We start from the raw sequence: 57,177 nt of genomic DNA, 5'->3' as shown, positions 1-57,177 counted from the left end.
CAAACAAAAAACGGCGTACTTTTGTGATTATATGTTGAAAGGAACCGGCCATATAACTATCCCCTCTTTTTTCTAGTTACTTCTATTTATTGTAAAGGAGCATGAAAAAAACCACTAGTCCCTACAAGTGGTTTTTTTAAAAATAATAGGTTTGTCTTAGATTTACTGCGTGGTAGCATACTGGACTAGAAAATCTCCTCCTGTTTCATAATGATCGTCCAGTACTAAAATTCCCTTTTCTACTGGGGCATCTGCTAAAACCAGTTCCTTTGCAGAACAGATCATTCCATTAGAAGCTACTCCTCGGAGTTTTGATTTTTTAATTTTCATTCCTGTCGGCATCGTGGCACCGGGTACGGCGACGACAACCTTTTGACCTTTATCTACATTCGGTGCTCCGCATACAATCTGCAAAGTATTATCACCGGTATCTACCTGGCATACACTGAGCTTGTCTGCATCTGGATGTTTTTTCTTCTCTTTCACAAAACCAACAACGAAAGATGGCTTCTCAGGCAGCTCCAGTTTGTCTGGGAAATCATTCTCCGTGAGGGCTTTTCGTATTAGTGTTACATTTTCCTCCGTGAGGGGGAGCATTCCTTTTCCTTTAACGCGGCCATATTTCGAAGCATTGAATATATGGTATCCAACTGTATTACCATTATCCTTGTGATATAGCCTGGCTACATCCCCTTTACGTTCAACCAGCCGCTGTTCTTTGTCTATTTCCTTTAAAGAAACAAGTAGTGTATCCCCAATGCCGCGTTCGTTGTAAAATATGTTCATTTTTACCTGGTTCTCCTTTATCCGTCAGTTTTTCCAACGTCCATTGTACCACAAAGAAAGCTTATTTTTTATCTTCGTTTGGTTTCTTGCGTGCCAAAATAAAAATTGGTTCTAATTTGTGATTTTCATACAAAAATGGCAGTGCAGTAATTGGCACACGTCCGTCTGAATAAAAACGAAAAGCCATTTGTCCCAATATATCGTAGCCCTCTTTATTATTCAGTTCAGCAATAATCATTACATCCTGATGAGGAACAGCGATGGCTGTATCACCCGACATTTTTTCCGTCACTTTTTCCACAAATGCTTCATTCAACAGCCTACTGGCATCATATCCATCGTTCGTATTAACAAAATGAAAGGTATTTCCCGCCACGTGATCTGTTTTATATGAAGTCTTTAAACCACGCACGTTAAACAACGCGAGCTCTTTAATCTGCTCTGGGGTGTAACCTTCCCGTGTAATTGTTTCATTTTCGAGCATCGTGTACGCTTCGCCCATATCAAGTGCGTAATAAATTCTTGTTTCAGCAGTATGTTCGGTGTACAGAAGTTCCTTACCGTCTTTTGTTTCGGTAGGAAACGAGGTCGAACGCAGCACGGGTAAAATATACTTCTCTTTCCCTTCTAATGTGACCTCTCTTGCCATCACTTCAAAAGAGGTACGTATAAAATGTACAGAATCATCCAGTGCTTGTTGCTGGTTGTTCGTATTTTTAGCAAGTAACTTGTTTAAATCGAGATCGACTCCTTTCTTCAATTTCGTGTGCTCGACACGCAAAACTCCTTTATCTTTATCAAACGAAAAAGTATGATTATCTCCAGCAAGCTGCTTTTCCAATTTAGTACGGAATTCCGTTATATTCACACTATCTCCTCCTGGAAACAGTTTAACATGATCATCAGCTTCCTCCAAAAACGACGAAGGGCACCCGCCTTTTTGGACGAGTGCCGGAACCGTAAATTACTATCCTAGTTCAATCTTCATGTCCCCATAGTGAATCCATTTTTTCTTGCGCATCCATTCGGAAATCACAAAACTAATGACCGCTGGACCAATGATTTGTAAAAGGAGAATACTCCAAAACACCTCAGCGCTAAACCCCATGACGGAAAAAGTCATCATTTGGCCGACAAATCCACTCGTTCCCATACCTGCCCCTGCTGCATTATTTTCCATTAGAAATACCATTGTTGAAAGGGGTGCAAATACTGCCGCCGCAACCGTGGGCGGAATTAATATTGCTGGTTTTTTTATAATATTTGGCACTTGCAGCATGGACGTCCCAATTCCAAGCGCAGCCAAACCACCAACTCCATTTTCTCTATAGCTGCTGACCGCAAAGCCGACCATTTGTGCACAGCAGCCTACAGTGGCTGCTCCAGCAGCGATTCCTTCTAAATTAAGCATAAGTGCAATCGCTGCACTGGAAATGGGCGCGGTTAACGCAAGTCCCATCAAAATGGCTACGATAATTCCCATCGTAAATGGTCTTAGTTCCGTTGCCCACATAATCAACTCTCCAAAACCAATTAAACCACTGTTTATTACAGGTCCTATAAAGTATGCGACGACAAAACCTGTAAAGATAGTGACAAAGGGAGTAACCACGATATCCAATTTCGTTTCCTTTGAGACCAGTTTTCCGATCTCAACCGACACTAATGCTGCAAGAAAAGCACCGGCGGGGCCACCTAGATCCGCCCCAGCTGTTCCGCTGGCCACAGCAGCAAATAGGATTAGCGGGGGGGCCTGCAATCCATAGGCGACTGCCACTCCAATTGCCGGCCCAGTCAAATCCATTGCAAGCTGTCCCATATCAACGAAAAATGACCAATTCAGCTGTTCCCCTATCGTTTTAATAATTAACCCGATAATCAATGAAGCAAACAGACCTAACGCCATATAACTTAACGACGTTACTGCGTATGTCTTTACAGATAAATTTACACCCTTACGTAAAAAAAAAGACTTCACGTCACTTCTCTCCTTACTCCCCAGATGTATTCGCTTTGTGATTGAGTTCACATAACCATCATACTTGTTTGCTTTTATCATGACAAGCATATTATGATGATTGCGAAAGGAAGTTTTTAAAATGGCTGTTTTCTCAGTATGTTACGAAAAGCAGCCATCATTAAGGGAGGATAAACGGATGGAACTAAATGTGTATTTAGCGGGACAGATTCATGATGACTGGCGGGCTGAATTACGGGAGCAGGCGGAGAAAATGAACTTACCTGTGACCTTTTTAGGACCAATGGAAAACCACGAGCGCTCCGACAACATTGGCGAGGAAATTCTCGGCACACAGCCTAATGACGTTTTGAAGGATGAAGCGGCATCCAGTCTAAACAATCTGAGAACGAGCATCCTGATGGAGAAGGCTGACGTAGTGATTGCTCTTTTCGGTGAAAAATATAAACAATGGAATACGGCAATGGATGCGGGAGCTGCTGTTGCATTAGGAAAACCTCTTATCCTCATTCGACCACAAGCCCTTCACCATCCTGTGAAAGAGCTTGCTAATAAAGCTCAAGTTGTCGTGGAAAACAGTGAACAGGCACTTAAAGCCTTGTCTTATGTATTTGAAGATTAAGAAAGTAAGGTTTGCAGAAAAGGGGCTGGGACAAAAATATATTATCCATAAGAATCATGGGAACGATTGCTAACAATAAAAGAAGTACCTTTTAATGTCATTCCGTCAAAATACTTCGCTTTCCGCGGGCACGGCCTCGGGCCAATAGGATGTTGGTCACAAAGGCGTTGCCACAGGACGTGGCGATCTTGGCCTTTGTTCCTCCGTCTCGGTTGAGTTTTCTTCGGCTCGTGCTGTTCCCGCAGGAGTCTTCGTATTTTGACTACACTTAGAATAAACTCTTAGTGTTATGCTTTTCAGTAACCTGCTTTATATTTGTCCCAGCTGATACTAGAAGATTCATTTTTGAATCTTCCAGTATCTTTACCTAATTTTGTGTGAAAAAGAGCCATTGTCCATGGAGAAGGCTCACAATATGCGCAAACATATCGGCTCTCTCGACCTTACCATTGGAAAAAATACCGACAGCCCCTTCATGATGGCTGATCCCTTCACGCTCCGTGTACTCGATCATTACTGTTTTTAACTCTTTTCCCTCGTAAAGGCCATTCGCCACGTCCTTCGGGAGAAGAATTTTAGCTCCAGCCGCAGTAAAAACATTACCACCTTGATCCGTAAGTGCCCCCCAGTTACATAAGTACAGACCATCGGACATCGGCTGCACCCCGCCCTCTAGTCCAATACCGATATCCGTGCGGAATTGATCCATCACTGCTTTCGCGCGGTTCACCGCTCCTGTTTTTGTCTCCTCTTCAGAAAACGGCTGGGCTGACACCGTGCTCTTTACCGGACAGCTTGTAATCTCATGTTTTTCTGTACTGAAAACAGCCGCAACTGCTTGCTTTTTCGCTTCATTGTTTGACCCTATCCCAATTATCACTATACATTCTTCCTTATCTGTTCAAGTGTACTGTTATCCGTTGTTTCTACAAGTTTGATAATTAACTCTTTTGCGGCAGCGTAGTCGTCAACATGCAGAATGGATGCGGCGGTATGAATATAGCGGGAGCACACACCAATTACTGCGGACGGGATCCCTTCATTCGCAATGTGAACTCTGCCGGCATCGGTCCCGCCTTGCGAGACAAAGTACTGATAAGGGATACTGTTGGACTCTGCTGTATCCAAAACGAAATCCCGCATGCCGCGGTGAGTGACCATCGTGCGGTCAAAAATCCGTAAAAGAGCGCCGCTTCCCAATTTTCCGAACGCCTCTTTTCCTCCAGTCGCATCATTGGCTGGACTTGCATCAAGTGCATAAAAGATGTCCGGTTTAATCAAATGCGCCGCTGTTACCGCTCCTCTTAAACCAACTTCTTCTTGCACGGTAGCGCCGGAATATAAGACGTTCGGATGTGGTTTGTCTTGCATTTCCTTGAGAAGTTCAATGGCTAGTCCGACCCCGTAACGGTTATCCCATGCTTTGGCCAAAATCTTTTTCCTGTTAGCCATCGGTGTAAAGGGACAGATTGGCACGATTTGCTGTCCTGGTTTGATGCGTATATTCTCCGCATCTTCTTTATCATCAGCGCCAATGTCTATGTACATTTTACTAAGCGGCATTGGTTTCTGGCGTTGTGATTCTTGCAGCAGGTGAGGCGGCGTCGACCCAATCACACCGACCACTGGACCCAGCTCCGTTATGATGTGGACACGTTGAGCGAGCAACACTTGACTCCACCAGCCTCCTAGTGGTTCAAAACGTATCAATCCTTCTTTTGTTACCGACTTTACCATAAATCCGACTTCATCCATGTGACCGGCAACTAGCACCCGCGGGCCAGCTTCCGCCCCTTTCTTCATTCCAAATATGCTCCCGAGCTTGTCCTGAATAATCTCTTCGCTATATTTACTCAGTTCGCCTCTTACGAAAGCGCGCACTTCATGTTCATGCCCAGAAGCACCGGACAGTTCCGTTAACGTCTTAAACATACGTAGTGTTTCTTCCTTCATCATTCACTCCTCCTTTATCGATTTGTGCATAAAACCCATTTTACTGCAGGCACCTCACATTTTCTACTATCGTGGCAATTATGGTTTGGAATTTAGAAAATTTTGAGCTATACTTGAGAAAATGTGAATGAAAGGCTGGTTTTACAATGAAAGCTAGAGATGTCTTAATTGGTGTGGCTGTTGGTTTCCTTGCGGGTTACACACTTAAAGAGTATACCGGAAATGAACAAATTTCGCCGGAGAAAGCCTTGAAAACTGTAAAGGAAAATATCCAAGGTCAAATCCCTATTAATGGATCTTGGATACATATGACCACCGAAAATTACAAAAAAGATAATCTCGAATACAACGTCTATCGCGGCGGTATATCGAGTACAAAAGACGGAGATACAAAACAAATGGACTTCATCGTAGATGCGAAAACAGGCACCATTCTCGAACTAACCTCTTAGTAGTCTTGTTACCCGCTGTATCGCGACAGAGCCGCTCCTTCCAAGAAGAGAGCGGCTTATCTTTATGTTTAGGCTCTCTTTTCCAATACCTGCTTCACGCCTCCCATGCTGTCATACTGTATTGCCCGGACAGCACAATCATGATAAAAACTAAACCATGCCTCGTTATTATACCCAATGTCCATATACCGTTGTTTCACGGCAATGGAATCCATCGGATAGTCATCATAAGCCATTACCCAAAGTACGTTTTGATGAGCGCGAGTTGCCATATTATCAGACATGTGTATAAGCATTTCATCGCCCTGTTCAATCGAGACGATGCTTAACCCATTACTGTGACCGCCAGTATGTGTCATTCTTATTCCCGGTGCCAGCTCTATTTCTTCGGTGAATGTCTGTACCTGTTCCTTAATTGGCTTCCAGTTCTGCTCCCAATATGTATTACGAGAGCGAATGTTTGGTTTTTTCATCTCCTCCCATTCTATGTCGGAAACGTAAATGACAGCGTTCTCAAATGCAGGCAATTCTTCCCCTGACTGACGTTTCACAAGACCTGTCGCATGGTCAAAATGCATGTGTGTCATGAGCACACCATCAATATCTGCAGGGCTCAACCCGAACTCTCGCAAATCTTCCACCACAAATGATTCCTCAGAAATGCCCTGATTCTTCATAGTCTTCTCACTGATTCGACCGTTCCCTAAACCTGCATCAATGAGCATTGTTTTTCCATTCCCTTGTACTAAAATGGGGTCCGTCCGTAATTCAACTTGGTTTTTTTCGTTAGCTGGGTATTTCTTGGACCATAACGGTTTCGGTACCACTCCAAACATGGCTCCTCCATCCAGATGTGTCACTCCACCGCGCAGCCACGTCAACGTATAATCCCCTATTGGTAACTGTTCCATATAGTCCCCCTTGAATGCGTTTTCATTCTTCCATTCTAGCATAATAACAGCTACCCTAAAGGTAAAGTAAAAAACCTTCCCATACGTGACATACAGGGAAGGCAGAAATACATTCATATTTTATTTGGAAAAGCTGCTTCCAATCGATAGATCGGCTGGCCTTTTTTCGTAAATTTTTCTTCATATTCAGTCATCACATTTTTCGCACACTGTTCTTCTTGGTGAAGATCTAGGGAAATATTTTTCAACATTAGTCCATATTGTGATAGGCTCTCAATGGAATATTCAAACAGACCTTGGTTGTCTGTCTTTAAATGAATCTCGCCTCCGGGTCGCAAAACTTTTTCATATAATGCTAGAAAAGACGAGTAGGTGAGACGTCTTTTTTCATGGCGCTTCTTTGGCCACGGATCCGTGAAATTAACGTACAGTCGGTCAATTTCTCCTAAATGAAAATAATCCAGTAAATCTGCTGCGTTTCCTAGTATGAATTTTAGATTAGGGGATGAACCGGCAACTGCACGCTCTACTGCAGTCACTAATACACTCTCAAATTTTTCCAAACCTATAAAATTGACATCAGAGTACAGTTTGCTCATTTCATTTAAAAACTGACCTTTACCGGTACCCACTTCCACAAAAAGCGGATTCTCATTCCCAAATATTTCCCGCCAGTTCTGCTGCTTTTGGGCCAGAGAAGTTAATACATATTCTGGTTGATTTTCCAAATAATCTTTTGCCCACGGCTTATGACGAAGTCTCATGACATCTCCTCCTTCAACCCTAAAAACGGATTGTCCCATAATATCTGCAGCTGCTGCTTCCATGATTCGGCTAGTTGTGGATGTGTATGATAATAAAAAAGAACATGATAAAGGGTATGTGATATGACATACCAGTACATCCGTCTTTGCAGATTATTAGTCAAGGAAACACCATAGTAAGAAAGCCATTCTTCCCACTTACTGCGCGGGATATACTCGTACAGTAACAGTCCAAGATCAAAGGCAGGATCGGCCACCGTGGCCCCGTCCCAATCAATGAGATACAGTTCACGGTCGGAATTCATCATCCAATTATTATGATTAATATCACAATGACAAACTACCATACAGGGAGGCGCGACTTGGTCCCTGTGCGCGATAAGGTACTCAACAGCTTTTAATAAAATAGAGGGGGAGGCACCTGTTGCAGTAAGTTGGTTCTTTAGATTTTCTGTGATCGTGTAAGGTGTCAAAGGTTCATTCCCAATCCGCTTAAACATATCCAACAGTTCACTTGAAGAATGAATTTTACTTAAAAGTCTTGCTACATTAGGTCGATCCATATCACGTTGGCTAAGTTCACGGCCATCCACCCAGCGCTGAGCGGTGATGACATCCCCATTTTCTAATCGTTTCGTCCACAAAAGTTTCGGTACAATACCTTCTGCTGACAAAACAGCTAAAAACGGTGATGAGTTTCGTTTCAAAAACAGTTTTTGCTGATCTGAGCTGGCAATATAGGCTTCTCCGGTAGAACCCCCGGCAGGCTTTACTATCCATCCTTCTTCAAGTAAAGATTCCAACACCGTCACTCTCGTTTTCGTTAATTGTTCATAATTGTTCATGGCGCAACCCTTTTCTCAATTTTTACTGCAATTGTACGTAGAAGTAAGCAGAGCCTCTTCCCCGTGCCCTGCTTAGCGTATAGTAGAACATAACAAATCTCTCTCCGTTCAAGTGTCTGAGTGAGTCGCTTTTTATAGTATCAAGAAGCGCTTTAATCGTCAATGTTGACATACAGGCCATACTTTTTTTTAACAGGAAGGAATGATAAAGTATAGAGATAAGCATGGGCGCCTGCTGCCGTTGGGATAAATGATAAGCTATCCAGATGAAACGGGCAGTTATACCCCCACTGAGGAAAGTTTCTTTTTATGCTAAGCTTACTATTATGAATGAAGAAAGCGGAGGTAACTATTTCATGACAACTTCAGAATTAACTAATCAAGCACGTTTGCTCATTTCCTGTCATGACCAGCCAGGTATTGTTGCAGCTGTATCAGAATTCCTATATACAAAAGGTGCGAATATTATCCAATCGGATCAATACAGTACAGACCCGGAAGGCGGTATGTTTTTTATGCGGGTTGAATTTGCTTTACCTGCCTTTGAAGACCGTTTCCCTTCCGTTCAAATGGAATTCGCCGAAATTGCAAACAAGTTCCAAATAAACTGGCGCCTTGAAAGTGCGCGCAGAACAAAACGGATGGCTATTTTTGTTTCGAGAGAAGACCATTGTTTGCTAGAGCTCCTGTGGCGTTGGCGTTCTGGTGAATTATCCGTCGACATCCCTCTTGTAATCAGTAATCATCCCGATTTAAAAGAGATAGTGGAAAGTTACGACATTCCCTTTTATCATATTCCTGTAACAAAAGAAACGAAACCAGAAGCAGAGGCAAAAGCAATTAGTCTTATTACGGAACATGATGTTGATTTCATCGTCCTTGCACGATACATGCAAATACTGTCCCCTCACTTTGTAGAGACATTTGAACACCAGGTTATTAATATCCATCATTCCTTTTTACCTGCTTTTATCGGAGCTAACCCGTATAAAAAAGCTTTTGAGCGCGGTGTCAAATTAATCGGAGCTACTGCTCATTACGTTACAAATGATCTAGACGAAGGTCCAATTATCGAGCAGGAAGTCCTGAGAGTGAATCACCGTTACTCCACAGAAGATTTAAAAATAGCAGGAAGAAATGTGGAGAAAATAGCGCTCGCCCGTGCAGTTAACTGGCATGTGAACGATGAAGTGATTGTACATAAGAATAAAACATATATATTTAATTAACGAAAAAAGAAGCTGCCTTCCGCAGGTTACCTCTATTCTGCAGAAAGCAGCTTCTGTTATTCGGGGTTGCGTTCGGTTTGATTGTAGCGAGCCGAAGAGGTTGTAAACGATTGCCGCAATAGCTTTTCCGCAACTTCCAATTGCACTTTTTTTATAGGGGAAGGCTGTCGTTTCATTTTATCCAACCACATCTGATGATTTCTTTTATCTACCGTTTCTGTATGGACATTTGCGGAGTGGTAATCAATAAGCGATTGAGGCGATAATAACACCCGCTGTACAGGTAAACTTACTTGAAGAGGCTCCAACAAATCCCTGACCATCCTCGTCATCCGGTTTAAAGAGATTAATGGATTAATCACTCTTTTTCTCTTTTCGTCTACGAATTCAGTCCAGTACCTCCCCGTATCAGGACTGAATACACTGTTTGGCTTTCCCTCCAATACGCTTACCGTAAATATTTCAGTTGGACTGAGAAGAATGATTTCCATCTCCACAGGTGCTTTCTCTACTACTACTATTGGGTAGTACAATACCATATAATTATCCGGCAGTTCCCTCAATAAATAACGGAGTCGTTGATCATAGTAATACTTTGAATCCAGTTCCGATTCTTCCAGCAGTGAAGTACTCGCCCAATGCAATTGAGCTTGGTATAACTCTTCATAAAATAGTTCTTTTAATTCATCTAAAGATTTCCCGTGGTAATAATTGACAAGGCTGTCTTTTTCCTCTTCCTCTTCAATCTCAAGAGAACTCTTTTTGATAGTCAGTCTCTTCAAACGATCTACGGTTGCGGCAAAAAAACTTTTTTGTTCTTCTTCAAACCAGTTACTCGCCTCTAGTTCTTTATCCATCTCGGAAATTCTTGCGGCGCGAGACCAATCTTCTTTCATACGATGCCAGCGCTCTCGTTTTAAACGTGAAAACTGACTGGGATAACGTTGAATGTCATGTTCGTATCGAGAAGCATAGTCGGCTAACTTAATCAAATGGGCCACTTCTTCACCTTCTTCTTTTCGATGATTCACTAGAATACTAGTTTTGTCATAAGGGGGATGAGCATCGACACAACAACTGCAGACAGAGTCATCGCAACTGAGCTTGCGGCACCCTCCATTTCACTGTTCTCTATTGCTTTGGCCGTGCCGATTCCGTGTGAGGCGCTCCCTGCCCCCACACCCCGTGCCAGCACATGCTCAATACGAAACCACTTATATATATATGGGGCCAACACCGCCCCTCCGATACCTGCGACCATCACTAACACGGCTGTAAGGGGAGGCAGGCCATCGATCATGAAAGCAATATCCATGGCAATCGGGGTGGTCACCGATTTAGGTAAAATAGATGCAATAACCATTTCCTCCAGATGAGCCCACAAGGAAAAATAATAACCGGACAAAACGCCTGCAAATGCTCCCGCTAAAACACCGGTTATTATCGAAGAAAAATATTTTTTAAGCATTTTCCTTTGATTATATAAAGGAAAAGCAAGGCCTACCACAGCAGGACCTAGTAAATGTTCAATCCAGCGTCCACCAATCATATATGTATCATAGCTAATACCTGTAAGAATAAGAAAGGAAATAATTGTTATCATACCTGTCAAAACAGGTAGGGTAAAGGGGTAATGGAAACGCTGATAAACCTTCAAAGCAACTACATACACAATAATTGTTCCAGCAATTGCAAGAATTCCGGCAAGCCATTCATTCATGCTGCCCCCTCCTCCGTGCCATGATCTGTACTGTCCAACCCGACACTGTCATCACTGCTACCGTGCTTAGAAGCGTGACAACGATGATCCATAAGCCCTTCCCTTTGAAAACATGTAAGTAAGATATCACTCCAACTGTCACCGGTAAAAACAGTAAGGGCATATGAGCAATTAATAGCTGTGCTCCTGTTCCAATCCATTGTGGACGGATCACTCTCATAAATAGCAGCGCCAACAACAAGAGCATGCCAATAATGCTTCCCGGCATAACGATATTCAACAGATTTTGGAGCCACATCCCCACATAATAAAACGCATACAAAATTAGAATATGCGCCCCTATACGTATCATAAACTCAGCTCCTCTCCCGATTGTATCGCATTATTTTTGCAATTTAATTTTGTGTATTGCTTCGTATTTCGGGCTCTTGTCTAAATGGGTCTTATATAAATATACTTCCTTTGCCTGCCATTGGCGCTGCTCCAACGGGAGAAAAGCGTCTGCGCCGGGATAAGGTTCTTCTCCTATCCATTTACGGGCAATTGTAATATGAGGCCGATATTTTCGTTTTTCAGAAGGGAAGCCAAACATTTCCATGCAATCAGCTGTTTTTCTTTGTAGTTTAACCAACTGTTCCGGGCGCTCTGTTCCAGCATAAAATATGCGTGGAGAAGGAGACTGCCCAAAACTGCCAGGTACGGTTAATGAAAGAGAAAAGGAAGACAACGGTTCTATCAAGTTGTTCATTTCTTGAAGACTATTTTCTAACATAATTTTCTCCACGTTCCCTAAGAAAAAAAGCGTAATATGATAATCTTCTCGGTGTACCCATCTTTTAAATGCAGCTTTCTCTTTTATATGTTGTGTCCATTCGTAAAGATAATTTTTAATTTCATTGGGAATAGGCAACGCAAAAAAGTAATGGGGTGCAGTCATGCAGGATCTCCTCCAATGCTACAAACTTAAGTAGAAATGAAGCTATCTTGCGAAATTATAACAGAGAGAGCAGCTCGAAGTAACTACAGTAAATTCATATGAAATGTAGGTATTTGTATGTTAAAATTAAATTCAAAAAGGATGAGACCAATGAAAACTGTTACTAACATCTCTGAACTTGTCGGCCTTACGCCATTAGTTAAATTAAATCGCCTTCCAAATCCAAAAGGTGCTGCTGTATATTTGAAATTGGAATTTCAGAATCCGAGCGGAAGTGTAAAAGACAGAGCAGCACGGAATATGATTCTCGAAGCTGAAAAAAGTGGTTTGCTCTCTGAAGGATCTGTCATTATTGAACCAACTTCGGGGAATACCGGAATTGGTCTAGCCATGAATGCTGCTGCGAAAGGATACCGCTGTATTCTTGTAATGCCGGATACAATGTCACAGGAGCGTATCAATCTATTAAAGGCTTATGGAGCGGAAGTTGATCTTACACCAGGAGACAAAAAAATGCCCGGTGCAATTGCAAGGGCCCATCAGTTAGTAAAGGACATTCCCCGAAGCTTCATGCCGATGCAATTTGAAAACGCCGCAAATCCAGATGCCCATCGGGATACAACTGCTGTTGAAATCAAAGAAGCAATGGAAGAAATAGGGAAACCGCTTGCTGCCTTTGTTGCTGCCTCAGGCACAGGCGGGACGATCACCGGCACCGGAGAAGAGTTAAAAAAACACTATCCGGATCTCATCATCCATGTTGTGGAACCACATGGTTCTCCTGTCCTGTCAGGAGGTAAACCCGGACCGCATAAGCTGGTTGGTACGAGCCCTGGTTTTATTCCGACTGTTCTTAATGAGGACATTTATGAGAAAATATGTACGATCACTGATGAAGATGCTTATCGCGTTACCCGGACACTTGCAAGACAGGAAGGTATACTGGTCGGACCCTCCTCTGGCGCCGCTTGTGCAGCCGCTTTAGAAATAGCGAAACAACTGCCCCCACACGAAGCAGTAGTAGCCATTGCATGTGATACTGGCGAGCGTTACCTATCAACCGATTTATTTAACTTTGATTCAAATTAACCCTAACCCGACGATAGATAAGCCTGGCCCTTCTGTCTCTGCGGCTTATTTGCGAATTGTTAGAAATTATAATATAATACAAGTAGAAGTCTAAAATCTAGGGCATGGACAATATCAGTAACGAATTCCAGCTATATTTACTCCAGCTTCCTTTCCAATATTTAAATCTATATTTCAAAGTGTAACCGAATAATCTCCTGTCATTGCTGCAAGTGAAAATGCCCGACATGCTTTTCATCAAGCAAAACGTAAGGAGTGGTTTTTTGAGAACTTCAACCGACCGAATGATCACCCGTGTGAAATCCATTTACTTTTATATTAAAGAGAAAGGAACGGTGACAACAAGGGAACTGGTTGACGAATTCGGAACAACTCATCGTACAATACAGCGAGATTTGAATGTGCTGGAGTATAATAATTTAGTTAAGAGCCCATCAAGAGGGAAATGGTCTGTCACACACAAAAAAGTAAAAGTTTCTTAACAAGTGAATGTAATATCAATTGGAACAGTTTGAGCTGAACGATTCTTTTTGAAGCAATCGTTCAGCTTTGCTGCTCTTACGCGACTCTGCTAACGTTCACTCTCTTCCTGCTTCCTCCCATAACATCTCGATCTCTTCCTCCGTTAGATCGCGATACTCTCCCCTTTTTAAGTCATCATCGATCCTTACATTGCCGACTTGCACGCGCTTTAGAAATAACACTTTATTCCCGCGCGCTTCAAACATTCGTTTTACTTGGTGGAACTTGCCTTCCGTAATAGTTAGCAAAATCTCCGCTGCATCTTCTTCTTTTTTTCTTAGCCTTGCCGGCTTCGTTACATAACCATCATCCAGCATAATCCCCTTTGAAAAAACTTCTATATCTTCTGCTGTAATGCCCTTGGATAAAAGCGCTTCATATGTCTTAGGTACTTCTTTTTTTGGTGAAGTTAGCGTATGGGCAAATTTACCATCATTTGTGAGAAGCAGCAGGCCTACCGTATCTTTATCAAGACGGCCGACTGGGAACGGAGAACGCACGGCATCCTCTGATTCCAACAGATCAATTACAGTCCGGTGCACATTGTCTTCTGTCGCCGAAATGACACCTTGAGGTTTGTTCATCATTAAATAAACATACTTTTTGTAAACGAGACGTTCTCCTTGTATCATAATCTCCATCGTTTCCGGGTCCACGTGGGCTGCTCCACTTTTTAATATGGTTCCGTTCGCTTTTACTACTCCTTGTTTTAAGAGCTTTTTCACCTCTTTACGGCTTCCGTAGCCGCTGTTAGCGAGGAGCTTATCTATCCTCATCGTTCTCTAACTCCTTTTGCTTTTTTAATACACTTTTGGCAAAACCCCCATGCTGCCCTTCGAGGTGAGCATGCAATACACCACCGGGGATTTGTCCCATCACGGCCTTCTGGATCGAGGGTGGAACACCTTCCTGGTCCAAGCGATTCGTTAACTTGACAGCCATGCGTATCGTTTCTTCTACGGCAATGCGATTCGCTGTTTTTACCTCCTCTTCTGATCCACGCATGACTTGAAAACGATCACCAAGCCATCCTTGCAACTCCTCGGCTTCACTTCTAAACTTCTCCGGGATGACAAACGTACCGCCGCTCTTTTCCCTGACCGCCTGCAGGGCATGACCGGCAAACTTTGCCGGAATAAAGTGATAATGGGGTGCGATTTGCTCCAGCTCTTCACAAGTCACGTTTGTAGCTGTGTGATAAAACCAACTCCCAGTTGGAAAATAGTCACGATAGTGCTTTAAAAAGCCCAATACTCCTTCGGGAGGAAGAGCCAGAAACACACGCTTTGTCTGCGGAAAGAAACTTGAATCTACATAACGGAGACGCGGATTGGTTTTTTGTTTTTCTATTAATTTTGAGGCGGTACGATTAAATACGTGAAAAACATCCGGTCTCTTGTTTAACTCCGTTACCATCACGGCTAGTTTTCCGAAACCGACGATAAGCATTATTTATGCCCCCTTCATTTGCAATAAATATAGCAATTCCCCATTTTAAGAAGACGCTGTCCATTTTGGACAACGCCTTTTACATGTTTTAAGCAGCCTCAAGATTTTTATCTTTTCTCCTCGCTTTTTTATTCTCCCTGGAAATGTTAGCAAGAATTCCAATTGCTATCATCGAAACTAGCAAAGAAGATCCCCCGTAGCTAACAAATGGGAAAGGCAACCCGGTTATCGGTAAAAGCCCGGTCGCAGCCCAGGCGTTTACGACGGATTGACTGACAAGCTGAAAGACAAGACCGAAAGCAAGCAGCATTCCAAACGTGTTTTTACTGCGCACTCCAATTAAGACACCGCGCCATGCAATAATGGCCAGACATAGTAACACGAAGCCAATCCCAAAAATTCCGAGCTCTTCTGCTATTACTGCTAATATAAAATCGGTATGAGGCTCTGGAAGAAAGTGCATTTTTTGAACACTTTGGCCAAGCCCGGTTCCAGTTAACCCTCCGTGAGCAAAAGCAACATACGATTGGATGAGCTGGTATCCGCTTCCCCTCGCCGTTTCTGCCAGTTCGAACGGATCCCGAAAAGCTGTCAGACGCTGGACACGGTAAGGCTCACTAACTGCAAAATAGGCTATTACTCCACCGGAAAGTGTAGCAAGTACAGCTAAATGGCGCCACTTAGCACCAGATAGAAAAACGACGACACCAGCAGTCATTAAAATGGATGCCGCTGTCCCTAAATCGGGTTGCAGCATAATTAGTGAAAATATGAAAACAACCACTACTAGAGGTGGGATAACTCCACTGATAAATTTGTTAATATAGGCCTGTTTTTGCGAATATACTTGAGCCAAGTAAATGATAACCGCGAGCTTGACAAACTCCGCGGGCTGGATGTTAAACGGGCCTACAGGAATCCAGCTTTTCGCACCGTTTATTTCAGGCCCTACTAAAACAACAAGAATAAGCAAAAAAAGTGATCCGGCTATCAACAAAGGAGAAAGCTTTTTTAATAAGGAATGGCGAAAGTGCATGAAAAAAAAGAGTAGAAATAATCCAGCTGTAAGCCAAATGAGCTGTCTCCAAAAAAAGTGGGAAGGATTTCCATACAGATCAATAGCAAGCGGAAAACTGGCACTGTACACCATTATAACGCCAAATATGGACAAACATACGGTGGCTGCTATCAGCCACCAATCATAATCTTTATACCGTCTAAAAATCATGGTCCCTCCCCGGCCTTATTGCACTAAGTTAACAACAGTCATGTCAAGCGGATAAATTATTGTTTATTATACCACTTGCATGAATTGGAAAAAAGAGGCCTTCGACTGTATTTATTGCTCTCTTTCTCTTTTAAGAATGGAAAAACGCTCACCTAACACAATACCCGCAAGACCGCTTCGGACGGTTAAAATAAAATACACCCCTGCCCCCGCTATTACACTGAACATCTCCACTAGAAAGGCATGAAACCAGGAATTCAATGGAAACAATGTTAATGCTCCTTCCTTTACCAGGATGACAGCGAGAGCCATACATAGGGAGAATAATAAAACGAGAAGTGTCCGTTTTAAAAGTTTCCCATATTGAAAATCTGCAAATTTACCAATCGCCCACATATTCAGGAGAACGGCAGCACCAAACCCGATGAACGTACTCACACTTGCTCCTATCGGACCTATGGTGTAAAGAAGAAGGTAAGCCGTTCCTCCTTTTACAGCAAGTCCTAACAGCAGAGAGATGACTGCATACTTCTGCTTGTTAATTCCTTGCAGAATAGCCCCGGTTACCGAGAACAGTGAAAATAACACAGCGACGGGGGCATAGTATCGAAGAATATACCCTCCTATTTCCATATCATCTAGACCGAACAGTAAAGCAAATGTGGGGTAAGCAAGCACCGCCATTCCAACAGCTGCCGGTATCGATAAGAAAACGATCACTTGATAAGTTTGCGTCACTTGACTGCGGAGGAGCTGCTTATCTTTATTCGTAAAAGACTCTGTGATAGTCGGTATCAATGTGACAGACATAGCGGTTGCGATCGCAACAGGTATTAAGATAAGCTTATGAGCCGCTCCTGAAAAAGCCCCGTACGCTGTTTCCGCCTCCCCTTGTGTAAAATTACCCGAGGCCATTAAAGCGTTATTAAATGTAAACATATCGATGAGCTGAAAGAGTGGAATTGCGAGCCCCACAAAAGAAAGCGGCAGTGCATAAGAAATCAGCTCCTTATACATAGAAGACAGCGGGATATGGTAGTCTGTTGTACTCTCTTCTACATGCTGCTGGATAAATCCCTTCCGCTTTTGCCAATAAATAATCAGCACAACCAAGGCACCGAGCCCGCCAATAAAAGCCCCGAACGTCGCAAATCCTACTGCCGTACCAATCTTGCCATCTCCTATGTATAGAATGGCGTAGGCTGCTGATAAAATAAAAACAATGCGGACAATCTGCTCAATGACCTGAGAGACAGCGGTAGGTCCCATAGAGCGAAAGCCTTGAAAATAACCGCGAATGACGGACATTGCAGGAATTAACAGTAAAGCAATACTTACCATGCGGATCGTAAAGATAACATCCGAAATGGCATTCCCTTGCATCTCGTTTGGATCTGTGATGATCCAGCCCGCGATCACCGGAGCTGAAAAAAATAATAACAGGAAGGCCGCGAAGCCCGAGATAGTCATAAATACAATACCGGACCGAAGCAGGCGCTGTCCGGACAAGTAATCACCAAGCGCGTTGTATTTCGATACAAATTTAGAAACTGCCATCGGCACACCTAAGGTCGCTAAACTGAGCAAAATCGTATAAGGGGTGTAGCCATACTGATAAAGAGCTAATCCTTGCTGTCCTACCATGGCTGCAAAAGGGAATATATAAATCATTCCCAGGAATTTGGACAGAAATGTAGCCATGGATAAAATTGCCGTTCCTCGTAAAAACTTTGAATCTGACATACCTTCATCTCCAGTAAAATGGATATTGTCTAGTTCTATTATGATAAACGTGGTTGTGTAGAACAATAGACGAACAAAATGAACCTCAAGAAATTTTACCATACTACGCTCGGAGATTCCCGCCTATTTGTATCCACGTCCTGACTAACTTTTGAATATCTGATACGTTTGGTATGATTAGCATAGTTTTTCTAAAGCAAAGGCAGGGAATAAGTGATGAAATATAATGTGATAGTGGTTGGCGGCGGTCCAGCAGGCTTAATGGCATCCGTATCTGCCGCAGAGCACGGAGCCAGGGTTCTTGTCATAGACAAGGGGAAAAAACTTGGAAGAAAGCTTGCCATTTCAGGAGGAGGACGTTGTAACGTCACCAACCGAATGGAAGAAAAAGAATTGATTGCTCATATACCGGGAAACGGCAAGTTTATGTATAGTCCTTTCTCTATTTTTAATAATGAAGACATCATCGATTTTTTTGAGAATCTCGGTATTCCCTTAAAAGAAGAAGACATGGGGCGCATGTTTCCGGTGAATGACAAGGCGATCACGGTCGTACAAACGTTGTTGCAGAAAATGCAGGCTCTCCACATTGACACCCGCTTGCAAACGGAAGTTGCTTCACTCTCTTTCGAAAATGACCGAGTGACGGGGCTGCTGTTAGACACCGGTGAACTCCTAAAAGCAGACAGCATTATTATCGCAACGGGAGGGAAGTCTGTCCCTCACACAGGCAGCACGGGAGATGGATACCCTTGGGCAGAAGCAGCCGGCCACACGATTACTGACCTTTATCCTACAGAAGTGCCGATTACTTCCGCAGAATCATTTATTAAAGAAAAGCGTCTTCAAGGTCTGTCCTTATCAGATACTGCTCTAAGCGTCTATAACCAAAAAGGAAAACGGATCATCACCCATCGCGGGGACATGGTATTTACTCACTTTGGTATTTCCGGCCCAATTGCTCTCCGTTGCAGTCAATTCGTCGTAAAAGAAATGAAAAAAACAAAAGGCAAGCCAGTGTCTATGAGTATCCATCTATACCCAGACAATCATTCAGAAGAATTATTTCAGAAACTCCTTTTCCAAAAAAAAGAAGACGGAATGAAATCTTGTAAAAATGCGTTAAAAAACTGGGCTGCTGAGCGTTTGCTGATACTCTACTTAGAAAAAGCAGGTATTGACCCCACCCAAGTTCTGCATATGATACCTCATGACGCCTTGCGTGAACTTGCTAATTTGTTTACCGACTTTCGCTTTCAAGTAAACGGAACACTTTCTATTGAGAAAGCATTTGTTACTGGCGGGGGTGTGTCTATTAAGGAAATTGACCCGAAACGCATGGAGTCCAAATTCAAAAAAGGCTTATATTTTTGTGGTGAAATTTTAGACATTCATGGTTACACAGGAGGCTTCAATATTACGTGCGCTTTTTCAACCGGGTACACGGCTGGAAAATCTGCTTCAGAAAGCAGTGAACATAGATGAAGCATTTTTCCACACCCTGTGGAAAACATGATACAATAATAAAAATATAAAAAAATTTTTTTTCCTGCTTTAGTAAGCATTCTCGGCCCTATTGTTGATAACTATCAATTATACCCACACGTTATTCACAAAAATCTGTTTTATCAACAGACTTATTAACAAATACACACGTTCGCTGTGAACGAAAAAAAACTGATCTTACCTTCCGTTACAAGTTGTAGCGATAAGGAGATCAGTTCTTTTTTATTTTATTTAGTTTGCAACGATGTTCACTAGTTTTCCTGGAATAGCAATGATTTTCCGGATCGTCTTTCCTGCCGTTCCTTCCTGAATCTTAGGATGATCCTGGGCGATCGTTTCTAATTGCTCTTTATCTGCATCCTTCGGCACTACTACCTTGGCACGGACCTTCCCATTAACCTGAAGGACAATCTCAATATCAGCTTCAACGAGCATGCTTTCTTCGTAAGTAGGCCATGGTTCATATGCAATCGTGTTATCATGACCAAGCATTTGCCAAATTTCTTCCCCTAAATGAGGGGCAATTGGGGATAACAACTTAATAAAGCCTTCCATATACTCCATTGGCAATACTTCCTGTTTATATGCTTCGTTCACAAAAACCATCAGCTGGCTAATCGCTGTATTAAAGCGAAGATTTGTGTAATCATCTGTTACTTTTTTCACTGTCTGGTGATAAACCGTCCTCAACGTGCCGCTGCCTTCCGCTTTTCGGATCTTAGCGTCCAACTTTCCATCTTCTCCGGTGTACAGTCTCCACACTCTGTCAAGGAAGCGTCTAGCTCCATCCAGGCCCGTTTCTGACCAAGCTACAGAAGCATCCAACGGCCCCATAAACATTTCATATAGACGGAGAGTATCGGCACCGTGAGAATGAACAATATCATCCGGGTTAACGACGTTGCCTTTTGATTTACTCATCTTTTCATTATTTTCTCCAAGGATCATTCCTTGATTGTATAGACGCTGGAATGGTTCTTTTGTAGGCACTATTCCAAGATCATACAGCACTTTATGCCAGAAACGAGCATACAAAAGATGAAGAACCGCGTGTTCAGCACCGCCGATATATATATCTACCGGAAGCCAGCGTTTAAGTTTCTCCGGATCAGCAAGCATCTTTTCATTATGTGGATCGATAAAACGCAAGTAGTACCAGCAGCTGCCAGCCCATTGCGGCATCGTGTTCGTTTCTCTTCTCCCTTTCATGCCAGTCTTCGGATCTGTGACCTCGAGCCAGTCAACAGCATTAGCAAGCGGCGACTCCCCAGTTCCCGACGGTTTAATCTCATCCATATCCGGCAATACAAGAGGTAATTCTTCTTCCGGAACAGTACTCATTGTTCCATCTTCCCAATGGATAACCGGAATCGGCTCTCCCCAGTATCGCTGCCGGCTGAACAGCCAATCTCGTAATCGGTACGTAATTTGTCGTTCTCCTTTGCCTTCTTGTTCCAGCCATTCAATCATCTTCACAATAGCTTCATCAGTATGAAGGCCATTTAAGAAGGAGGAGTTAACGTGCGGCCCATCCTCAATATAGGCTTCTTCCGCAACATTGCCGCCTTCCACCACTTCGTTAATCGGAAGATCAAACTTTGCCGCAAATTCATAATCGCGTTCGTCGTGGGCAGGAACAGCCATAATCGCACCGCTTCCGTAACTGACCAGTACATAGTCTGCTATCCATATTGGGAGTTTCTCACCATTCGCTGGATTGATCGCATACGCCCCAGTGAACACGCCTGTTTTCTCTTTTTGCAGTTCCGTCCGTTCCAAGTCACTTTTGGTTGCTACCTTTTTTTGATAAGCCTCGACAGCTTCTTTTTGTTCTTCTGTCACAATTTTGCCTACAAGTTCGTGTTCTGGGGCAAATACGCAGTAAGTCGCACCGAACAACGTATCCGGTCTTGTCGTAAACACGGTAAACGTTTCCGAGGTCCCGTCAATTTCAAAGAAAACATCGGCCCCTTCCGAACGACCAATCCAGTTTCGTTGCATATCTTTGACGCTCTCCGGCCAATCGAGCTCTTCCAGATCGTCAAGAAGCCGCTCGGCATATTCTGTTATTTTCAGCATCCACTGCTTCATCGGCCGGCGCTCTACTGGATGATCCCCCCGTTCACTCAGACCATCGATTACTTCCTCGTTAGCAAGCACGGTTCCTAAAGCAGGACACCAGTTGACGGCTACTTCATCCATGTAAGCAAGCCCTTTATTGTACAACTGAATGAAAATCCACTGTGTCCATTTGTAGTAATCGGGATCCGTCGTATCTATTTCACGGTTCCAATCATACGAAAAACCAAGTGATTTTATTTGGTTTTTAAATGTTTCAATATTCGCTTGTGTAAATTCCCGAGGATGTTTACCCGTATCGAGTGCAAACTGCTCTGCAGGAAGCCCAAAAGCATCCCATCCCATCGGATGAAGAACATTCCATCCTTGCATCCGCTTCATCCGTGATAAAATATCTGTTGCTGTGTAACCTTCCGGGTGGCCAACATGCAACCCTGCTCCAGATGGATACGGAAACATATCCAGTGCATAAAAATTCCGACTGTCATCTGTATGGTCATTTGTTTTGAACGTTTTATTTTCTTCCCAATATTTCTGCCATTTTTTTTCGATATCTTGATGAGAAAACGCCATCGACGTCCTGCCTCCTCTATTTTTGTAAATTGTACATACATCTGCTAGTTTCTATTTCATACAAAAACCCCTCATCCCTAAGTATTCTATTAGGGACGAGAGGTTGTATAGACAAATTCCCGCGGTACCACCCTGGTTGACATGCTTGTAAAACAGCAGCATATCCGCTCTAAATTTGTGTCCATAACGCGGGACCGCGGCAAAAGGTTACTAATCCGTTCACCTTTGCAACTAAAAGGCGAGTTCACAGCAGCCATCGTCTGACTTCCACCAGCCGTCAGCTCTCTTCAACCCGGGCACACCGTTACTATTCCTTCATCATTGTTGTTACCTATTTCATTTTCACATGTTTCTTGCGTCAATACTTGATATTTTATGCATTTTTTCGCCCTGTGTCAAGGTTTATCCCGAATTAACGAGCTCGCCCGTGAAAATACGACGAGTGCCCGTAGAGGAATGATTCCCTGTAAGCTTCCTTTTCTATTACTTGACAAATAACTCCTCTTTCATTAATGATTATTATATATTTTTAAAATTTCGGCCTTTCGGCTGTTCTAAGGAGTGAAGAACGTTGTCCATGTTAGATGATATACTAGAGCACAACAAGCAATTTGTAGCCGAAAAACAGTATGAAAAATATCAAACTTCTAAGTTTCCCAACAAAAAACTGGTCATTCTCACCTGTATGGATACTAGGCTTATAGAATTACTTCCAAAAGCACTCAATTTAGCAAATGGAGATGCAAAAATCATCAAAAATGCGGGTGCCTTGATTTCACACCCTTTCGGTAGTGTGATGAGAAGCATCATTGTATCCTTGTACGAACTGCAAGCAAAAGAAGTCGCGATTATTGGGCACTACGGCTGCGGGATGACCGGTTTAGAGTCCGATACTATCATGCAAAAAGCTGCCACCAGTGGTATTGACATGGCCAACATTGAGACCGTGTCCTATGCAGGAGTAGATGTAGAAAAGTGGCTAAAAGGCTTCGATGATGTCGAGGAAAATGTTCGCAACAGTGTAGAATTAGTAAGACGCCACCCTCTTCTTCCGAAACATACACCCGTTCACGGTCTCGTCATTTGTCCTGAAACAGGTAAGTTAACCGTGCTCGACAGAGACAGTTAATCTCTCATGGAATGCATAACGAACTGATCTATATTTAAAGTCGCTGGTGAATAAAAGTCATCATGAATCGAAATACCACTTCGCGTTCAGGTTCATTAAGCAGTTCATGGTAAAGACCTTTCCATTCTTTTAAGGAACGGTCTGTCGTTTGGAGACGATTAAACCAGCGGTGAGCCGCATGTTTATCAACCACATAATCTTGCCCCGCCTGCATGACAAGCAACGGAACATCGGGAAATCGTTCTGCTTCGTGCAGGCAGGTTTTCATCGCTCGTATCATCTCTTGATACCAACGGGCCGTCACCGTGTTTATGTTCAACTCATCCTGTTGATACAGAGCCCTCACTTCCGGGTCTCTCGTTATTCGCTCTGCTGTAATACCCGTTTTCGCGGTGAGTGTTGGCGTGAGACGATGCAGCATTTTCGTCCCCACTTCCGTTATTTTATTCGGGTATTCGTATAAGCCGATACAGGGAGACGATAGGATAATCCCTTTTACCGGCATGTATTTTTCCATCAGAGAACGGATACAGATCAAGCCTCCCATACTATGGCCAAGTAGAAAAACAGGAAGTTCATAGGAAGCCGCTTGTTTGTACCAATTGTAAACGGTCTCTATGTACTGTTCAAATCTGTCAATATGCCCTCGTTTCCCTCTCGTTGTGCCATGTCCCGGCAAGTCGCCGCTAACAACGTGAAACCGTTGATTCTTCAGCTGCTCAATCAGCCACTGATAACGTCCGTGATGCTCTCCTGCTCCGTGTATGATGAGCACTGTCCCGCGCGCTCGTTCACTCAACCAATACTTCATCATGTAGTGATCGTCCTTTCCCCTCTCTCTTCTAGAGCTCTCCCTTCATTTTACTACTTTTTTTGGTAAACTTATATATAAGAGCTGTGAAAAATAACCGTTCAGGAGGACTAAACATGATATATTCATACAAAGGTAAAACACCAAAAATTGCGGAGTCTGCTTATATTGCAGACTATGTGACGATTACCGGCGACGTATCGATTGGAGAGGAAACGAGCATCTGGTTTAACACTGCTATACGTGGTGATGTGGCTCCCACAAAAATAGGAAACAGAGTGAGTATTCAAGACAATTCAGTCCTACATCAAAGCCCTGATAATCCTCTGATCATTGAGGACGATGTAACGATAGGACATATGGTTATCTTACATAGTTCCATCATTCGCAAAAATGCTCTAATTGGAATGGGCAGCCTGATCCTCGACAACGCTGAGATCGGAGAAGATGCTTTTATTGGAGCGGGGAGTCTGGTTCCTCCTGGCAAAGTGATCCCTGCACGCACCTTAGCTTTAGGCCGACCTGCCAAAGTGGTCCGTGAACTGACAGAAGAAGATTATGTGGAAATGGATCGTGTTAGGAGAACGTATGTAGAAAAAGGACAATATTATAAGGGCCTTACGAGCATAGATGAAAAATAAACAGGGAGGATTTTATCTCCCTGTTTTTACATACCCTTTTCCTTGCTCAATCTTAATTTCCGTGCCAAATTCAGCGGATAGCTCTTGTAAACGTCTTAGCACCGTTTCCTCTTTTGTTAAGGCCGGACATCCCCGCTTATGACGTGGTTGACCGTATCCTAAATCAATCGGACTCATGGAAATTTCCGTGAATTTATCTTTCTCCCAGTCCAACTCTACAACGATTGACTCCCATACAAAGCGATTGGCTCCTAAGCCCTTTTTTCCATAATCACTTCGTATGTCCATTGCTTCTGAAACAGTAGCATCTGTGTCCAATCCATATTTCTGGAGAAAATCTGCAGGTAAGTAGGACACTGTCTCATTTTGGAAAATAAAGTTCCCAAGACTGTAGAAAATAGGCTTTCCCTTGTACATTTCTACCGCACGTACGACGTGTGGGCCATGGCCAAAAATCACGTCTGCTCCAGCATCCACACATGCTCTTGCTGCTTCAATGAGAAAATCAGCCGGCTTATTTTTGTCGAGTCCCTCTATCTCGTGTGAATGAAGGCTAAGTATAACAAGGTCTGCCTGAGACTTCGCATCACGAATAGATGCCGTTATTCGGTCCAGGTCTTCTTGCAGCGGTCTCCGAGTCCGGTATGTTTTTTCATCTTTTATAAATGCTTTTCCGGCAAAATGAAAAGGATCCCCTTCCTGTTTGGTAACAAATCCTTCTTTAACAGCCAATTCCTCATCGGCGTTCATGAACGTAGCACCTGCAATCTCTTGCAATGTTTGTAATTGACTAGATGTAACATGGTATACTTCTTCATGCCGTAACGGATTAATCCCCGGGCGTCCGGATAAATGAGCCGTCGGCTGTCCAGCTACCCACGATTCATGAAACGTGGAAGTAGCTGCAATTAATGCTACTCTTCCTTGGGCCGTTTCAAGATATCTTGGCTCAGAAGCCGCTGCAAGCGTCTTACCTGCACCGGCGTGGATGAACCCTCGTTTATCCATTTCTCTTTCTGTTGCCTCCAGACCGCCGTGAGAATAATCCAATGTGTGATTGGTGGCCCAATTTAATAAGTTAAAACCGTAAGCTTGGATATCGTCAAGCACTTCTGGTTCTGACATTGCCCATGTACCGCCGCTAAAAGCTCCTGGATATCCTTCACGACGATGGACAGTCGTTTCAAGATTTGTGAATTTTGCATCAGCTTTTTTTATCCATTCTTCCAACTCTTTAAATGCCGGATCATTCTCTGGCACTCTTCTCGTGATAAAACTATCACCTGTAGCTATTAATTTCACGTCAAATGTCACATCCTTATGTAATTAAAAATCAAAAATCTTTTTTTAAGCAAACGGGATCCCCATGTATCTGCGGGATCCCCTAGTTTGCCTACGTCTATTATTTCAATGTAAAACCTTGTTTTTTTATAAATGAAGTCAACTCCGGACGGCGCGGGGTAGATAAATATACGGACATCTGCTTGCCCCAGCCGGAAGTTTTCACTCCATTGGTTCTATTCGTATAATACTCTTCCGTTATCTCTTCATAACTTTGCATCTGATCCTCTAGCTTGTCCTTCTGATATCTCTCTTTATGAAGGACAGCTTCTTTTACCATTCGCGGTTTTTGCCATGGATGCTGGTCAGGATAACCCAGACACATCCCCATAATTGGCACGGTCCACTTTGGGAAATCTAATAGTTCCGCTACTTTTTCTGCTTCATTACGAATACCGCCAATCATAACTCCGCCAAGACCATAAGAGCGAGCGGTAAGCAGAAAATTTTGCGCAGCAAGTGCGGTATCTACTGCACCGACAATAAGATTTTCGGTTTCTTCCATTTCGAAAGGTGTACCGTGTTTCATACTAACAAGAGAATGGCGATAAAAATCCGCAGCAAAAACAAAAAATACAGGACATCGAGCAATATATACTTGATTTCCACACAATTCACTCAGCTTATTCTTTGTCTCTTGATCTTGTATGGCAATAATGCTGTAAGCTTGGACATTGTGAGAGGAAGGTGCCCATCTGGCACTCTCGACTAAATCCTCAATAATTTCCCAGGAAATATCTTTATTCTTGAATTTTCTTATGGAACGATGGGATTGGATTAACTCTCGAATCTCCGGTGACTTGCCTTGCTTTTCAACACTCATTCGGCAACTGTCCCGTTCCGATGACTTACAGGGGTAACGAGTGTTCCTTGTCCTGCTTCTCCAATCACTTCACCGTTTTTCATTACAGTGGTGCCATTTACAATTGTCTGGACAGGCCAGCCTTTGATATGGAACCCATCATAAGCTGTAACTTTGCTTTTACTATGGAGGTTTTCCCGTCTAAGGGTGGCTTCTTTCTCCATATCAACAATTGTAATATCAGCATCTGCACCTGGCTGCAAAATTCCTTTTGCTGGGTAAATGTCAAATAGTTTTGCGGGCTCTTCTGCCAAAACGCGAACAACCTGCGATAGTGATAACTTTCCCTCACTTACAGCATTGAGCATTAAGGGCACCAGCGATTCCACTCCGCACATTCCAGCAGGAATCGACCACAAGTCGCCATCTTTTTCTTCTTCCGTATGCGGAGCGTGATCGGAGCACACATGTGAAATCGTTTCCTCTCGAATGCCTTCCCAAATACGTTCTTGATCTTTTTTATATTTCACTGGAGGGTATACTTTCATTTGCGGTCCGACTTCGTCATAATCCTCATTAGATAGAAACAAGTAATGCGGACATGTTTCCACGGTAACCGGATATCCTTCTTCCTGCGCTTGCTTAACAAAGTCCACAGACTTTCCACTGCTGACATGAAGTACATGAAAGCGTACACCGGTTTTTTTCGCCATTTCAATTCCTGTTTGGACGGTTAATTCCTCCGCAAGATTGGGACGGCTTTCAAGCAAATCTTCATAAGACTTACCCCCACGTTCTTGGACACGTGCAGTTAATGTTTGGATAAGATCATTATTTTCGGCATGAACGGCAAACAACTGTCCTGTCTTTGCTACCTCTTCCATCATCTCGTATACTTCTCCATCGTGAAATGGTGGAATGACATCCTCCATACCGGGCTTATAATTATACATAAGCTGGAACGTTTTGCTGTGAACCGCATATCCCCAGAAAAACTTGAACCCGATTACGCCCTTTTTATGGAGTTCTGCTATATTTTGGTTGTTTAAGTGCCCGAGGCAGATTCCCCATAATCCATAATTGACAACCGCTTTACTTTGTAAATTCTCATTTTGTAAATCAAAGTTTTCAGCGTTATTCACTGGCGGTGTCGTATTCGGCATCTCAAATATGGTCGTCACGCCTCCGGCTGCAGCAGCCTTTGTGGAGTGATAAAAATCTTCTTTATAAGTCGGGCCAGGATCTCTCGAATGTACATGCGTATCAATCAAGCCAGGGAGTATATATTTCTCCGAAGCATCAACGGTTTCTTTCGCTTCTCCTGCTAGTGATTCCGATGTGATGGCCGCAATTCTATTGTCTTTAATATAAATATCAGCCTCATACGTATCGGACGATGTCACGATCGTTCCGTTTATAATTTTCATATCCCAAGTCACTGGCTGTTCCTCCTTGTTAATCAACTTGTATGCTTCCCACAAGTTCATTTATATCATAGATTGCGTGCCGCTTCATATAGTCCTTTATTTCCTCCAGGATGTCGGGCATCGCTGTTGGATAAATAAAGCTGGCCGTGCCGACTTGAACTGCCGAAGCACCTGCAATAATCATTTCCAGTGCATCTTTTCCGTTCATGATCCCGCCGCAGCCGATGATAGGCAAATTCGTCACTTGCGAAACTTGATAAATCATCCTTACAATAACAGGTTTTACTGCAGGTCCTGAAAACCCACCCATGATGTTTCCAATCAGCGGGCGCCTGCTTTCCGTATCAATTGCCATCGCAAGCAGTGTGTTGGCTACGTTTAAGGCTGTCGCCCCTCCCGCTTCTGCCGCAAGGGCGATGTCTTGAATGCTTGTTACATTTGGTGTCAGCTTGGCAATCAGCGGGACATCTGTTACGTTTTTCACCGCTTGAATGAGTGATTCCGTCACCTCTGCATTCATTCCAAATGCCTCACCGTTTCCCTTTAAGTTAGGACAGGAAATATTCAACTCAAGTGCATCCACATCTGGATGATTACCAATTACCTCACTCATCTCAGCAAACTCATCAACTGAATCTGCAGAAATACTAGAAATAAGTGGAGCCGAATAAGCAGCAAACTCAGGAATTGTATACTTCATATAGTAGTCGAGACCTTTACTTTGAATCCCTATCGAATTTATCATCCCCGCAGTCGTTTCACATACTCGTGGCGTACGGTTTCCCGGTTGCGGCAGCCGAGTGATACTTTTCGGCACGAGTGCGCCTAACTCATTAAAATCAATTGCGTCTTTCATCTCCGGACCGAATGCCCCCGATGCCGGCATGATCGGATTTTTTAGTTTTAGGCTGCCGATTACAATTTCAGTATTCAATTGAGCAATCATCCTAACACCACCTTTTCAAGTGAAAAAACAGGTCCTTCCAAGCAAACACGAACGGATTTAACTCCGGTATCTTCTTTAACGTCGCAAACACATGCAAAACATGCTCCCATCGCGCACCCCATGTGCTCCTCTAAAGCAATCTCGCCAGGGATGTGATATTCATTGGCAATGTTTTGTGACAGACGTGACAGGCGTCTTGACCCGCACGTATAAATACCGTCTATTTTGTTGCGTTTGAGTATGCCTCGGATAATCTCTTCTACATTCGCGACGTCACTCGTTCCATCTTCTTCTGTCACTTTATACACTTCTGCTCCAAACCCTTGCAAAAGATCAGCAGCGAGAAGATCATCTTTAGAACGAGCAGATAAGATAGCCGCACACTTCACATTCTTTTCCACAGCTTCTTGCGCGAGTGCTGCGAGTGTCGCAATCCCAACGCCTCGGGCAACAAGCAATATCGTGTCTGCGGACTTATCTAACGAAAACCCTACACCCAAAGGACCGACAACATCCAGCATCTCTCCTGCCTGCAGATGAGTCATCTCCTGTGTTCCCTCCCCTTTAACGAGGTAGAGAAATTCGATCGTCGACTCATTTATACGATAGATACTAAAAGGTCGACGCAGGAATGGAAACGAACCTTGTGAACAGCGAATATGAAAAAATTGGCCGGGTTCAATAGGAGAAGTGAGACGTGACGAGTCCACTACCATGTGCCAATAGCGACTGCTTACTTGTTGGTTGGAGATGATCGGCATGAAATGTTGTTTCATATTTAACGTGCCTCCTTTAGGCTAACACCAGCTGATTCCTTCACTGCACGCTCAAGAATGTCCGTTCCAACGACAATATCCTGAATATTTGCATGTTCATCTGGATGATGGCTGAGTCCATCTTCACAAGGAATAAATAGAAGACCGGTCGGCCATTTTTTTGCCATGTTCATGGCGTCATGGCCAGCGCCGCTCGGCAGAATAATTGGCTCAACCCCTGCGTCCTTGCATACTTTTTTGAAAAGCTCCTGAACTTGGTCACTCAATAAAACCGGTGTTTCTTCCGTCAATTTTACTAATTTGATATCAATATTCCGTTCATTCTCCAGCGAGTTAACGTTGGACTTTAGTTGGTGGACCACACGTTGAATCGATTTCACATTTGTACCCCGAATGTCTACTTGTAAAGAGGCAAATCCAGGTACAACGTTCATTGCTCCAGGTTCAATATTTAGTACTCCTACCGTACCTACTGTCCCGAACTTCTTTTCAGCGCGGGCTGCATCTTCTACCGTTGTGACGAGACGAGCAGCAGCAGCTAATGCGTCCTTGCGTCTATCCATCGACGTTGCGCCAGAATGTGAGGCCTTTCCTTGGATTTCAATGTGAAACCGGGTAGGTGCAGCAATGCCACTGACAATACCAATTGCTTTGTTAGCATGCTCCAACTCTGGTCCCTGTTCAATATGCAGTTCAAAAAACGCTTTCAATTCTTCGTCTGAGCGAACTGCTTCGTGTAGACGATCGAAATCAAGGCCGGCTTTTCGAAGTGCATCTGGAAAAGGAATACCGTTTTTATCTTTGAGTGTTTCCCATTTCTCCGGTTCATACATATTAGCCATCACTTTACTTCCAATCGTAGATGTCCCAAAGCGCGCAGACTCTTCCGCAGCAAAAGCAATTACTTCCACTGGATGTTCCGTCATAATCTCTTGTTCGTTCAGACGGTGAACGACTTCAAGTCCCGCCGCCACCCCTGCTGTTCCGTCAAATTTACCGCCGGCACGAACTGTATCCAGATGCGAACCTATTGCAACTGCAGGGACATCGGCATTGCGCCCGGCTCTTCTGGCAATGATATTCCCGGCTGCATCTTTTGACACTTGCATGCCTTCCTGTTCACAAAAACGGGTAAAAACAGCTTGCACTTCTTGCTCTTCTGCTGTATATGCCAGGCGTTCCTGACCATTATCTGTAAGACCGATTTTGTTAAAAGCATCGAGTGTCCGTTGAATTCTTTCCATTGAATATCCGTTCATTCCAACCACCTCTATCGCCTTTTTTGCTGTGTGAAGTATTTTCTATTATCTTTATTTTCTCAAAAAGTTCTGGCGATATCGTTGGCTTTTCAAACAATAATATCGTTGTTCATTTATCGAAAACGATAGTCATATTTAATGAAATCATGAATTTTGAGACCAATTTGTATCATAAGCTTGTCCTCAGAGTTCTGCATGCTGAGTCCTGTCAGTGCTTTAATCTTTTGAAGCCTGTATTTCATCGTATTTACGTGGATAAACAGCTCTTTTGCTGTTTTGGATAAAGATTCATTTAAGTGAAAATACGTTTTCAATGAATGGATCAGTTCCAAATCATGTCTTTCGTCATAATCCACTAAAATCCCGACAGTTTCCTCATAAAAGTTTCTTAGTTCTCCAATGTTTTTAACTTCAGCAAGTAACCGGTAAACACCCAAGTCATCGTAAAACACTAATTTTTTATCCTTAAAGAGCATACGTCCAAGGGTAACCGCCAATTCACTTTGATGAAAACTTTGGCGTAATCCTTTTAGGCCTTGCTGGAATCGCCCAACTCCCATATATAAAAAGGAATCGGTTTTTTTCTGTAATTCCTGGTATATAAAAAACACATCTTGCTTGATGCGTTCTTCTTTTTTCTCACGAGTTGGCAGTAGCAAATAAATAACATTTTGCATCGTACCAATTAACGTTCTTCGATCTACATGGGAACATACTAACTGAAGCTGATTCATTTGGTCAGCAACTAATTTCATTCCTTGACCATCCACGCTGAAATGAACGGAAATACAAATATAATCAAGCTGGATATCGAAGTTGTATAATTTTCCTCTTTCCGTCATAACTTCTTCACTTTGAACCTGGCCATAGAACAAATCACGCAGAAAATCACTTTTATACTGTTCTTCCAATTCGTAAGCAACTTTTTTACGCATAAATTCTAGAGATAACAGTGTGGCGGCACGTTCTAAAATGGAGATATCCACTTCCAAGTAATGATTTTCAACATCGATACTCGTAATTGCCCCGTACAACCGTCCATCGACAATGATCGGCGCAACCAAGCAAAAGAGCGACTCACCTGAACTGGCTAAAGTTCGGTTCATCCTAATCGGGCGTTGAATTAATTCGAGCTCCTCTTTTTCCTCTTCCTTCAGAGAAGCTAATGAAAATTTATCATCAACGAGTACTTCTACATAAGAAACAAAGCTTTCAATCAAAATGTCATTTTTAAGGAGATGATGAAGCGTTTGCAGAAACTGGTTAACGCCTCGTTTATTTAGCGAAATTTCATTAAGAAGTTGGTATGCTTGATCTAAATCTTCTTGAAGGACAACTTTTTTATCAAAAACCACATTCATTACAGGAGAAATAATATCCAAATAGCTAACTTCCTCTGGTATTTCAATAATGGGGAAGTTATATTTCTCTGCTTCTTCCGTTAATATATCTGGAATATCCTCAATAAAGCGATGCGGCTTTATCGCTAAAGCCGCAGTCCCTTTCTCATTAAGATCTTTAATTAATTTTTTTTGTGCCTGTTCATCGTCTTTAAGTGGATACATGCTTGTAAGCATTAATTCCTTCCCTTTCAACCACTGAATAATATCGGGAACTTCCATTATCGTCACGACATTCATTTCTCTATCCAATCCCTGGTGTCCCGCTATCACTTTACATTTTCGTAATCCACCTATTTTCATTGCTTGCCGCAACGAAATCGTCACGCTCAACCACCCACTTTACTTATTCAAATAGATCAATTATCTCCAGTAAGAATAGAGATGTCTCTGGCACGTATGTGATGATAAGAAGGGCTGCAAAGTTAACAGCGAAGAACTTCAATAACCCCGGCATCATTTTTACCATACTTAACTTACTAATGGATTGTGCTACAAATATGTTAATCCCAAATGGTGGTGTGTACATTCCGATCGCTAAGTTTGAAATCATAATAACACCAAGATGTACAGGGTCTACTCCCATCATTTGAGCTGTTGGGAAAATTAAAGGCGCGATAATGATAATAGCCGCTACCCCTTCCATAAACATCCCCAATACGAGAAGTAGTATATTTAGCAGCAAAAGGAATAGAACAACTGAGCTTATATTGTTAGTAATAAATCCAGCGATCTGCTGCGGTACACCTCCGCGTGTCAACAACCAACCCAGGATTTGTGCCGATGCCACCAAAACAAGTACTTGAGCAGTAGTAATGGCAGACTCTTTACATACAGCATAAAAATTCTTCCATGACATTTCTCGGTAAATGACCGCACTTACAAATAAAGCGTAGACTGCAGAGACACCCGCTGCTTCGGTCGGTGTAAAAATACCAGCATAAATTCCTCCCAAAATAATGACCGGAATGAGCAGCGCCCAAAAAGCCTTTCGCGTCGAATCCCACAATTCTTTCCCAGTCGCTCTTTTGTCGCGAGGAAGATTATTTCGTTTTGCGTAAAAATAAATGTAGATAATGGAAGACAGCCCGTAGATGAGCCCCGCACCTATACCGGCTATAAATAAACTCCCTACCGAAACACCAGTCACCGATCCGAAAATAATCAATGTGATGCTTGGTGGAATAATTAAGGAAACCGAACCAGCTGATGCAAGTAAACCAGAGGCAAAAGAAGGATCATATTTTTTACGGAGCATTTCAGGGTACATAATTTTGCCGATTGCGATAACCGTAGCCGGACTTGAGCCCGAGAGTGCCCCAAAAAACATACTTGAAACTTGTGCAGTCATTGCGACTCCGCCGGAAATATGTCCTACGAGTGCACGGGACCACCGTAATATCCGATCCGATAATCCACCAACATCCATAATGTTAGCAGCAAAAATAAAGAATGGCAGTGCCATTAATGCAAACTGGTCTAATCCGCCGAAAAAACGCTGAACGAGTATCATCGGCATGATATCGCTAAAAAAGAGGACAGCCAAAAATGATGATAGCCCTAAGGCAATAAATATCGGCGTACTAGAGAATAGCAGTACAATGATCAATATCATTAATGCGGTAACCATCGTTCAACCCCCTTAACCCTTCACTCTGTTGCATTTTCCGTTTTTACCTTTTCTTTATTCATGATCACTTGAATCGTCAAAACGATCAGGTGAATAATAGACAAAGCTGCACCTATAGGAATAACTAAATAAACAAAATAGAGCGGTATTTCCAAAGAAGGAGTAATCTGACCCGTTCCCTTTGTAAATAGCACGAGTTCCGTACTGTACATCAGTAGAATAACCATAAAGACAATTCCCATTAGCTGTACAAACACCTTTAATGCTTTTGTCGCTTTTGATCCAAGCAAACCTAGAATGAAGTCAATACCGACATGAGCTCCTTTTCGAAAACATACAGCCGCGCCAATAAAGGTGATCCAAATCATTAAGTAGCGAATCAATTCATGGGCCCAGTTCGTGTTTGCGTTAAATCCATAACGAAGGACAATATTGCCAAATAATACAGCTGTCGCAACGATTAATAAAATGCTAATAATACCCTCTTCGATTTTCCCTAATACCTTCATGATGGCTTCCTCCCATCTTTAACTTAACTGTCAATTGAAAAGAAGGAGGAATCAAACCGACAAACCGTCAGCCTGATTCCTCGTTTACTTGTATTATTGGGTTACTTCGTCTATCTTATCATAAATTTTTTGTAATAATTCTTGCTGTTCAGGCTTGTCATACTCAGATTCATGAATAGGTAAAGACACTTCTTTAAATGCTTCAATCTCTTCATCTGTAAACTCGTAATAGTTCACACCTGAATCAATAATCTGTTGACGGTAATCATCTTCTGTCTCTGCAAGCGATTCTCTCGCAGCATTCACACCCTCAACCTCTGCCTCTTGAATAAGTTTCTGTTGCTCTTCAGACAGACCGTCAAACCATCCCTGATTCGCCATCAATACATACGTCATCGTACCGTGGTGTGACTCAATAATATTGTTCTGGACTTCATGATAATTATTTAAGAAAACGGTTTGCAAAGGGTTCTCCTGACCATCCACAACTCCTTGCTGCAAGGAATTGTATACCTCAGCATACGGTACTGGAACTGCATTTCCACCCCAAGCTTCATATTGTGCTATCAGGGTAGGAGATTCCATTGTCCGCATTGTCACCCCTTTAAAGTCTTCTGGTGCATGAATTTCTTTGTCTTTCGTAGTGAACAATTTGTACCCGCCTGGCCAGAAACCAAGTCCCTTAAACCCACCTTGGTTTAGGGTAGCCAGAATTTCATCTCCTACTTCACTGTCAAGCACTTCATACATTTTTTCAGTTTCCACAGGCCACAAATATGGAAGATCAACTACTTTGATATCGTCAACGAACGGTGAAACTACTGCTGTAGGCTGCATCGTAATATCAATCTCACCCATTTGCGTACCTTCCACTTGTTCGCGTAAGCTTCCTAACTGTGATGCAGGATATACTTCAACGGCCACTTTACCATCAGAATTTTCTTCCACGTATTTTTTAAACGCTTCTGCCCCCACATGCTCAGGACTTTCTACCGGTTGGTTGTGACTGAATGTAATCGTTAGCTCAGCATCTCCTCCGCCAGCATTGTCACCTTCTGCTCCGTCTGATCCTTCAGCCGCAGGTTCTTCACTGTTACCACCACACGCAGCTAGCATAAGAGATAGAAGCAGCGCTCCAATCAGCAATACCCAGGACTTTTTCATGTTGTTTCCCCCTCTTAGTTTATCTTTTATCAATTTTTTGATAATTGCTTAATACAAATATTACTGTAAATTCACCACCTTTTCGTTGTCCGTACCTACTACAGTGGATTGATTATTTTTGGCTGTTTAGATAAAGAAATTTATGATCTGCTGCAACCTTATTCATTATCCCTTTTTCCACAAAGTTCGTCAATTAAATTTCTTAAGATCTCCTGAAAGAAACTATTTTTTACCTATTCTATCTTTCATGCAAAAATAAGAAGCCTCCACAATAGTTGAGGTGGCTTCTTATTTCTCTCATGTTAGTATTTAACTTTAAAGTTCCTTTTGCTTCATCGCCAGTTCATGTAAGAGCTCGGCCTTATCTGTCTCTTCCCAAGGTAACGCTATATCCGTGCGGCCAAAATGTCCGTAGGCTGCTGTCTGGCGGTAAATAGGATTGCGAAGATGAAGCATTTTTATGATTCCTGCGGGGCGTAAATCAAAGTTGTTTCGAACAAGATCTACAAGAATACTCTCTGGTACTTTTCCAGTTCCAAACGTCTCAATAGAAATGGATACTGGCTTCGCAACACCGATCGCGTATGCAAACTGCACTTCACACTTTTCTGCTAACCCGGCCGCAACAATATTTTTCGCGACATAGCGAGCGGCATAAGAGGCAGAGCGGTCCACTTTCGTGGGATCTTTACCAGAAAAAGCACCTCCTCCGTGCCGTGCATAACCTCCATACGTATCCACAATAATCTTCCTTCCGGTCAATCCGGAATCTCCCTGAGGACCACCGATAACAAAGCGGCCGGTCGGGTTGATGAAATATTTTGTTTCCTCGTCGAGAAGTTCCTCAGGCACTACAGATGCAATCACATGTTCTTTCAGATCAAGATCGATCTGTTCTAACGTGACATCTGCACTATGCTGAGTAGAGATCACAATTGTATCGATTCTCTTTGGTTTCCCGTCTTCCCCGTATTCCACCGTCACTTGCGTTTTTCCGTCTGGGCGTAAGTACGGTACAATCTTTTCTTTCCTAATGTAAGCTAACCGGCGTGCTAATTTGTGTGAAAGGGAAATAGGTAGCGGCATTAATTCTTCTGTTTCATTTGTAGCATAACCAAACATTAATCCCTGGTCACCTGCTCCTATCGCCTCTATCTCTTCCTCCGTCATATTTCCTTCCCTAGCTTCCAATGCTTTATCTACACCTTGAGCAATATCAGCGGATTGTTCATCAATAGAAGTTAGTACAGCACACGTTTCATAATCAAAACCGTATTTCGCTCGCGTATACCCGATTTCTTTTAATGTCTCTCTCGCGATTTTTGGAATATCTACATATGTAGAAGTCGTGATCTCGCCTGCTACGAGCACCAGCCCTGTGTTGACGATTGTTTCGCAAGCAACACGGGCATTTGGATCTTCTTTAAGAATCTCATCTAGAATTGCATCTGAAATTTGGTCACAAATTTTGTCTGGGTGTCCTTCCGTGACAGATTCTGAGGTGAATAATCTTCCTTCAGTAGTTGACACGTACAACTGCCTCCTTCGCTTCGTATGTTTAAATACGGCACTCATTCCCACATGCATGCCTACAGCAAGACGATAAGGTCGTTATTCACACAACTTTTGAATAACCTCTAAAAAAATAAAAGACCCCTTCCCATGGCGAGGAAAAGGGTCTTTTTAACGTTCACCTTTTTCGCCTCTTATCTTCCAAGACGATAACCGTCTCTCCAGGTTAGCACCTTTGCCTCGTGATTGAGGATGGTTGCTGGGCTTCACAGGGCCTGTCCCTCCGCCAGCTCGGGATAAGAGTATCCGTTCGCGATTATCATAACGCAGTCTGAGGGAACTGTCAAACGGTACGGAAGGGAACGAAAATATCTTCATCCCTAATAAACGCAAAAACACACCTTGTACAGTCGAACTAATATCGCACTTGTGCTTGTTAAAAAACAACTTATTTAAAAAATGTGGCGATTTTTAGCAATAAGCCGATACACTTTCCGACCGGTCCACTCTGCACCTGGGAGAATAAAGATAGTAGAAATAGCTTTTGTCTGTGGAAAAAGCTGCATGATTCTTTTAACAGCTGCAAATCCTGTATATAAATAAGTATCATATTCAAACAGGTGCATCATTGATTGAACTTTTTCTTTATTTAAAAACGGAAACTCTTTAAAAATGCCCGGCTCTGTGATGGATCGCCACGTTAACAGAGAAGTGCGGTCCCAACTCTCTAATTTCCTCCTTATATCTCTGCAAAACGAGCAGGATCCATCATAAAAAACAATGAAAGAAGTTTTTTCCGTCATTGTGCCTCCTCCTTATTGGCCCTTATCTAGACCGTAACATAATCATGATCATAGACGCTAAATATTAGACACAAAATGTTTTAACAAAAATTTTTAAATAGTATAGACTATATATATAAATGTGTTATACTATTTCATAAATAAGCGATGATATTAATTAAAGAAAGGGTTTTGCCGCCATGACGACGATCAATTTCAAAACTGAATTATCCCAGCTTCTTCATGGAGGAAACGTGCTTATGGACTTGCCGTTATCCAAACTGATCGAGAAGTCGCTCATGCGTAATGAAGGGGTCCTGACCTCAAAGGGCGCTTTGAGTGTGGAGACTGGAAAGTATACAGGAAGATCTCCAAAAGACAAATATATTGTAGATGAATCCTCTGTTAGCGATCAGATTAATTGGGGAGCTGTGAATCAGCCGATAAGCAAAGAAACCTTTTCTTCCTTATACAAAAAAGTGATGGATCATTTAAAAGAAGATGAAGAATTATTTGTGACGAGAGGATTTGCCGGTGCCGATCCCCAATATCGGCTTCCTATCCAAGTCATTAATGAATATGCATGGCATAACGTATTTGCTCGCCAGCTTTTCATTCGTGCAGACGAAGATGAACTGAAAAATCATAACCCTGAATTCACCATTATTGCAGCGCCGAACTTTAAAGCTGACCCGGAAGTTGATGGAACAAAATCAGAGACCTTCATCATCATCTCTTTTGAAGAACGTATCGTTTTGATTGGCGGTACCGAGTATGCGGGTGAGATGAAAAAATCTGTTTTCTCTATTATGAATTACTTGCTTCCACAACGCGGCGTTCTGCCTATGCATTGTTCCGCAAATGTTGGGGAGGAAGGCGACACTGCTCTCTTTTTCGGACTTTCCGGAACCGGAAAAACAACGCTCTCTGCGGATCCGAACCGTCATTTGATCGGAGACGATGAACACGGTTGGTCTAATAACGGAGTCTTTAATATTGAAGGCGGCTGCTACGCGAAGTGTGTGAACCTATCATACGAAAAAGAACCGCAAATTTGGAATGCCGTTCGTTTTGGGACTGTGTTAGAAAATGTGTACGTTGATCCTGAGACTGGTTTACCTGACTACGACAATACAGACTTAACAGAAAACACGAGGGCTGCTTATCCAATTGAGAACATCCCGAATACGTTGACACCAAGTATGGCTGGGCATCCTTCTACTATTATCTTTTTAACAGCTGATGCCTTCGGAGTCCTTCCTCCAATCAGCAAATTGACAAAAGAACAAGCGATGTACCACTTTTTAAGCGGGTACACAAGTAAGCTTGCCGGCACGGAGCGCGGAATCACGGAACCCGAAGCCACATTCTCTACATGCTTTGGCTCCCCATTTTTGCCGCTAGACGCTTCTGTTTACGCGGAAATGCTTGGTGAAAAGATTCTCCAGCATGACGTAAACGTATTTCTCGTTAATACCGGCTGGTCAGGTGGTCCTTACGGTGTAGGAGACCGTATCAAACTTTCTTATACAAGAGCGATGATTCAGGCAGCACTTCTTGGAGAATTGGACGGAGTAGATACCACAGAAGACGCTATCTTCGGTTTGCATGTGCCAACCCAATGCCCGGGAGTACCAGACGAAGTACTGCTTCCAAAGCAAACATGGTCTGATCCACAAGCATATGACAAAAAAGCCAAAGAACTAGCATCTAAATTCCAAGAGAACTTCGAAAAGTTTTCCGATGCCTCTGAGGAAATTAAGAACGCCGGACCAAAAGTACTCGCTACTGAAACCATTGAATAACGACAGCCTTTCCAAAAAGCCTTCCTATTACAGGAAGGTTTTTTTTATGCTTGCTTTTCAAACAGAAAAAATATGTATATGTAAGCAGGACATATCATTGGGAAGTCGTTGCTACATAAGAATGAGAGGCAATGTAATTGCGGTTTCTCTCCTACTCGCGAAATTTTTCTGTAACATGCAAAGCATGGATCAACACGTCATCTTTCATAATAAAACTATAAAGTGGATTGTTTTTGATATTTTCAGGTAGGCACTTTACAAGAACCGGTCCCTTCGTTTCTAAATAATCCTCTTTTTTTTCAATTCTTTTAATGTCAGCATAAAATAAGCTTTTAGTGATCGTTTCTGCTTTGCCTTGGACTCTGTACTGGCCAATTTCTGAAATATCCCTTATCACGCCGCCCGTTTCTTCCCATACTTCCCGCACTGCGGCCTCTTTGGCAGACTCTCCTATTTCAATCTTACCTCCCGGAAATTCTAATCCTCTTCGGGTGTGATTTGTAAGAAGCCACTCGTTTACATGCCGGCTGACTACCCAGACATGTCCTGGTTCTTCAGAAAAATAATTCTTGGTAAAGGCCAAATCAACCTCATTTTTGTTAAAATCACGAAACGTGTATACTTTCATTTCAACCGTCCTCATATCATCATACTTACACATAAGCAAAACTAACTATTGCATGCTATTCAAGATTATTATAAATGTTTTCTGCAAGCTTTTTAGACCATTGTGCTTGGTCTTCCTTACGATTGGCAAACTCCTGTAATAATTCTTTTCCAGAGAAGCCATCATTAATGAGATCTTCTAAAATCAAACTTGAAACATCGTCTTTACCTGTAGTTATTGTAGCAGAAATCATCACACTAATGTGCTCGCTTAATTCAACTGTGTCTTTTACTTGTCCCACAAATAGGGCAGGTTCGTTTTTTTCATCTGTGATGAGCACTTCCAGCACCATTGTTTCTTCTGTTTCTTTTCGCTTGTCGAAAAATTCCTTGTGTTCGTTGGAGACGACCGCCTCAATTAACCATGTGCCATCCTTTTCTTCGCGGTTAATGATTAGTCCTTGTTGCAAAGGGATGATTTTTTGGGTAATCTTCCCTTCCGCGTTCAGTAATAAATGTAATGAAACCAGTCGAAAAGTCTTCATTTTCCTTCCTGTACACTCCTTCTCTAAAAACAAGAAAGACTGCCTAAGACAGTCTTCTTGTTCTCCTTCCAATACTGCGTTTATATTACGCTTCAGATGTCTTTCCTTTCAATAACTAATGTTTCCTCACATTGCCGATCAGCCATCCATTCAACAAATGCTTTTTCCTCAGCTTTCAAAGGACGGTTTAAATCGTTCTCAAATTGTCTGCGGAGTTCTTCCTTTATAACGCTTTGCTTCATATTAGACAGGACTCCTTTTATCATTTTACTATTTCTACACAAACCCCCTATCTTCTATTCCACATTCGTTGACAATTTAAACATGAAATGAGGAGTTAATTAAATCTATTATCGTATTCCTATTTTTATTCCTGTTTATAACTTTACTTGGATGAAATAAGTGTATCGTATGCCGACTGTAAACGGTGCAGTCCTTCTTCCACATTAGCACGAGGGCACGCTACATTAATCCGCACAAAACCAGCCCCTTCTTTACCAAAAATGTGGCCATCGCTAAAAGCAACCTGTGCCTCTTTTCTCAGCCACGATTCTAACTCAGATGCATCCATATTTAACTTACGCATATCTACCCATACTAAGTATGTCCCTTCCGGCTCCATCACATCTAATAAGTTCATGTTCGTATCTACAAATTCCTTTACATAGCGGACGTTACCGCGAACGTAATCAAGCATTTCCTCCAGCCACGTCTCACCCTCACGATAAGCAGCTTCAGCCGCCGCGGTGGCAAAAGGGCTGTCAATCCCGACAAATTGTTGTTGCAGGTGGGCCTCGTATGCTTTTTGTAACTCTTCTTTTTCGAAGATAACATAGGACAATTGTAACGCAGCCAAATTAAACGTTTTACTAGGCGCCATACATGTAACGACATTAATGTCTTTCTTGGCTGCTGCTTTGGCAAAGGGAATATGTTTGCCCTGCAAAACAAGGTCGGCATGTATTTCATCAGAAACGACAAGGACGTTATATTTTTCACACAGCATGGCAATGTTTTCAAGCTCATCTGCTGACCACACACGGCCAATCGGATTATGAGGGCTGCATAATAATAGCATTTTAGCACCTTTTTGCATCTGTACCTCTAAGTCTTCTAAGTCCACTGTAAATCCCTGTTCTGTTTCCTTTAAAGGATTACGCAACAACTTGCGCTCGTTACTCTCAATGAGTGAATAAAACGGATAATAAACAGGCGGCTGAATGATGATCCCGTCACCCTTCTCGGTAAATGTCTGAATAACATGGCTAATGGCTGGTACAACTCCTGGAGTAAAAACCAACTGCTTGTTCTCCACCATCCAGTCGAACCGTTTCGCAATCCAGGCTGTTGTTGCTTCCCGCAGTGATTCTGGTCTCCGATGGTAACCAAACACACCGTGATTCAGTACGTCCTGCATCGCTTCGATCACCGGTTCAGGGGCTCTGAAATCCATATCCGCCACCCACATCGGCCATAATTCCTGAGCACCGTACCGTTCTGCTGTATGATCCCATTTAAGAGAGTTCGTATTTTTTCGATTTATGACGTTCTCAAAGCTCACAAAAACTCCTCCTAAGTAAATGAATAACGTACCTACTATCTATATCAGTTTGTCCTTTTTCCTATGTGTTTTCAAGTAAAAAACAAAAATGCATTAATCACTACTTTTTATATTTATTCATTGCATTTTAAAATACATTGGTTTACAATCGGAATTGAGTATGTTAGGCACTCTCTATTGCATATGCTTTAGTAATAAAATTAAAGGGGATCAAATCGCTATGCAGCACATCTCAAATCAAGTTTTAGTAGAAGCTTATAAGCAAGCGGTCGAATTGGATCTGGAGAGGGATTTCATCGAGTTACTGCGTTCCGAAATGAAACAACGCGGTTTACTGATCCCACCTTCCTTTGAATTACTCAGTTTTTCATAGAGACATAAAAAACGAAACACTATATGGTTTAAAAAAACAAGCGTCATTCTATTATAAGATAGAAAGACGCTTTATCTTTATTTAGAGTCACCACGATACCTCTATTAAATCACTTTTAAATAAATTAGTATCGATATTACACGTCTCTGCCTCGATTCCATATTGCCATCCCCACGAAAGTGAGTCTTTCGGAGCTTCTGGTTGATACGAAGGAGCATTCTTTTTTGTAGTCACACCGACCTGTGGAGCAGCAGACCATACGTAAGTGTTATCTTGAAATTCATTGCTCTCACCTGCTGCCTCATTAAAAGCAGCTCGCACCTCCGAGTTTGGATCAAACACTCCGTAAACACCGGCCTTATACCTTGATTCTTGGAAACCCGCATACCAGCCCTGCAAAAACGCAGCGTCTACAGGATAAGTAGGTTCCACGTCTGCAAAGATCGCTGTACCCTGTGGTACCCCAAACTCATCCGCCATCTTGATCGCTTCTTGTGCTACTTGTTGTCCCTTTTCAAAGCCCGTTGCATTCTCAAAATGATTCCAGATAAGAAGAACATGGTCCCCATCTTCACGAAGTCGCTCTATTTCTGGCATTGTTATTCCACGTGAGACCCCATCCTTCGTGCCTAAATAACGACCCCACACCTTCGGATTTCCATAGTTTTTTTCTACACATTCAACCAGGCTTTTATCCGCTATTGATGCTGTATCAACACCCCAAAGATATTTGTTATTTTCACCGTTCCCATTATCACCGGAGCTGTTTCCCTTCCCGTTGTCATTGGAACCTTCACTGCTCTCCCCTTTCTCCTTCACGTTATTGTCGATCGTATTAGAAACGCTAACATCTACTGTTACCTCAACATTATTGACTGTATTATTATCTATAGTTGTCTCTCCGTTCCTATCGATCTCATTTCGGATAGTGTTATTCACGTTTGTACGATTACCCTTCACATTGTTTTCTACGTTGTTCGAAACCTGTACTTCTTCGTCATTTTGTTCATTTATCTCCGAAAATGAATACTGGGGCAGCAGAAACACGATGCCGGACACAACAAGTAAAGCTGCGGCCATGCCTATTAGTTTTAATTTGAACGGTCCCACCTGTACTCACAACCCTTTTTGCTTACAGCTTATGAGTACAGAGACAATCTGTGAGGGCGTTCATCCTTTACAATAAAAAACGTTCCCGCTTCTCTTTTCATTAAGAGAAACGGGAACGTTGGATTCCTTATGTAATGCAGATTAAATGATGGTGGAGCATAGCGGGCTCGAACCGCTGACCTCCACACTGCCAGTGTGGCGCTCTCCCAGCTGAGCTAATGCCCCTCACTCATAAAACGACAATTTTTATTATAATCTAGTATTTTAAACTTGTCAACACGAAAGATAACGAATGAATTGTTATTCAATGGTCCATAATGGTTTTTAGCTGACTATTTACACATTCTAAAGGAAGGAGGCGTCGTTTTGTTTCAATATATTACCCGGCTGTATTTACGCGCCCCTATCCTGCTAAGACTGTTTATGATCGTTATTACACTGCTGTTAGGTTTCGGTTTTATATTGTACCGGTTAGAACCAGATACTTTTCCGCATTATTTTGACGCTGTATGGTGGGCGGTTATCACAGCAGCCACTATCGGATATGGCGATTACGCTCCAGTTTCCACAGTAGGACGGGCAGTATCAATTATTTTTATCATATTCGGCATCGGCTTTGTTACCTTTTTTTTTACAAATTTTGCTGCTTCTTCCATCATCGAACAGAAGAGCTGGAAAAAAGGAACCCTTCCTTCCCATTTTAAACAACATTATATCGTCGTCGGCTGGAATGAGCGCTCCCGCCAGTTTATTCAACAAATTAAACGGCTGTATCCGGGACGCTCCATTTTATTAATCGATAATTCCTTGACAGAAAGTCCTTTTTTCAATGAAAAAGGGGTTCAATTTATTAAAGGGAACCCGACATTTGAGCTGACTTTCCAAAAAGCAAATTTACGAGAAGCACGTGCTCTCATTATTACCTCAGAAAAAGAAGTTGCCGAACAAAGCGCAGACGCTCACACCATTTTAACCTTGTTGGCGGCCAAGCATTTTCATGAAAGTATTTATACGGCGGTCGAAATCCTTACTTCCGAGCAAATATCCAATGCCAAACATGCAGGGGCTGATGAGGTCATCGCGTCTAATTTTATTTCCAGCTTATTGATGACCGAAAGTCTGGAACAGCAAGGAATCTCAGAAACAATGGCACTCTTGCTAGATGCAGAAACCTCTCCCCGCCTCCAGTCGATTCGCTGCCCAGATAATTGGATAGGTAAATCCATTGCAGAAGCCAGTACATTAGCCAAGCAAAATTCAGATTTGATACTCGGGGTGAGTAACAATGGTAAAACAATTTTAAATCCACCGCCGGAAACTTCTTTGCATGAATCAGATTCTTTATTCATATTAACTTCTAAAGAAATTTAAAATGAACGGGCTTTTTATGTCCAGTTTTCTTACTCCTTAATATGTTGCAGTCGTTTCTCAAGTTGTTTCCTTTGTTGTTCAAAGCCTGGTTTCCCGAGGAGAGCAAACATGTTATTTTTATACGCCTCCACTCCAGGCTGATCAAATGGATTGACACCGAGTAAGAGACCACTAACAGCGCAAGCTTTTTTGAAAAAGTAGATGAGATAGCCGAAGTAATATTCATCAAGCTCTGGAATCTCCACGATAAGATTCGGAACGCCCCCGTCCGTATGGGCTAGAAGAGCTCCCGAAAAAGCTTGTTTGTTAATATAGTCTAAAGAATGTCCCGCTAAATAATTGAGACCATCCACATCATCTGCATTCTTATCGACGAAGATATCTTTTCCGCCTGAAGTTACGTGAAGTACTGTTTCAAACAAATGTCGGTGGCCATCTTGGATATATTGCCCAATCGAGTGCAAGTCCGTAGAAAAGCCTGCTGCAACCGGAAAAATTCCTTTTCCATCTTTTCCTTCGCTTTCCGCAAACAGTTGTTTCCACCATTCAGAGAAAAAATGAAGTTTTGGCTCATAATTAACAAGCATTTCAATCATCTTACCTTGTCGATAAAGCGAATATCTGAGAGCTGCATACTGATAAGCATCATTTTTCGTAAGGCCGATTTCCGAAAATGTGTTACAGGCTTCCTTTGCGCCCTCCATCATCTTTTTAATATCAAGGCCTGCTACCGCCATTGGAAGCAAACCTACGGCGGTAAGAATAGAATACCGCCCTCCCACATCCTTCGGGACAGTAAAAGTTGTATACCCTTTCTCATCAGCAAGCTTTTTCAACGCACCTTTTTCTTTATCCGTCGTTGCATAAATACGCTTTGCTGCCTCGTCTGCTCCATACTTCTTCTCTATGTAATCGCGGAAGATGCGAAAAGCGATGGCAGGCTCTGTTGTCGTTCCTGATTTCGAGATAACATTAATGGATATATCTTTATTTTCGATAAGATCTAACACGTCTTGGATGTACCGTTGGCTAAAATGGTGACCGACAAAATAAACTTCCGGCCCGCCGCGCTCCGTATTCTTCAACTGATTGCGAAACGAATGACTTAAACTATCAATGGCTGCTTTCGCCCCAAGATAAGAACCCCCGACTCCTATTACCAATAAAACATCAGAATTCTGTTTAATTTTCTCTGCTGACAATTGAATAGAAGCAAACTCTTCTTGGTCATATTGGTACGGGAGATCAATCCAGCCTAAATATTCGTTTTCTTTTTCTGTTTGGTTATTATGTAAAACCATGTGTGCTTTTCCGACAGCTTCTTCTAACTGGAAGAATTTCTGCTGATCAATGAACGGCAACGCATTACTGTAATCCAAAGTTATCCCTTTAGCCACGAAGAGTCTCCTCCCTTTTCTTAGCGTTCCCCTCTCATTCCCTACCCATCATATTTCAAAAAGAATGCATAATCAAACAGAAGTTTAATCATGCTATGTATGACAAAGATAAAAGAATGGGAAAGGGGGTGAAGGTGTGAGCGGGTTGCAACGAACCGCCCTTGTACTAACTATAATTGGGGCTTTGAATTGGGGATTAATCGGTTTTTTTAACTTTGATTTAGTTGCTGCTATTTTCGGCGGCCAAACAGCCGCATTTTCTCGTATCATTTATGCTATTGTAGGTATAGCCGGTCTTTATTCTCTTTCTATCCTGTTTAAGCCGGATGAAGATTTTGTCGGAAATCTAGAACCCCAACGTTAAAAAAGAAGGGTTCCGCGGGGGAGTTTAATACCACCCCTGCATGCCCTTCTTTTACTTACTTGCGTACTCGTTTATTCAAGTCAGCTTGAATTTCATTGGACTGTTTAAGCCAGTCTTTGAGTTTATCTTCCAGCGTGTTAAATCCTTGCACTTTCTCAGTGCTTTTGCTACGATTTCCACCGCCTGATGGACGATTGGTACGTGGAGCACGACGTTCTGTCTGCTCAGGTGCAGGCAGCGTATCACGGATGGACAACGAAATTTTCCCTGATTCTTCATCAATTGATTTAACTTTAACTTTAACTGCCTCTCCAACTGTTAGAACATCGTTAATGTCCTTTACGTAACCGTGAGCGATTTCTGAAATATGGACTAACCCTTGTTTATTCTCATCCAGAGCAACGAACGCTCCGAAAGGTTTAATGCCTGTTACTTTCCCCTCAACAATAGTTCCTACCTCAAACTGCTTTACCGACATTCAAACAACTCCTAATTATTTATTAACCTAGATATTATATCATGAAATAACATTACCGGCAATCACTAGCATGAGGTGGGATGCTTTCACCTTCAGGCACAAGCGCGACATCAGTTCGAGACTTCGCTTACGCTCGTTCTCACTGTGTCTTCTTTGCCGCGGGCATGGCTTGAGCCTCGGGCCTGTAGATGAAGGTGAGTTTATGAGCTGAGGGCATTCGCTTTTAAAAAGTGTAAAAGCGGGAATAGTAATTAAGAACATTTGATGCTGGAGGGTTAATCATGCCAGATATGCCACATGTAGAAGAAAGGGCAAGCATCGCCCTTCTTATTATTGATATGATTTCTGACATGGAATTTGAGGATAGTGAAAAATTGTTTGAGCCTGCTTATGAGACCGCTAAAAATATAGCCCGTTTAAAACGAAAAGCGAAAGAACATCATATCCCGGTTATCTATGTAAATGACAACTACGGACGTTGGCAAAGCGATTTTAAAGAACTAGTGGAACATGCCAGACAAGACGACGTTCGCGGAAAACCCATTACAGAACTGCTAATCCCCGACAGTGATGATTATTTTGTCCTCAAGCCTCAGTTTTCTGCCTTTTTTGCTACTCCTCTCGATTTACTGCTGGAATACTTAGACGTGCAAACATTAATTATTACGGGGATCGCTGGTAACATGTGCATTCAATTTACCGCTAATGATGCCTATATGCGTCATTACCAATTGTACATCCCTTCTGATTGTACCGCTTCTAATACGAATCAGGAGAATGAACAAGCTCTCTCCATTATGCAAAGTGTACTAAAAGCGGATACTTCGCCTTCCAGGGAATATCAGATTCCAATCCTCATTAAAAGCGCAAAAGAATATCACACAAAAAAATGAGCCAGAAAAAACTCAGGCTCATTTTTTAGTAATTAAAATACTTCAGCTAGAAAACTTGGGTCTTGGTCCAGCCAGTAGCGCATTAGCTTTTTAGCCCCGTCCAGATCGTGGAGCTTCGCTTGTCCGCACTGTTCTTCATTAGCTGCCGGAACTTCTTCCAGCTCTAAAGAATACTTCATTGTTTTTTCCAGGAAATCTAGTAACTCTTCTATCTTCGGTTCTCCGTTCATGATCAGATAAAATCCTGTCTGACATCCCATTGGCGATAGATCAATCACCTCAAAGTGATCGTATTCTTCTGCAAAACGCCGAATGTTAAGTGCTAATAAATGTTCCATTGTATGAATAACAGGCGGTTCCATGTTCCCTTTATTAGGCTGGCAAAAGCGAATGTCAAATTTATTAACAATCCCATCTGTGCCGACTTTTTGAACTCCTGCATGTCTAACATAAGGAGCTTTTACAATGGTATGATCTAATTCAAAACTCTCTACGCGAGCCATATAAACACTCCTTTTCGTATCCTTCTATCATGATGATACAATGAATATGAGAGCGAATGCAACGTTAATATCTGTGAATAACCTTTCTCAGCGCAACAGTTTCATCGCTAGGGGAACTTGGTCAGTGAAAATACCATTCACCCCCAATTGTGCGACTTTTTTCATTCTAGCTGAGCTGTTGACTGTCCAAACAAATATATCGTATCCTTCGTTTTGTAAACGTTGTATGAAATCTTCATCCACCAAGCGATGATGAGGACAAACGGCATCTGCTTTAACATTCTCCAGCCGCTTTTCCGGGGAATAATCCTGCCAATATAATTTTTTATTTAACGTCGGGGTCAGCATCGATTTTCCAATGACTAAAGCGGTCGCAATATCCCCATTGATCATTTTCACTTCTTTCACAACCTGGTCATTGAAAGAGGAAATGATCACATTTAATTCCGGATATTGTTCTACCTCTTTTACTACTTTTTTGGACAGGGATTTTTCTTTTATTTCAAGGTTAATCGGAATGACTCCCGCGCACAACCTTAACACTTCAGACAAACGCGGTGGCTGCCAGCCTTCCTTTGCCTTTGTTTCGGCCTTCCATTTTTCATATGACATGTCTCGCAGTTTTGTTCCACGCCAGTCAGGATTGTGAGCGCAAACAAGGGTCCCGTCCTGCATCTCTCTTACATCGGTCTCGATCATATCCGCCTGCAGGCTAATCGCGTGCTCAAATGCTTCTATTGTATTCTCCTGAACGTTGTCGGTTGTAAACCCTCGATGGGAAATAATTTTTACCTTTTTATTTACGTTCGACATCTTATACGTCCTCCATTTTATCCCTTCCTGCTATTTAACAATCATACTATACGGGGAGATTCGGCTTTGCAACAAGAAAAGAATCCTGCCCCCCCTGTCTTATCCTTGTTTCATGCCTAATCCCTTGCTATAATGTATATTTCCCCGTTATAAATAATAAGCAACCTCACGACCGTCTATGCTATAATAAAATAGATCATCCTACTGTTTGCTGAAATTTTCCAAAAATAAACGTAAAATCAAATTAAATTTGTGTATTTGGTTTTACCGATAGATATGTAAACATGACTTTTTTTATATAAGGAAAGGACGTTCTGGCAATGGAGTTGTTTTACAATTTTCCCCTTTGGATTGCCTTGTTTTCCGTAGTTTTTGCGCAGGGAGTAAAAATCCCTCTTGCTTATATGGCGTCAAAAAAATGGGATCTCACATTAGTTACTAGTACGGGAGGAATGCCTAGTTCTCACTCGGCGGCTGTGACCTCTGTCTCAACGGCAATTGGGCTTGAACACGGATTTGACTCCGCCTTGTTTGCTATTTGTACTATTTTTGGGGTTATTGTAATGTTTGACGCTACCGGGGTGCGGCGCCATGCGGGCTATCATGCAACGGTTCTCAATCAACTTGTCGTCGACTTCAATAAATTTGTGACAGAAGCAAAATCTTGGCAGCAAAAGGCAGAGACCGAGAAAAGAGAGGAATTGAAAGAACTCCTCGGTCACCAACCCATAGAAGTGTTTTTTGGGGCACTGCTTGGTATTTCACTCGCGTTAATTGGCTACTTTGTCGTTCTCAACTAGATACGATTTAGAAAGAGGAAGTTGGAAGAAGCGCTGGTAAAGCTCCCTCTCTATTTAACGCCATTACCTCAGCCTCTTCCAATGATCCATCGCCTTTTTTCAATACTTTTACTTCCACGTCTCGCTTTCCCCATTGCTTAAAAACATCTTCCACTGTTTCATAATACAAGTCTATTTTCTTTCCTTTGATTGCAGAGCCTGTATCTGCGACCACACCATAGCCATATTCAGGTATATACAAAATAGTGCCGATAGGAAACACTTCCGGGTCAGCTGCGATTGTGGAGACATGATCCCGTCTAACTTCTACACCGGAAAATGTGATTCCATACGCAGGGTGATCTTCTGTTTTTCCAGTGGATTCCATTCCAGCTGTGTATCCCGTTGCCGTTACTTTTTCTGTCGGTCCGTTCGCCTCAAAAAGCCATTCTGCATCCTCTTGAAATGCTGGTGCCCCTTCATGATTGCCAAATCTTTTCTCAATAATCGTATGTTCCTTTTTGGGCAACTGCCCCTGTTCCTTTACTATGCCCTGTTCTTTTTGAAAATAATTGTAAAAATAGGCAGGCAATTCTTCTGCTTTTACGTTTGTCATATAAGATGCCGTCGTCACACACGCGCCGCACACGAGTATCGTCATCGCCACACGGCGTAACAGAGTTCTTTTCACTGTCAATGTATACAACTCCTCTCTTCAAGACATCATTCCCAAAAAACGAAAATTTATTCTTTTTAAGAGGAGCCGCTAACAAAAAACGCTCTCCGGCAGACAGCCGCGATTTCATAATGAAATCAGGTAAAAGTCTGTGCCGGAAAGCGTTTAAAACATTTGATAACCGCGAACACGCAGCATTCGGATAGCAATACCTGCTGCAATCGCTCCTACCAATCCACTAGACAAAATCAGGATATCCACTAGCTGTAACGCCACAAAATGGTTTCCCAATGCACGAAACGAAGAACCTGGCGAACCAATATAATCCCAAATACTTACATCGTCAATAATAAAAATAACGACGAGAGGGTAAACAATGGCCATAACCCAAGTGGATCTAAGTATCATATTGAGAAGAAAACCAATACCAAAAAACAATAATAAAAATAACAGCATGGATAAAACTAATTGGGGGAGACTGCCTATACTCGTCACGATCGTTACACCTCCATATGACATCAAGTGTACAAAACAAGCAAAAAACCGTCAATCTGTTCACACCCTCTTCTATCATTACATCAGAGGAGTATGACAAACCTGTGAAAAACCATAAAACCCTGTAAGAGAATGTTATCTTACAGGGACAAATAAGTGTTAAAAAGGATTTTTACCTTTTTTAAGGACGAGACCTGTACCTCCAAGGATCCATAGGGAACGATTATCAATCATTTTCTTCATGAAGCTGGCGGAACTTCCAAAGAGTTTCTTATCCCCCACTACACCGATTGCTTCTTTCCCACCCAGGGAAGCGACAGTCCCTTTGATATCTGGCTTAAACTCTTGCAACTGTCCGCCTTTAATGAGGGCAGCCAGGTTTTTAGCAACTGTTTCCCCCTGTTGAATCGCAATTTGCGCCGTAGGAGGGTACGGCCGATTAATTTCTTCATTAATAATCAAGGCGCAGTCACCGATAATAAAGACGTCTTCATGACCTGGAGCACGTAGATCCTTATCTACTTTTACACGGGCCCGCATGTTTTCAAACCCGGATTTTTCAATGATAGGGTTTCCACGAACACCAGTTGCCCAAATAACCGTTTCTGATTTTATTTCTTCTCCGCCTTTTAAAACAACACCTTCAGCAGTAACCTCACTGATTGGTGTATTAATTTTAAATTCAACACCTCGGTTTTCAAGCAAATTCATTGCATATTCTACCAGCTCTGGATCAAAACCAGGCAGCGCACTAGGGGCTGCTTCAATGACATACATTTTCACTTTATTAAGTGGTACATCATATTTCTTACACAGCTCCGGTACACGCTCACTAAGCTCGCCAATATACTCGATTCCTGTAAAGCCAGCGCCCGCAACGATAAATGTCACATATTCATCACGTGGGTCGTTATTGTACTTTGCAAACATATACTCTGTATGTTCTTTTAATTCCCGGGCACCATTGACCGTCCATTTATTAAATGAATGCTCAAAAACGCCGCCGACTCCAAATGTCTCCGGTATCGCCCCTACACTGACAACTAAATAATCGTACTCTAATTGTTCACCATTTGCCAAGGATACTTTTTTCTCTTCCGGATGGACTTGTTCCGCCTCTCCTTGAATAAATTTCACTTTATTTTCATCAATGAGGCTGTTGATTGGCATACGTGCCCGATCAACGTCTAAAGTTCCAGCCGCTGGCTCATGCAGCCAAGTCGTTTGATAGTGGTATTCATGTTTGCTTACGAGTGTAATGTTAACCTCGTTCACCCCGAGCTCCTTCGTCAGTTTAGTAGCAGTAACAATCCCTCCGTAACCGCCACCTAAAATTAAGATATTTGGTTTCATAGCCAACGTCATCACTTCCATTTTCTTCATATTTGTTGACATCCATTGTGTCTAGTATGCATCCACTTCAAGAACAAAAAGTTTGTGATTTTATTCACGTGTGAAGACTTAGAAAAAACGCCACTCTGCCGGGACGCAGTTCATAATACATTAAACAAGAAGATGTATTATTGTTTTATGTAGTTTTGTTTAATCAAAAAATCGCCACAATCCATACATGTACTATGATATTTCTTTTTCGGATGGTTTTCAAGCCTTTTTTATAACTATTGCACGGGATTAATTCCTTCTTTCTACAAAAACAACTATAGCTGTAAGTACCTTAGCTATAGTTGTTTTTGGTAAGCCATATTTTTAATTGTTTTTTTAGAGCCTTGGCCCGTCCTGGATTTTTTCCATTTGTGGAAATAGCGATATGACAGTCCTCTTCTATTAATTCAGCAGGAAAAGCAACGTTCCCAATTTCAGGATTATCAGCACCATTTACCAATTGATGGGCATGCGCAGTCCTTTTAATTATCGCTTGCGCTTCAGCATCTCCTGAAGCCGATACGATTAAAAATGCTGGCTGCAGATAAGCAGGACGGCAGCAGTCTTCGATCCAGGCGATTCGTTTCTCCTTATATAATACGAGAAGATCTGGATGAAGAGAGGGGGACACAACCGTCACATCGGCCGCGGCTGCTAAAAGCTTTTGTACCTTTCGAGAGGCTATCTTTCCTCCCCCGATCACTACTGTTTCTTTATTATTAAGATCCATAAACAAAGGAAAGTTATACATGTTTATCACTTCTTCCCATCACACATTAGGTGTTTTAAAGACCCTGTTTGTGTACTGAATGTTGCTTTAAACCCCTCACCACAGAAAGTATGTGCTGTTCGTTAAATACTTGTTTTCACATAGGAATTCAATGAACTTCGGAGCGTTTTCTAGTTTCAAGTCTTTATACCAGTCGCCTTTCGGATAGACGATCAATACACAGTTATCTTGGCGGCATCCGTTACAACGAGTTCGTGCTGTATGAATGACGTCCTCTAGACCTCTCTTTTTTATTTCTCTTCTCATGGCAAGAGTTACTTCTTCTGCATCGTTCCGATTACAAGCGCCACCGTTACATAGTAACATTTATGTTCAATCAAATTGTTCTGGATAAAAACCCTTGGCTAATGTCTCAAGAGCATCGATATTACGTATGCCGGCAAACATACTGTCTAAATCAATAATGACAAATCGCTCTTTTTTTACAGCGGCAACATCACTCATGGAAGGATTCTTTTTCAATTCTTTAATTTTCTCTTCAGCCGTGGTGTTCCCGTAATCATTTATCACAATAATTTCTGGATCACGTGCCACGACCTCTTCCCAACTTACCCTAGCCCAAGTTTTATCAATATCGGAAAAAATATTTTCACCACCAGCCATTGTAATTAAAGTCGATTGTAATGACCCTTTCCCTGCTGTAAACACCTCGTCTCCACCTTGATCAAAGACTAAAACGCGAGGTGGTGATTGTACGTCACCGACTTGCTTTTGAATGGAATAAGATTTGTCTTTCATTTCACTTACAATTTCATTCGCCCTGTCTTCTACATCAAATACCCGACCTAAATTTATAATATCTTGGTAAACATCTTCCATCGTTGTTCCTTCTTGGTAGGAATCTGTATCAATGTATGTTTGAATGCCAAAATCTTTAAGTTCCTCTACAGTAGCAATACCCTCTTTACCAGCAAAAGAGCTCTCACGTCCATAAACAAAATCAGGCGATACATCCAGTAAAACTTCTAATGAAGGGTTATCACTTCCTAAAATATTCAGTTCGTCAAACTCCTCCTGAAATTCTGGCAACAGTTCTCGTCCTTCTCTTTGTACTACCCCCACCAATTTCTCCTCTAGTCCAAGTTTCAACAACGTTTCCGTTGTATGTTCATTTGTACTAACAACCCGTTCTGGTATACTGTCAAAATGGAGGGTACGATCGTAATTTTCTACTGCTACCGTTTCGCCTTCCGCTTTCTGTTGTTCAGCTTCTTGAGCCGGTTCTGCCGTTGCTGTCTCCTCCTCCACTTTCTCCCCTTCTGTATTGCAACCGACTAATAATACTCCCACTATCATGAAAAATAAAAACCAACGTTTTTTCAACATCTGTAATCCCCTCTTTTTATAAATGGTGCTCACCTGTAACCCAACAGAACAGAGATGAGCGATTTTCGTATGATCGGCATTTAGCCTGCTATAAAACTATTTCAACGTATGACTCTGAACAGGAGCCACAGCCGGCTAGAACCGCCATACCTAAAATAAATAACAAAATGAAAGCAAAACCATACATTCTTTTCATTTACGGTTTCCCTCCATGCACCCCTTTAATAAGAATCACAAAATGATCATCCTCTTTTTTAAACATTCAGGGGTTCCCTTTCATCTAAATTACTTGGTTGCATCGCATCAGACAGGAAAGTGATATGTATTTTTCCAGTGATGGGATGTTTGATAATATTAGTATTGACTCGAAAAACTTCCTGTAATGTTGATTCTGTTAGTACCTCTTCAGGTGTCCCAGATGTCACTATTTCACCTTCGTTCATTACATAAATCTGATCACAATAGCTAGAAGCAATGTTTAAGTCATGCAAGGCGGCAATGACCGTGATGTTTAATGTCTTAACCAGGTCCATCAACTGAAGCTGATGATGAATGTCCAGATGATTGGTCGGTTCGTCAAGTATAAGAACCTCTGCCTGCTGTGCCAATGCTCGTGCTACCATCACTCTTTGTTTTTCTCCACCTGACAACGTAGTGATGCTACGCTCACCATAGTCTATTAACCCTACCTTTTGAAGCGCCTCTACCGTAATACGTTCATCATCCACAGTATCCGTTGCCCACATTTTTTTATGAGGAGCACGCCCCATAAGCACGATTTCTCGAACAGAAAAATCAAATAAATTATTTGTCTCTTGACTTACAACAGCCATTTTTTGAGAGGTCGTTTTAGCTGAAAGTTTATAAATATCGTTATCTTCAAGCGTAATTACCCCACAATCAGGTTTGTGAAAACGGTAAATACTTTTTAATAAAGTGGACTTACCACTCCCGTTAGGACCAACTATCCCTACAAACCGGCCGGATTTCGCCTGCAAATAAATATCAGAAATAATTCTCTTTTCCTGAATACTAGACGATACACCTTCAACGTTAATCTGCATCAAGAATTCCCTCCAAATGAATAAGAACTTTTTCTTAAGAGCCAAATAAAAAATGGGCCGCCGCATAAGGCAGTTACGATTCCGATAGGCAGTTCTTCCGGAGCAACGACAAGCCTCGCTCCTACATCAGCCCATATCATAAAAATAGCCCCCATTAACAGACTGATCGGAAGAACCTTTTTATGATCAGAGCCTATAAGCAAGCGGACAATATGCGGTATCATTAACCCGACAAAACCTATAGCTCCACTAACCGCAACGAGGACTCCTGTGAGTAATGCTGTAATAACAATTAAAATCTTTCGAAATAAATCAATGTTTAATCCTAAA

62 protein-coding genes, 1 tRNA gene, 1 riboswitch and 1 other annotated feature (2 of these 65 cut by a window edge) are annotated in these 57,177 nt (G+C 42.3%); of the genes, 14 read left to right on the top strand and 49 right to left on the bottom strand.

Annotation, left to right across the window (positions count from 1 at the left end; all coding sequences use genetic code 11):
* The 4 genes from LOR49_RS02775 to LOR49_RS02760 form a co-directional block, all read right to left on the bottom strand.
* A protein-coding gene (locus LOR49_RS02775; protein ID WP_240374579.1) for a DNA translocase FtsK crosses the window boundary here: on the bottom strand, positions 1–52 show its 5' portion. It extends 2,297 nt beyond the left edge of the window; the window shows 52 of its 2,349 coding nt (coding positions 1–52); the start codon lies at positions 50–52; its stop codon lies off the left edge, out of view.
* 110 nt (positions 53–162) lie between these two features.
* A complete protein-coding gene (ytpR, locus tag LOR49_RS02770) occupies positions 163–786 on the bottom strand; it encodes a YtpR family tRNA-binding protein (RefSeq protein WP_240374577.1) in 624 nt (207 codons plus the stop codon).
* A gap of 61 nt (positions 787–847) precedes the next feature.
* Entirely contained in the window at positions 848–1,654 is an 807-nt protein-coding gene (locus tag LOR49_RS02765) for a DUF1444 family protein (RefSeq protein WP_240374575.1), read from the bottom strand.
* Positions 1,655–1,753: 99 nt separating this feature from the next.
* On the bottom strand, positions 1,754–2,764 hold the full coding sequence (locus tag LOR49_RS02760) for a PTS sugar transporter subunit IIC (RefSeq protein WP_240374574.1): 1,011 nt from the start codon (positions 2,762–2,764) through the stop codon (positions 1,754–1,756).
* 178 nt (positions 2,765–2,942) lie between these two features.
* On the opposite strand from LOR49_RS02760, the gene LOR49_RS02755 reads away from it, so the two are divergent.
* A complete protein-coding gene (locus LOR49_RS02755) occupies positions 2,943–3,386 on the top strand; it encodes a YtoQ family protein (RefSeq protein ID WP_240374573.1) in 444 nt (147 codons plus the stop codon).
* 367 nt (positions 3,387–3,753) lie between these two features.
* Here LOR49_RS02755 and LOR49_RS02750 read toward each other — a convergent pair whose 3' ends face one another.
* Positions 3,754–4,266, bottom strand: a complete 513-nt coding sequence (locus LOR49_RS02750) for a DUF84 family protein (protein WP_338021113.1) — start codon at positions 4,264–4,266, stop codon at positions 3,754–3,756.
* Entirely contained in the window at positions 4,266–5,339 is a 1,074-nt protein-coding gene (locus LOR49_RS02745; protein ID WP_240374978.1) for a M42 family metallopeptidase, read from the bottom strand. Before LOR49_RS02745 ends, LOR49_RS02750 begins: the two co-directional genes overlap by 1 nt.
* Positions 5,340–5,485: 146 nt before the next feature.
* On the opposite strand from LOR49_RS02745, the gene LOR49_RS02740 reads away from it, so the two are divergent.
* Positions 5,486–5,791 (top strand): PepSY domain-containing protein, encoded by a 306-nt coding sequence (locus LOR49_RS02740; RefSeq protein ID WP_240374572.1) that lies wholly within the window; start codon positions 5,486–5,488, stop codon positions 5,789–5,791.
* A gap of 68 nt (positions 5,792–5,859) precedes the next feature.
* On the opposite strand, the gene LOR49_RS02735 is transcribed toward LOR49_RS02740, so the two are convergent.
* From LOR49_RS02735 to LOR49_RS02725, 3 genes are all read right to left on the bottom strand, one after another.
* On the bottom strand, positions 5,860–6,702 hold the full coding sequence (locus tag LOR49_RS02735) for a YtnP family quorum-quenching lactonase (protein WP_240374571.1): 843 nt from the start codon (positions 6,700–6,702) through the stop codon (positions 5,860–5,862).
* Between the two features lie 113 nt (positions 6,703–6,815).
* The gene (gene trmB / locus LOR49_RS02730) at positions 6,816–7,466 is read right to left on the bottom strand and encodes a tRNA (guanosine(46)-N7)-methyltransferase TrmB (protein ID WP_240374570.1); all 651 of its coding nucleotides are present in this window, start codon (positions 7,464–7,466) and stop codon (positions 6,816–6,818) included.
* Positions 7,463–8,311 carry a phosphotransferase family protein gene (locus LOR49_RS02725; RefSeq protein WP_240374568.1) on the bottom strand — a complete coding sequence of 283 codons (849 nt, stop codon included), beginning with the start codon at positions 8,309–8,311 and terminating at the stop codon, positions 7,463–7,465. Before LOR49_RS02725 ends, trmB begins: the two co-directional genes overlap by 4 nt.
* 356 nt (positions 8,312–8,667) lie before the next feature.
* Here LOR49_RS02725 and purU point away from each other — a divergent pair, with 356 nt between their 5' ends.
* Positions 8,668–9,540, top strand: coding sequence for a formyltetrahydrofolate deformylase (gene purU / locus LOR49_RS02720; protein ID WP_240374566.1), 873 nt, complete (start codon positions 8,668–8,670; stop codon positions 9,538–9,540).
* 56 nt (positions 9,541–9,596) lie between these two features.
* Here the strand turns inward: purU and LOR49_RS02715 are convergent, their stop codons facing one another.
* Genes LOR49_RS02715 through thpR form a run of 4 tightly spaced genes read right to left on the bottom strand, consistent with a single transcriptional unit; the run spans position 9,597 to position 12,197 of the window.
* Positions 9,597–10,541 (bottom strand): nuclease-related domain-containing protein, encoded by a 945-nt coding sequence (locus tag LOR49_RS02715; protein WP_240374565.1) that lies wholly within the window; start codon positions 10,539–10,541, stop codon positions 9,597–9,599.
* A gap of 29 nt (positions 10,542–10,570) precedes the next feature.
* Complete coding sequence (locus LOR49_RS02710; protein WP_240374563.1) at positions 10,571–11,260, bottom strand: LrgB family protein; 690 nt, start codon at positions 11,258–11,260, stop codon at positions 10,571–10,573.
* The gene (locus LOR49_RS02705; protein ID WP_240374562.1) at positions 11,253–11,612 is read right to left on the bottom strand and encodes a CidA/LrgA family protein; all 360 of its coding nucleotides are present in this window, start codon (positions 11,610–11,612) and stop codon (positions 11,253–11,255) included. The genes LOR49_RS02710 and LOR49_RS02705 overlap by 8 nt, the downstream gene beginning before the upstream one ends.
* 30 nt (positions 11,613–11,642) lie before the next feature.
* A complete protein-coding gene (thpR, locus tag LOR49_RS02700) occupies positions 11,643–12,197 on the bottom strand; it encodes an RNA 2',3'-cyclic phosphodiesterase (RefSeq protein WP_240374561.1) in 555 nt (184 codons plus the stop codon).
* 150 nt (positions 12,198–12,347) lie between these two features.
* Here thpR and cysK point away from each other — a divergent pair, with 150 nt between their 5' ends.
* Positions 12,348–13,286 (top strand): cysteine synthase A, encoded by a 939-nt coding sequence (cysK, locus tag LOR49_RS02695; RefSeq protein WP_240374559.1) that lies wholly within the window; start codon positions 12,348–12,350, stop codon positions 13,284–13,286.
* Between the two features lie 263 nt (positions 13,287–13,549).
* A complete protein-coding gene (locus tag LOR49_RS02690; protein ID WP_240374558.1) occupies positions 13,550–13,768 on the top strand; it encodes a DeoR family transcriptional regulator in 219 nt (72 codons plus the stop codon).
* Positions 13,769–13,864: 96 nt separating this feature from the next.
* On the opposite strand, the gene LOR49_RS02685 is transcribed toward LOR49_RS02690, so the two are convergent.
* From LOR49_RS02685 to LOR49_RS02670, 4 genes are all read right to left on the bottom strand, one after another.
* The gene (locus LOR49_RS02685) at positions 13,865–14,584 is read right to left on the bottom strand and encodes a pseudouridine synthase (protein ID WP_240374556.1); all 720 of its coding nucleotides are present in this window, start codon (positions 14,582–14,584) and stop codon (positions 13,865–13,867) included.
* Complete coding sequence (locus LOR49_RS02680) at positions 14,571–15,257, bottom strand: hypothetical protein (RefSeq protein WP_240374554.1); 687 nt, start codon at positions 15,255–15,257, stop codon at positions 14,571–14,573. Before LOR49_RS02680 ends, LOR49_RS02685 begins: the two co-directional genes overlap by 14 nt.
* Positions 15,258–15,345: 88 nt before the next feature.
* Positions 15,346–16,485 (bottom strand): putative lipid II flippase FtsW, encoded by a 1,140-nt coding sequence (gene ftsW, locus LOR49_RS02675; RefSeq protein ID WP_240374553.1) that lies wholly within the window; start codon positions 16,483–16,485, stop codon positions 15,346–15,348.
* A gap of 111 nt (positions 16,486–16,596) precedes the next feature.
* The gene (locus tag LOR49_RS02670) at positions 16,597–18,228 is read right to left on the bottom strand and encodes a putative polysaccharide biosynthesis protein (RefSeq protein ID WP_240374552.1); all 1,632 of its coding nucleotides are present in this window, start codon (positions 18,226–18,228) and stop codon (positions 16,597–16,599) included.
* A gap of 216 nt (positions 18,229–18,444) precedes the next feature.
* Between LOR49_RS02670 and LOR49_RS02665 the strand changes: the two genes are divergently transcribed.
* Positions 18,445–19,713: a BaiN/RdsA family NAD(P)/FAD-dependent oxidoreductase gene (locus LOR49_RS02665; protein ID WP_240374977.1), complete on the top strand. Its 1,269-nt coding sequence runs from the start codon at positions 18,445–18,447 to the stop codon at positions 19,711–19,713.
* A 252-nt stretch (positions 19,714–19,965) separates the two neighbouring features.
* Here LOR49_RS02665 and leuS read toward each other — a convergent pair whose 3' ends face one another.
* A complete protein-coding gene (gene leuS / locus LOR49_RS02660) occupies positions 19,966–22,386 on the bottom strand; it encodes a leucine--tRNA ligase (RefSeq protein WP_240374551.1) in 2,421 nt (806 codons plus the stop codon).
* 88 nt (positions 22,387–22,474) lie between these two features.
* Positions 22,475–22,717, bottom strand: a binding site (T-box leader).
* 240 nt (positions 22,718–22,957) lie between these two features.
* On the opposite strand from leuS, the gene LOR49_RS02655 reads away from it, so the two are divergent.
* Complete coding sequence (locus tag LOR49_RS02655) at positions 22,958–23,515, top strand: beta-class carbonic anhydrase (protein WP_240374549.1); 558 nt, start codon at positions 22,958–22,960, stop codon at positions 23,513–23,515.
* Between the two features lie 34 nt (positions 23,516–23,549).
* Here the strand turns inward: LOR49_RS02655 and LOR49_RS02650 are convergent, their stop codons facing one another.
* Positions 23,550–24,329: an alpha/beta hydrolase gene (locus LOR49_RS02650; protein WP_338021112.1), complete on the bottom strand. Its 780-nt coding sequence runs from the start codon at positions 24,327–24,329 to the stop codon at positions 23,550–23,552.
* Positions 24,330–24,442: 113 nt separating this feature from the next.
* Here LOR49_RS02650 and LOR49_RS02645 point away from each other — a divergent pair, with 113 nt between their 5' ends.
* On the top strand, positions 24,443–24,967 hold the full coding sequence (locus tag LOR49_RS02645; RefSeq protein ID WP_240374548.1) for a gamma carbonic anhydrase: 525 nt from the start codon (positions 24,443–24,445) through the stop codon (positions 24,965–24,967).
* 12 nt (positions 24,968–24,979) lie between these two features.
* Here the strand turns inward: LOR49_RS02645 and LOR49_RS02640 are convergent, their stop codons facing one another.
* From LOR49_RS02640 to LOR49_RS02585, 12 genes are all read right to left on the bottom strand, one after another.
* Complete coding sequence (locus LOR49_RS02640; protein WP_240374547.1) at positions 24,980–26,269, bottom strand: CapA family protein; 1,290 nt, start codon at positions 26,267–26,269, stop codon at positions 24,980–24,982.
* Between the two features lie 100 nt (positions 26,270–26,369).
* The gene (gene nfsA / locus LOR49_RS02635; protein ID WP_240374546.1) at positions 26,370–27,131 is read right to left on the bottom strand and encodes an oxygen-insensitive NADPH nitroreductase; all 762 of its coding nucleotides are present in this window, start codon (positions 27,129–27,131) and stop codon (positions 26,370–26,372) included.
* Positions 27,128–28,549: an allantoinase AllB gene (allB, locus tag LOR49_RS02630; RefSeq protein ID WP_240374545.1), complete on the bottom strand. Its 1,422-nt coding sequence runs from the start codon at positions 28,547–28,549 to the stop codon at positions 27,128–27,130. Before allB ends, nfsA begins: the two co-directional genes overlap by 4 nt.
* Positions 28,550–28,565: 16 nt before the next feature.
* Positions 28,566–29,483, bottom strand: a complete 918-nt coding sequence (locus LOR49_RS02625) for a dihydroorotate dehydrogenase (protein WP_240374543.1) — start codon at positions 29,481–29,483, stop codon at positions 28,566–28,568.
* Positions 29,480–30,259: a dihydroorotate dehydrogenase electron transfer subunit gene (locus LOR49_RS02620; RefSeq protein WP_240374542.1), complete on the bottom strand. Its 780-nt coding sequence runs from the start codon at positions 30,257–30,259 to the stop codon at positions 29,480–29,482. Before LOR49_RS02620 ends, LOR49_RS02625 begins: the two co-directional genes overlap by 4 nt.
* A 2-nt stretch (positions 30,260–30,261) precedes the next feature.
* Complete coding sequence (locus LOR49_RS02615) at positions 30,262–31,518, bottom strand: Zn-dependent hydrolase (protein ID WP_240374540.1); 1,257 nt, start codon at positions 31,516–31,518, stop codon at positions 30,262–30,264.
* 113 nt (positions 31,519–31,631) lie between these two features.
* Positions 31,632–33,245 carry a PucR family transcriptional regulator gene (locus LOR49_RS02610; protein ID WP_240374539.1) on the bottom strand — a complete coding sequence of 538 codons (1,614 nt, stop codon included), beginning with the start codon at positions 33,243–33,245 and terminating at the stop codon, positions 31,632–31,634.
* A 19-nt stretch (positions 33,246–33,264) separates the two neighbouring features.
* On the bottom strand, positions 33,265–34,548 hold the full coding sequence (locus tag LOR49_RS02605) for a TRAP transporter large permease (RefSeq protein ID WP_240374538.1): 1,284 nt from the start codon (positions 34,546–34,548) through the stop codon (positions 33,265–33,267).
* Between the two features lie 20 nt (positions 34,549–34,568).
* Entirely contained in the window at positions 34,569–35,057 is a 489-nt protein-coding gene (locus LOR49_RS02600; RefSeq protein WP_240374537.1) for a TRAP transporter small permease, read from the bottom strand.
* 93 nt (positions 35,058–35,150) lie between these two features.
* Positions 35,151–36,221, bottom strand: coding sequence for a TRAP transporter substrate-binding protein (locus LOR49_RS02595; protein ID WP_240374536.1), 1,071 nt, complete (start codon positions 36,219–36,221; stop codon positions 35,151–35,153).
* A gap of 315 nt (positions 36,222–36,536) precedes the next feature.
* Positions 36,537–37,751 (bottom strand): methionine adenosyltransferase, encoded by a 1,215-nt coding sequence (gene metK, locus LOR49_RS02590; RefSeq protein WP_240374535.1) that lies wholly within the window; start codon positions 37,749–37,751, stop codon positions 36,537–36,539.
* Between the two features lie 173 nt (positions 37,752–37,924).
* Positions 37,925–38,036: riboswitch (SAM riboswitch) on the bottom strand.
* Positions 38,037–38,185: 149 nt separating this feature from the next.
* On the bottom strand, positions 38,186–38,536 hold the full coding sequence (locus tag LOR49_RS02585) for a thiol-disulfide oxidoreductase DCC family protein (RefSeq protein ID WP_240374534.1): 351 nt from the start codon (positions 38,534–38,536) through the stop codon (positions 38,186–38,188).
* 179 nt (positions 38,537–38,715) lie between these two features.
* Between LOR49_RS02585 and pckA the strand changes: the two genes are divergently transcribed.
* Positions 38,716–40,320 (top strand): phosphoenolpyruvate carboxykinase (ATP), encoded by a 1,605-nt coding sequence (gene pckA / locus LOR49_RS02580; RefSeq protein ID WP_240374533.1) that lies wholly within the window; start codon positions 38,716–38,718, stop codon positions 40,318–40,320.
* A 151-nt stretch (positions 40,321–40,471) separates the two neighbouring features.
* On the opposite strand, the gene ytkD is transcribed toward pckA, so the two are convergent.
* The 4 genes from ytkD to LOR49_RS02560 all read right to left on the bottom strand — a co-directional run bounded on the left by ytkD (position 40,472) and on the right by LOR49_RS02560 (position 43,032).
* Positions 40,472–40,948 (bottom strand): RNA deprotection pyrophosphohydrolase, encoded by a 477-nt coding sequence (gene ytkD / locus LOR49_RS02575; RefSeq protein WP_240374532.1) that lies wholly within the window; start codon positions 40,946–40,948, stop codon positions 40,472–40,474.
* A gap of 55 nt (positions 40,949–41,003) precedes the next feature.
* Entirely contained in the window at positions 41,004–41,471 is a 468-nt protein-coding gene (locus tag LOR49_RS02570; RefSeq protein WP_240374531.1) for a YwpF-like family protein, read from the bottom strand.
* Between the two features lie 92 nt (positions 41,472–41,563).
* Positions 41,564–41,713 carry a hypothetical protein gene (locus LOR49_RS02565; RefSeq protein WP_240374530.1) on the bottom strand — a complete coding sequence of 50 codons (150 nt, stop codon included), beginning with the start codon at positions 41,711–41,713 and terminating at the stop codon, positions 41,564–41,566.
* A 143-nt stretch (positions 41,714–41,856) separates the two neighbouring features.
* On the bottom strand, positions 41,857–43,032 hold the full coding sequence (locus LOR49_RS02560) for a MalY/PatB family protein (RefSeq protein WP_240374529.1): 1,176 nt from the start codon (positions 43,030–43,032) through the stop codon (positions 41,857–41,859).
* 220 nt (positions 43,033–43,252) lie between these two features.
* Here LOR49_RS02560 and sda point away from each other — a divergent pair, with 220 nt between their 5' ends.
* On the top strand, positions 43,253–43,405 hold the full coding sequence (gene sda / locus LOR49_RS02555; protein ID WP_240374528.1) for a sporulation histidine kinase inhibitor Sda: 153 nt from the start codon (positions 43,253–43,255) through the stop codon (positions 43,403–43,405).
* An 87-nt stretch (positions 43,406–43,492) separates the two neighbouring features.
* On the opposite strand, the gene LOR49_RS02550 is transcribed toward sda, so the two are convergent.
* Complete coding sequence (locus LOR49_RS02550; RefSeq protein WP_240374527.1) at positions 43,493–44,515, bottom strand: glycoside hydrolase domain-containing protein; 1,023 nt, start codon at positions 44,513–44,515, stop codon at positions 43,493–43,495.
* A gap of 149 nt (positions 44,516–44,664) precedes the next feature.
* Positions 44,665–44,740: transfer RNA gene (locus tag LOR49_RS02545), tRNA-Ala, on the bottom strand.
* Positions 44,741–44,881: 141 nt separating this feature from the next.
* Here LOR49_RS02545 and LOR49_RS02540 point away from each other — a divergent pair.
* Entirely contained in the window at positions 44,882–45,886 is a 1,005-nt protein-coding gene (locus tag LOR49_RS02540) for a potassium channel family protein (RefSeq protein WP_240374526.1), read from the top strand.
* 29 nt (positions 45,887–45,915) lie between these two features.
* Here the strand turns inward: LOR49_RS02540 and LOR49_RS02535 are convergent, their stop codons facing one another.
* The gene (locus tag LOR49_RS02535) at positions 45,916–47,283 is read right to left on the bottom strand and encodes a glucose-6-phosphate isomerase (protein WP_240374525.1); all 1,368 of its coding nucleotides are present in this window, start codon (positions 47,281–47,283) and stop codon (positions 45,916–45,918) included.
* A 136-nt stretch (positions 47,284–47,419) separates the two neighbouring features.
* On the opposite strand from LOR49_RS02535, the gene LOR49_RS02530 reads away from it, so the two are divergent.
* A complete protein-coding gene (locus LOR49_RS02530; protein ID WP_240374524.1) occupies positions 47,420–47,647 on the top strand; it encodes a DUF378 domain-containing protein in 228 nt (75 codons plus the stop codon).
* Positions 47,648–47,702: 55 nt separating this feature from the next.
* On the opposite strand, the gene yugI is transcribed toward LOR49_RS02530, so the two are convergent.
* Positions 47,703–48,125 (bottom strand): S1 domain-containing post-transcriptional regulator GSP13, encoded by a 423-nt coding sequence (yugI, locus tag LOR49_RS02525; protein WP_240374523.1) that lies wholly within the window; start codon positions 48,123–48,125, stop codon positions 47,703–47,705.
* A gap of 281 nt (positions 48,126–48,406) precedes the next feature.
* On the opposite strand from yugI, the gene LOR49_RS02520 reads away from it, so the two are divergent.
* Complete coding sequence (locus LOR49_RS02520; protein ID WP_240374522.1) at positions 48,407–49,018, top strand: cysteine hydrolase family protein; 612 nt, start codon at positions 48,407–48,409, stop codon at positions 49,016–49,018.
* Positions 49,019–49,050: 32 nt separating this feature from the next.
* On the opposite strand, the gene LOR49_RS02515 is transcribed toward LOR49_RS02520, so the two are convergent.
* Together LOR49_RS02515 and LOR49_RS02510 are read right to left on the bottom strand one after the other, a co-directional pair.
* Positions 49,051–49,521: an S-ribosylhomocysteine lyase gene (locus LOR49_RS02515; protein ID WP_240374521.1), complete on the bottom strand. Its 471-nt coding sequence runs from the start codon at positions 49,519–49,521 to the stop codon at positions 49,051–49,053.
* Between the two features lie 87 nt (positions 49,522–49,608).
* Entirely contained in the window at positions 49,609–50,334 is a 726-nt protein-coding gene (locus tag LOR49_RS02510; RefSeq protein ID WP_240374520.1) for a glycerophosphodiester phosphodiesterase, read from the bottom strand.
* A 320-nt stretch (positions 50,335–50,654) separates the two neighbouring features.
* On the opposite strand from LOR49_RS02510, the gene LOR49_RS02505 reads away from it, so the two are divergent.
* Positions 50,655–51,134 (top strand): divergent PAP2 family protein, encoded by a 480-nt coding sequence (locus LOR49_RS02505; RefSeq protein ID WP_240374519.1) that lies wholly within the window; start codon positions 50,655–50,657, stop codon positions 51,132–51,134.
* Between the two features lie 7 nt (positions 51,135–51,141).
* Here LOR49_RS02505 and LOR49_RS02500 read toward each other — a convergent pair whose 3' ends face one another.
* The 8 genes from LOR49_RS02500 to LOR49_RS02465 form a co-directional block, all read right to left on the bottom strand.
* Positions 51,142–51,774: a 3D domain-containing protein gene (locus tag LOR49_RS02500; RefSeq protein ID WP_240374975.1), complete on the bottom strand. Its 633-nt coding sequence runs from the start codon at positions 51,772–51,774 to the stop codon at positions 51,142–51,144.
* A gap of 180 nt (positions 51,775–51,954) precedes the next feature.
* Complete coding sequence (locus LOR49_RS02495) at positions 51,955–52,245, bottom strand: YuiB family protein (RefSeq protein ID WP_240374974.1); 291 nt, start codon at positions 52,243–52,245, stop codon at positions 51,955–51,957.
* A 198-nt stretch (positions 52,246–52,443) separates the two neighbouring features.
* On the bottom strand, positions 52,444–53,658 hold the full coding sequence (locus LOR49_RS02490) for an NAD(P)/FAD-dependent oxidoreductase (protein ID WP_240374973.1): 1,215 nt from the start codon (positions 53,656–53,658) through the stop codon (positions 52,444–52,446).
* 301 nt (positions 53,659–53,959) lie between these two features.
* A complete protein-coding gene (locus tag LOR49_RS02485) occupies positions 53,960–54,418 on the bottom strand; it encodes a precorrin-2 dehydrogenase/sirohydrochlorin ferrochelatase family protein (RefSeq protein WP_240374518.1) in 459 nt (152 codons plus the stop codon).
* Between the two features lie 75 nt (positions 54,419–54,493).
* Positions 54,494–54,703, bottom strand: coding sequence for a hypothetical protein (locus LOR49_RS02480; protein ID WP_240374517.1), 210 nt, complete (start codon positions 54,701–54,703; stop codon positions 54,494–54,496).
* A 66-nt stretch (positions 54,704–54,769) separates the two neighbouring features.
* Positions 54,770–55,783, bottom strand: a complete 1,014-nt coding sequence (locus LOR49_RS02475; protein ID WP_240374516.1) for an ABC transporter substrate-binding protein — start codon at positions 55,781–55,783, stop codon at positions 54,770–54,772.
* 254 nt (positions 55,784–56,037) lie between these two features.
* The gene (locus LOR49_RS02470; RefSeq protein WP_240374515.1) at positions 56,038–56,847 is read right to left on the bottom strand and encodes an ABC transporter ATP-binding protein; all 810 of its coding nucleotides are present in this window, start codon (positions 56,845–56,847) and stop codon (positions 56,038–56,040) included.
* On the bottom strand, positions 56,847–57,177 hold the final stretch of the coding sequence (locus LOR49_RS02465; protein ID WP_275899458.1) for a FecCD family ABC transporter permease. The gene runs 806 nt beyond the window's last position; 331 of the gene's 1,137 nt are visible here — the last part of the coding sequence; its start codon lies beyond the right edge, outside the window — the gene reads right to left on this strand; the stop codon is at positions 56,847–56,849. Before LOR49_RS02465 ends, LOR49_RS02470 begins: the two co-directional genes overlap by 1 nt.

This window comes from Bacillus piscicola, assembly GCF_022458745.1.
Classification (GTDB): domain Bacteria; phylum Bacillota; class Bacilli; order Bacillales; family Marinococcaceae; genus Alteribacillus_A; species Alteribacillus_A piscicola.
Note: the sequence above shows the minus strand (reverse complement) of the source record. Positions and strands in the feature narration are given on the sequence as shown.

What these genes read in the sequence shown, in the direction of transcription:
- LOR49_RS02600 (WP_240374537.1), bottom strand. Translation starts at nt 35,057, where the DNA reads ATGAAGGTATTAGGGAAAATCGAAGAGGGTATTATTAGCATTTTATTA.
- LOR49_RS02740 (WP_240374572.1), top strand. Translation starts at nt 5,486, where the DNA reads ATGAAAGCTAGAGATGTCTTAATTGGTGTGGCTGTTGGTTTCCTTGCG.
- LOR49_RS02645 (WP_240374548.1), top strand. Translation starts at nt 24,443, where the DNA reads ATGATATATTCATACAAAGGTAAAACACCAAAAATTGCGGAGTCTGCT.
- LOR49_RS02650 (WP_338021112.1), bottom strand. Translation starts at nt 24,329, where the DNA reads ATGATGAAGTATTGGTTGAGTGAACGAGCGCGCGGGACAGTGCTCATC.
- yugI (WP_240374523.1), bottom strand. Translation starts at nt 48,125, where the DNA reads ATGTCGGTAAAGCAGTTTGAGGTAGGAACTATTGTTGAGGGGAAAGTA.
- LOR49_RS02705 (WP_240374562.1), bottom strand. Translation starts at nt 11,612, where the DNA reads ATGATACGTATAGGGGCGCATATTCTAATTTTGTATGCGTTTTATTAT.
- sda (WP_240374528.1), top strand. Translation starts at nt 43,253, where the DNA reads ATGCAGCACATCTCAAATCAAGTTTTAGTAGAAGCTTATAAGCAAGCG.
- cysK (WP_240374559.1), top strand. Translation starts at nt 12,348, where the DNA reads ATGAAAACTGTTACTAACATCTCTGAACTTGTCGGCCTTACGCCATTA.
- LOR49_RS02520 (WP_240374522.1), top strand. Translation starts at nt 48,407, where the DNA reads ATGCCAGATATGCCACATGTAGAAGAAAGGGCAAGCATCGCCCTTCTT.
- LOR49_RS02500 (WP_240374975.1), bottom strand. Translation starts at nt 51,774, where the DNA reads ATGACGATACTCGTGTGCGGCGCGTGTGTGACGACGGCATCTTATATG.
- LOR49_RS02685 (WP_240374556.1), bottom strand. Translation starts at nt 14,584, where the DNA reads ATGAGGATAGATAAGCTCCTCGCTAACAGCGGCTACGGAAGCCGTAAA.
- LOR49_RS02510 (WP_240374520.1), bottom strand. Translation starts at nt 50,334, where the DNA reads ATGTCGAACGTAAATAAAAAGGTAAAAATTATTTCCCATCGAGGGTTT.
- LOR49_RS02725 (WP_240374568.1), bottom strand. Translation starts at nt 8,311, where the DNA reads ATGAACAATTATGAACAATTAACGAAAACGAGAGTGACGGTGTTGGAA.
- LOR49_RS02565 (WP_240374530.1), bottom strand. Translation starts at nt 41,713, where the DNA reads ATGAAGCAAAGCGTTATAAAGGAAGAACTCCGCAGACAATTTGAGAAC.
- LOR49_RS02615 (WP_240374540.1), bottom strand. Translation starts at nt 31,518, where the DNA reads ATGAACGGATATTCAATGGAAAGAATTCAACGGACACTCGATGCTTTT.
- LOR49_RS02665 (WP_240374977.1), top strand. Translation starts at nt 18,445, where the DNA reads ATGAAATATAATGTGATAGTGGTTGGCGGCGGTCCAGCAGGCTTAATG.
- LOR49_RS02680 (WP_240374554.1), bottom strand. Translation starts at nt 15,257, where the DNA reads ATGCTTATCGTCGGTTTCGGAAAACTAGCCGTGATGGTAACGGAGTTA.
- LOR49_RS02620 (WP_240374542.1), bottom strand. Translation starts at nt 30,259, where the DNA reads ATGAAACAACATTTCATGCCGATCATCTCCAACCAACAAGTAAGCAGT.
- pckA (WP_240374533.1), top strand. Translation starts at nt 38,716, where the DNA reads ATGACGACGATCAATTTCAAAACTGAATTATCCCAGCTTCTTCATGGA.
- LOR49_RS02570 (WP_240374531.1), bottom strand. Translation starts at nt 41,471, where the DNA reads ATGAAGACTTTTCGACTGGTTTCATTACATTTATTACTGAACGCGGAA.
- LOR49_RS02710 (WP_240374563.1), bottom strand. Translation starts at nt 11,260, where the DNA reads ATGAATGAATGGCTTGCCGGAATTCTTGCAATTGCTGGAACAATTATT.
- LOR49_RS02505 (WP_240374519.1), top strand. Translation starts at nt 50,655, where the DNA reads ATGGAGTTGTTTTACAATTTTCCCCTTTGGATTGCCTTGTTTTCCGTA.
- LOR49_RS02475 (WP_240374516.1), bottom strand. Translation starts at nt 55,783, where the DNA reads ATGTTGAAAAAACGTTGGTTTTTATTTTTCATGATAGTGGGAGTATTA.
- LOR49_RS02495 (WP_240374974.1), bottom strand. Translation starts at nt 52,245, where the DNA reads ATGCTGTTATTTTTATTATTGTTTTTTGGTATTGGTTTTCTTCTCAAT.
- ytkD (WP_240374532.1), bottom strand. Translation starts at nt 40,948, where the DNA reads ATGAAAGTATACACGTTTCGTGATTTTAACAAAAATGAGGTTGATTTG.
- ytpR (WP_240374577.1), bottom strand. Translation starts at nt 786, where the DNA reads ATGAACATATTTTACAACGAACGCGGCATTGGGGATACACTACTTGTT.
- purU (WP_240374566.1), top strand. Translation starts at nt 8,668, where the DNA reads ATGACAACTTCAGAATTAACTAATCAAGCACGTTTGCTCATTTCCTGT.
- nfsA (WP_240374546.1), bottom strand. Translation starts at nt 27,131, where the DNA reads ATGAGTGTTGAAAAGCAAGGCAAGTCACCGGAGATTCGAGAGTTAATC.
- LOR49_RS02735 (WP_240374571.1), bottom strand. Translation starts at nt 6,702, where the DNA reads ATGGAACAGTTACCAATAGGGGATTATACGTTGACGTGGCTGCGCGGT.
- LOR49_RS02490 (WP_240374973.1), bottom strand. Translation starts at nt 53,658, where the DNA reads ATGGAAGTGATGACGTTGGCTATGAAACCAAATATCTTAATTTTAGGT.
- LOR49_RS02605 (WP_240374538.1), bottom strand. Translation starts at nt 34,548, where the DNA reads ATGGTTACCGCATTAATGATATTGATCATTGTACTGCTATTCTCTAGT.
- LOR49_RS02480 (WP_240374517.1), bottom strand. Translation starts at nt 54,703, where the DNA reads ATGAGAAGAGAAATAAAAAAGAGAGGTCTAGAGGACGTCATTCATACA.
- leuS (WP_240374551.1), bottom strand. Translation starts at nt 22,386, where the DNA reads ATGGCGTTTTCTCATCAAGATATCGAAAAAAAATGGCAGAAATATTGG.
- LOR49_RS02595 (WP_240374536.1), bottom strand. Translation starts at nt 36,221, where the DNA reads ATGAAAAAGTCCTGGGTATTGCTGATTGGAGCGCTGCTTCTATCTCTT.
- LOR49_RS02670 (WP_240374552.1), bottom strand. Translation starts at nt 18,228, where the DNA reads ATGTCAGATTCAAAGTTTTTACGAGGAACGGCAATTTTATCCATGGCT.
- LOR49_RS02515 (WP_240374521.1), bottom strand. Translation starts at nt 49,521, where the DNA reads ATGGCTCGCGTAGAGAGTTTTGAATTAGATCATACCATTGTAAAAGCT.
- LOR49_RS02625 (WP_240374543.1), bottom strand. Translation starts at nt 29,483, where the DNA reads ATGATTGCTCAATTGAATACTGAAATTGTAATCGGCAGCCTAAAACTA.
- trmB (WP_240374570.1), bottom strand. Translation starts at nt 7,466, where the DNA reads ATGAGACTTCGTCATAAGCCGTGGGCAAAAGATTATTTGGAAAATCAA.
- LOR49_RS02470 (WP_240374515.1), bottom strand. Translation starts at nt 56,847, where the DNA reads ATGCAGATTAACGTTGAAGGTGTATCGTCTAGTATTCAGGAAAAGAGA.
- ftsW (WP_240374553.1), bottom strand. Translation starts at nt 16,485, where the DNA reads ATGATTTTTAGACGGTATAAAGATTATGATTGGTGGCTGATAGCAGCC.
- LOR49_RS02585 (WP_240374534.1), bottom strand. Translation starts at nt 38,536, where the DNA reads ATGACGGAAAAAACTTCTTTCATTGTTTTTTATGATGGATCCTGCTCG.
- LOR49_RS02755 (WP_240374573.1), top strand. Translation starts at nt 2,943, where the DNA reads ATGGAACTAAATGTGTATTTAGCGGGACAGATTCATGATGACTGGCGG.
- thpR (WP_240374561.1), bottom strand. Translation starts at nt 12,197, where the DNA reads ATGACTGCACCCCATTACTTTTTTGCGTTGCCTATTCCCAATGAAATT.
- LOR49_RS02485 (WP_240374518.1), bottom strand. Translation starts at nt 54,418, where the DNA reads ATGTATAACTTTCCTTTGTTTATGGATCTTAATAATAAAGAAACAGTA.
- LOR49_RS02745 (WP_240374978.1), bottom strand. Translation starts at nt 5,339, where the DNA reads ATGAAGGAAGAAACACTACGTATGTTTAAGACGTTAACGGAACTGTCC.